This window comes from Algoriphagus sp. (assembly GCF_039969895.1).
Taxonomy (GTDB): Bacteria; Bacteroidota; Bacteroidia; order Cytophagales; family Cyclobacteriaceae; genus Algoriphagus.
Genome location: NZ_JBDVMZ010000008.1, coordinates 115,344 through 173,014 on the forward strand (window position 1 = coordinate 115,344; position 57,671 = coordinate 173,014).

The 57,671-nt window shown below is 40.4% G+C and carries 51 protein-coding genes and 1 tRNA gene (2 of these 52 cut by a window edge); 30 read left to right on the forward strand and 22 right to left on the reverse strand.

From position 1 onward, the window contains the following. On the reverse strand, positions 1-204 hold the 5' portion of the coding sequence (locus tag ABJH64_RS04625; protein WP_348274095.1) for a BlaI/MecI/CopY family transcriptional regulator. 168 nt of this gene lie to the left of the window's left edge; only the first 204 of its 372 coding nucleotides appear in the window; it begins with the start codon at positions 202-204; its stop codon lies off the left edge, out of view. 264 nt (positions 205-468) lie between these two features. Here ABJH64_RS04625 and ABJH64_RS04630 point away from each other — a divergent pair, with 264 nt between their 5' ends. The 4 genes from ABJH64_RS04630 to ABJH64_RS04645 all read left to right on the forward strand — a co-directional run bounded on the left by ABJH64_RS04630 (position 469) and on the right by ABJH64_RS04645 (position 5,258). Next, the gene (locus ABJH64_RS04630; RefSeq protein ID WP_348274094.1) at positions 469-1,581 is read left to right on the forward strand and encodes an alkene reductase; all 1,113 of its coding nucleotides are present in this window, start codon (positions 469-471) and stop codon (positions 1,579-1,581) included. A gap of 90 nt (positions 1,582-1,671) precedes the next feature. Continuing rightward, on the forward strand, positions 1,672-2,391 hold the full coding sequence (locus ABJH64_RS04635) for an NRDE family protein (protein ID WP_348274093.1): 720 nt from the start codon (positions 1,672-1,674) through the stop codon (positions 2,389-2,391). A 6-nt stretch (positions 2,392-2,397) separates the two neighbouring features. Next, the gene (locus ABJH64_RS04640; protein WP_348274092.1) at positions 2,398-3,369 is read left to right on the forward strand and encodes a YpdA family putative bacillithiol disulfide reductase; all 972 of its coding nucleotides are present in this window, start codon (positions 2,398-2,400) and stop codon (positions 3,367-3,369) included. Positions 3,370-4,100: 731 nt separating this feature from the next. Continuing rightward, entirely contained in the window at positions 4,101-5,258 is a 1,158-nt protein-coding gene (locus tag ABJH64_RS04645) for a 6-bladed beta-propeller (protein ID WP_348274091.1), read from the forward strand. A gap of 681 nt (positions 5,259-5,939) precedes the next feature. Here ABJH64_RS04645 and ABJH64_RS04650 read toward each other — a convergent pair. From ABJH64_RS04650 to ABJH64_RS04665, 4 genes are all read right to left on the reverse strand, one after another. Further along, a complete protein-coding gene (locus tag ABJH64_RS04650; protein ID WP_348334626.1) occupies positions 5,940-7,871 on the reverse strand; it encodes an OmpA family protein in 1,932 nt (643 codons plus the stop codon). Positions 7,872-8,020: 149 nt separating this feature from the next. Next, a complete protein-coding gene (locus ABJH64_RS04655) occupies positions 8,021-8,509 on the reverse strand; it encodes a hypothetical protein (RefSeq protein WP_348277266.1) in 489 nt (162 codons plus the stop codon). Between the two features lie 236 nt (positions 8,510-8,745). Then, on the reverse strand, positions 8,746-9,537 hold the full coding sequence (locus tag ABJH64_RS04660; RefSeq protein WP_348277265.1) for a (Fe-S)-binding protein: 792 nt from the start codon (positions 9,535-9,537) through the stop codon (positions 8,746-8,748). A gap of 78 nt (positions 9,538-9,615) precedes the next feature. Next, positions 9,616-10,950, reverse strand: a complete 1,335-nt coding sequence (locus tag ABJH64_RS04665) for a 4Fe-4S dicluster domain-containing protein (protein WP_348277264.1) — start codon at positions 10,948-10,950, stop codon at positions 9,616-9,618. A 102-nt stretch (positions 10,951-11,052) separates the two neighbouring features. On the opposite strand from ABJH64_RS04665, the gene ABJH64_RS04670 reads away from it, so the two are divergent. The 5 genes from ABJH64_RS04670 to ABJH64_RS04690 all read left to right on the forward strand — a co-directional run bounded on the left by ABJH64_RS04670 (position 11,053) and on the right by ABJH64_RS04690 (position 13,676). Further along, positions 11,053-11,125: transfer RNA gene (locus ABJH64_RS04670), tRNA-Phe, on the forward strand. Positions 11,126-11,529: 404 nt separating this feature from the next. After that, positions 11,530-12,021 carry an RNA polymerase sigma factor gene (locus ABJH64_RS04675; RefSeq protein WP_348277263.1) on the forward strand — a complete coding sequence of 164 codons (492 nt, stop codon included), beginning with the start codon at positions 11,530-11,532 and terminating at the stop codon, positions 12,019-12,021. Positions 12,022-12,109: 88 nt separating this feature from the next. Further along, complete coding sequence (locus ABJH64_RS04680) at positions 12,110-12,538, forward strand: hypothetical protein (RefSeq protein WP_348277262.1); 429 nt, start codon at positions 12,110-12,112, stop codon at positions 12,536-12,538. Positions 12,539-12,541: 3 nt separating this feature from the next. Then, complete coding sequence (locus ABJH64_RS04685; RefSeq protein WP_348299685.1) at positions 12,542-13,096, forward strand: DUF4252 domain-containing protein; 555 nt, start codon at positions 12,542-12,544, stop codon at positions 13,094-13,096. A 94-nt stretch (positions 13,097-13,190) separates the two neighbouring features. After that, on the forward strand, positions 13,191-13,676 hold the full coding sequence (locus ABJH64_RS04690) for a DUF4252 domain-containing protein (RefSeq protein ID WP_348273661.1): 486 nt from the start codon (positions 13,191-13,193) through the stop codon (positions 13,674-13,676). 61 nt (positions 13,677-13,737) lie between these two features. Here ABJH64_RS04690 and ABJH64_RS04695 read toward each other — a convergent pair whose 3' ends face one another. Next, positions 13,738-14,019 (reverse strand): DUF427 domain-containing protein, encoded by a 282-nt coding sequence (locus ABJH64_RS04695; RefSeq protein ID WP_348273660.1) that lies wholly within the window; start codon positions 14,017-14,019, stop codon positions 13,738-13,740. Positions 14,020-14,446: 427 nt separating this feature from the next. On the opposite strand from ABJH64_RS04695, the gene ABJH64_RS04700 reads away from it, so the two are divergent. Together ABJH64_RS04700 and ABJH64_RS04705 are read left to right on the forward strand one after the other, a co-directional pair. Continuing rightward, positions 14,447-15,013, forward strand: a complete 567-nt coding sequence (locus tag ABJH64_RS04700) for a hypothetical protein (RefSeq protein WP_348273659.1) — start codon at positions 14,447-14,449, stop codon at positions 15,011-15,013. Positions 15,014-15,515: 502 nt separating this feature from the next. After that, positions 15,516-16,688: a hypothetical protein gene (locus tag ABJH64_RS04705; protein ID WP_348273658.1), complete on the forward strand. Its 1,173-nt coding sequence runs from the start codon at positions 15,516-15,518 to the stop codon at positions 16,686-16,688. A 295-nt stretch (positions 16,689-16,983) separates the two neighbouring features. Here the strand turns inward: ABJH64_RS04705 and ABJH64_RS04710 are convergent, their stop codons facing one another. Both ABJH64_RS04710 and ABJH64_RS04715 read right to left on the reverse strand, forming a co-directional pair. Then, the gene (locus ABJH64_RS04710; protein ID WP_348273657.1) at positions 16,984-18,717 is read right to left on the reverse strand and encodes a M14 family metallopeptidase; all 1,734 of its coding nucleotides are present in this window, start codon (positions 18,715-18,717) and stop codon (positions 16,984-16,986) included. Positions 18,718-18,729: 12 nt separating this feature from the next. Then, positions 18,730-20,337, reverse strand: a complete 1,608-nt coding sequence (locus tag ABJH64_RS04715; RefSeq protein WP_348273656.1) for a M14 family metallopeptidase — start codon at positions 20,335-20,337, stop codon at positions 18,730-18,732. Positions 20,338-20,758: 421 nt separating this feature from the next. Between ABJH64_RS04715 and ABJH64_RS04720 the strand changes: the two genes are divergently transcribed. The 6 genes from ABJH64_RS04720 to ABJH64_RS04745 all read left to right on the forward strand — a co-directional run bounded on the left by ABJH64_RS04720 (position 20,759) and on the right by ABJH64_RS04745 (position 27,406). Continuing rightward, positions 20,759-21,589: a universal stress protein gene (locus tag ABJH64_RS04720; RefSeq protein ID WP_348273655.1), complete on the forward strand. Its 831-nt coding sequence runs from the start codon at positions 20,759-20,761 to the stop codon at positions 21,587-21,589. 6 nt (positions 21,590-21,595) lie between these two features. Beyond that, on the forward strand, positions 21,596-22,831 hold the full coding sequence (locus tag ABJH64_RS04725; protein WP_348273654.1) for a cation:proton antiporter: 1,236 nt from the start codon (positions 21,596-21,598) through the stop codon (positions 22,829-22,831). Positions 22,832-22,932: 101 nt separating this feature from the next. Further along, entirely contained in the window at positions 22,933-23,976 is a 1,044-nt protein-coding gene (gene hemH, locus ABJH64_RS04730; RefSeq protein ID WP_348273653.1) for a ferrochelatase, read from the forward strand. Between the two features lie 444 nt (positions 23,977-24,420). Next, positions 24,421-25,584 (forward strand): AIR synthase related protein, encoded by a 1,164-nt coding sequence (locus ABJH64_RS04735; protein WP_348273652.1) that lies wholly within the window; start codon positions 24,421-24,423, stop codon positions 25,582-25,584. A 26-nt stretch (positions 25,585-25,610) separates the two neighbouring features. Further along, entirely contained in the window at positions 25,611-26,930 is a 1,320-nt protein-coding gene (locus ABJH64_RS04740; protein WP_348273651.1) for a neutral/alkaline non-lysosomal ceramidase N-terminal domain-containing protein, read from the forward strand. An 89-nt stretch (positions 26,931-27,019) separates the two neighbouring features. After that, positions 27,020-27,406 (forward strand): DUF983 domain-containing protein, encoded by a 387-nt coding sequence (locus ABJH64_RS04745; protein WP_348273650.1) that lies wholly within the window; start codon positions 27,020-27,022, stop codon positions 27,404-27,406. An 85-nt stretch (positions 27,407-27,491) separates the two neighbouring features. Here the strand turns inward: ABJH64_RS04745 and ABJH64_RS04750 are convergent, their stop codons facing one another. Beyond that, on the reverse strand, positions 27,492-28,085 hold the full coding sequence (locus tag ABJH64_RS04750) for a class I SAM-dependent methyltransferase (protein WP_348273649.1): 594 nt from the start codon (positions 28,083-28,085) through the stop codon (positions 27,492-27,494). Positions 28,086-28,124: 39 nt separating this feature from the next. Here ABJH64_RS04750 and ABJH64_RS04755 point away from each other — a divergent pair, with 39 nt between their 5' ends. Continuing rightward, complete coding sequence (locus ABJH64_RS04755; protein WP_348273648.1) at positions 28,125-29,483, forward strand: acyl-CoA dehydrogenase family protein; 1,359 nt, start codon at positions 28,125-28,127, stop codon at positions 29,481-29,483. Here the strand turns inward: ABJH64_RS04755 and ABJH64_RS04760 are convergent. Then, entirely contained in the window at positions 29,480-30,319 is an 840-nt protein-coding gene (locus tag ABJH64_RS04760; protein ID WP_348273647.1) for a hypothetical protein, read from the reverse strand. The genes ABJH64_RS04755 and ABJH64_RS04760 overlap by 4 nt on opposite strands. Before the next feature lie 117 nt (positions 30,320-30,436). Between ABJH64_RS04760 and ABJH64_RS04765 the strand changes: the two genes are divergently transcribed. The 9 genes from ABJH64_RS04765 to ABJH64_RS04805 all read left to right on the forward strand — a co-directional run bounded on the left by ABJH64_RS04765 (position 30,437) and on the right by ABJH64_RS04805 (position 39,679). Beyond that, a complete protein-coding gene (locus ABJH64_RS04765) occupies positions 30,437-31,075 on the forward strand; it encodes a GDSL-type esterase/lipase family protein (RefSeq protein WP_348273646.1) in 639 nt (212 codons plus the stop codon). A 251-nt stretch (positions 31,076-31,326) separates the two neighbouring features. Continuing rightward, positions 31,327-31,860: a hypothetical protein gene (locus tag ABJH64_RS04770; RefSeq protein ID WP_348273645.1), complete on the forward strand. Its 534-nt coding sequence runs from the start codon at positions 31,327-31,329 to the stop codon at positions 31,858-31,860. 7 nt (positions 31,861-31,867) lie between these two features. Continuing rightward, the gene (locus ABJH64_RS04775; protein WP_348273644.1) at positions 31,868-32,779 is read left to right on the forward strand and encodes an exonuclease domain-containing protein; all 912 of its coding nucleotides are present in this window, start codon (positions 31,868-31,870) and stop codon (positions 32,777-32,779) included. A gap of 532 nt (positions 32,780-33,311) precedes the next feature. Continuing rightward, positions 33,312-34,307 carry a PD-(D/E)XK nuclease family protein gene (locus ABJH64_RS04780; protein ID WP_348273643.1) on the forward strand — a complete coding sequence of 332 codons (996 nt, stop codon included), beginning with the start codon at positions 33,312-33,314 and terminating at the stop codon, positions 34,305-34,307. 185 nt (positions 34,308-34,492) lie between these two features. Continuing rightward, positions 34,493-35,392 carry a Hachiman antiphage defense system protein HamA gene (locus ABJH64_RS04785; protein ID WP_348273642.1) on the forward strand — a complete coding sequence of 300 codons (900 nt, stop codon included), beginning with the start codon at positions 34,493-34,495 and terminating at the stop codon, positions 35,390-35,392. Beyond that, on the forward strand, positions 35,359-37,668 hold the full coding sequence (locus tag ABJH64_RS04790; protein ID WP_348273641.1) for a helicase-related protein: 2,310 nt from the start codon (positions 35,359-35,361) through the stop codon (positions 37,666-37,668). The genes ABJH64_RS04785 and ABJH64_RS04790 overlap by 34 nt, the downstream gene beginning before the upstream one ends. 225 nt (positions 37,669-37,893) lie before the next feature. Then, positions 37,894-38,235 (forward strand): type II toxin-antitoxin system RelE/ParE family toxin, encoded by a 342-nt coding sequence (locus ABJH64_RS04795; protein WP_348273640.1) that lies wholly within the window; start codon positions 37,894-37,896, stop codon positions 38,233-38,235. A 4-nt stretch (positions 38,236-38,239) separates the two neighbouring features. Continuing rightward, positions 38,240-38,566: a helix-turn-helix transcriptional regulator gene (locus ABJH64_RS04800; RefSeq protein ID WP_348273639.1), complete on the forward strand. Its 327-nt coding sequence runs from the start codon at positions 38,240-38,242 to the stop codon at positions 38,564-38,566. Between the two features lie 177 nt (positions 38,567-38,743). After that, positions 38,744-39,679, forward strand: coding sequence for a proline dehydrogenase family protein (locus tag ABJH64_RS04805; RefSeq protein WP_348273638.1), 936 nt, complete (start codon positions 38,744-38,746; stop codon positions 39,677-39,679). A gap of 693 nt (positions 39,680-40,372) precedes the next feature. On the opposite strand, the gene ABJH64_RS04810 is transcribed toward ABJH64_RS04805, so the two are convergent. The 9 genes from ABJH64_RS04810 to ABJH64_RS04850 form a co-directional block, all read right to left on the reverse strand. Further along, a complete protein-coding gene (locus ABJH64_RS04810) occupies positions 40,373-41,935 on the reverse strand; it encodes an arylsulfatase (RefSeq protein WP_348273637.1) in 1,563 nt (520 codons plus the stop codon). Between the two features lie 280 nt (positions 41,936-42,215). After that, positions 42,216-43,091, reverse strand: coding sequence for an ATP synthase F1 subunit gamma (gene atpG / locus ABJH64_RS04815; RefSeq protein WP_348273636.1), 876 nt, complete (start codon positions 43,089-43,091; stop codon positions 42,216-42,218). A 64-nt stretch (positions 43,092-43,155) separates the two neighbouring features. Then, positions 43,156-44,733 carry a F0F1 ATP synthase subunit alpha gene (atpA, locus tag ABJH64_RS04820; RefSeq protein WP_348273635.1) on the reverse strand — a complete coding sequence of 526 codons (1,578 nt, stop codon included), beginning with the start codon at positions 44,731-44,733 and terminating at the stop codon, positions 43,156-43,158. Positions 44,734-44,756: 23 nt separating this feature from the next. Then, the gene (atpH, locus tag ABJH64_RS04825) at positions 44,757-45,317 is read right to left on the reverse strand and encodes an ATP synthase F1 subunit delta (RefSeq protein ID WP_348273634.1); all 561 of its coding nucleotides are present in this window, start codon (positions 45,315-45,317) and stop codon (positions 44,757-44,759) included. A 9-nt stretch (positions 45,318-45,326) separates the two neighbouring features. Next, positions 45,327-45,821: a F0F1 ATP synthase subunit B gene (gene atpF, locus ABJH64_RS04830; RefSeq protein ID WP_348273633.1), complete on the reverse strand. Its 495-nt coding sequence runs from the start codon at positions 45,819-45,821 to the stop codon at positions 45,327-45,329. A gap of 72 nt (positions 45,822-45,893) precedes the next feature. Beyond that, entirely contained in the window at positions 45,894-46,154 is a 261-nt protein-coding gene (gene atpE / locus ABJH64_RS04835; protein ID WP_092894836.1) for an ATP synthase F0 subunit C, read from the reverse strand. A 38-nt stretch (positions 46,155-46,192) separates the two neighbouring features. Beyond that, complete coding sequence (gene atpB, locus ABJH64_RS04840) at positions 46,193-47,236, reverse strand: F0F1 ATP synthase subunit A (RefSeq protein ID WP_348273632.1); 1,044 nt, start codon at positions 47,234-47,236, stop codon at positions 46,193-46,195. 18 nt (positions 47,237-47,254) lie between these two features. Beyond that, entirely contained in the window at positions 47,255-47,638 is a 384-nt protein-coding gene (locus ABJH64_RS04845) for a hypothetical protein (RefSeq protein ID WP_348273631.1), read from the reverse strand. Positions 47,639-47,682: 44 nt separating this feature from the next. Then, positions 47,683-47,910 (reverse strand): AtpZ/AtpI family protein, encoded by a 228-nt coding sequence (locus tag ABJH64_RS04850; protein ID WP_348273630.1) that lies wholly within the window; start codon positions 47,908-47,910, stop codon positions 47,683-47,685. A 146-nt stretch (positions 47,911-48,056) separates the two neighbouring features. Between ABJH64_RS04850 and ABJH64_RS04855 the strand changes: the two genes are divergently transcribed. Genes ABJH64_RS04855 through uvrC form a run of 3 tightly spaced genes read left to right on the forward strand, consistent with a single transcriptional unit; the run spans position 48,057 to position 54,851 of the window. Next, positions 48,057-50,672, forward strand: coding sequence for a gliding motility protein (locus tag ABJH64_RS04855; protein WP_348334629.1), 2,616 nt, complete (start codon positions 48,057-48,059; stop codon positions 50,670-50,672). 3 nt (positions 50,673-50,675) lie between these two features. Continuing rightward, on the forward strand, positions 50,676-52,982 hold the full coding sequence (locus ABJH64_RS04860; RefSeq protein ID WP_348277214.1) for a transglycosylase domain-containing protein: 2,307 nt from the start codon (positions 50,676-50,678) through the stop codon (positions 52,980-52,982). A 60-nt stretch (positions 52,983-53,042) separates the two neighbouring features. Continuing rightward, entirely contained in the window at positions 53,043-54,851 is a 1,809-nt protein-coding gene (gene uvrC / locus ABJH64_RS04865; RefSeq protein ID WP_348334631.1) for an excinuclease ABC subunit UvrC, read from the forward strand. Between the two features lie 15 nt (positions 54,852-54,866). Here the strand turns inward: uvrC and gldN are convergent, their stop codons facing one another. The 3 genes in view from gldN to gldL are tightly spaced (at most 41 nt apart) and all read right to left on the reverse strand, a layout consistent with a single transcriptional unit that may run on beyond the window. Then, positions 54,867-55,685 carry a gliding motility protein GldN gene (gene gldN / locus ABJH64_RS04870; protein ID WP_348277212.1) on the reverse strand — a complete coding sequence of 273 codons (819 nt, stop codon included), beginning with the start codon at positions 55,683-55,685 and terminating at the stop codon, positions 54,867-54,869. Between the two features lie 33 nt (positions 55,686-55,718). Beyond that, positions 55,719-57,332 carry a gliding motility protein GldM gene (gene gldM / locus ABJH64_RS04875; RefSeq protein ID WP_348277211.1) on the reverse strand — a complete coding sequence of 538 codons (1,614 nt, stop codon included), beginning with the start codon at positions 57,330-57,332 and terminating at the stop codon, positions 55,719-55,721. A 41-nt stretch (positions 57,333-57,373) separates the two neighbouring features. Further along, positions 57,374-57,671, reverse strand: partial view of a gliding motility protein GldL gene (gldL, locus tag ABJH64_RS04880; RefSeq protein ID WP_348334385.1) — the final stretch only. Its footprint extends 461 nt past the window's final position; only the last 298 of its 759 coding nucleotides appear in the window; its start codon lies off the right edge, out of view; the stop codon is at positions 57,374-57,376.

Consider the following 57,671-nt stretch of genomic DNA (forward strand, 5'->3'; position numbering starts at 1 on the left):
AGATGGACTGTAGATATGCGTGCGCTGAGTTTCATCTCTAGTTACTATTTGTTTTGCATGCATATTCTGCATGGTCTTCAGCGTGGTCGTGTAGCCAGTATCCTTGGTTTCGGCCAGGCGCTCATGAACCTGACGGACACTTGCCTGCTTCATTTCCCACAATAGGGAAAGTATTTCTAATTCTGATTCGGTTGGTTTATTCATGGAGTTATATACGATATCTTTCGTACCAAATATATACGAAGAAAATCGTAGCAACAAATAATCTACGATAAAAATCGTATTAAAAAGTGTTAACTAGCTTCATTTCAATGACTTGTCCAATAGAAAAAAGACAGATTACGCAACGAATTAATTGCTATTTATGCTAGCCCATTAATCTTACAAGACAATACCGAAGCAATGGAACAAAAGCGGAACGGTATTAGTTGTATAGACATTGAATTTTGAAAATAAACCAACTACACTATGAATAACGATCAGCCATTGCTTCAACCCATCACCTTATCCAGTGGATTGGAATTGAAAAACAGAGTTTGGATGGCGCCTATGACTAGAAGTCGCGCGAACAATCCTGAAAACAAGCCATTTGAGATCCATGAAAAATATTACAGCCAGCGTGCTTCCTCAGGCTTGATCATCACCGAAGGTTCGCAAATTTCTAAGCAGGCAGTAGGGTATATAAATACACCAGGAATTCACTCCAAAGCTCAGGTAGAAGGATGGAAAGGGGTCACCAAGGCGGTTCATGAAAAAGGCGGAAAGATAGTTATCCAGCTTTGGCATGTGGGAAGGATCTCTCACCCAGACTTCCATAATGGTGATCTACCGGTAGCTCCTTCAGCCATCAATCCACACGCCAAATCATTCACTCCTAAGGGATTCAAAGATACCGTCACACCAAAAGAGATGTCGATTGAAGAGATCAAGCAGACTGTACTTGACTTCAAAAATGCCGCAAAAAATGCTATGGAGGCAGGCTTTGACGGGGTAGAGATCCACTCTTCCAACGGATATCTTCTCCATCAGTTTTTCAGCCGAACCAGCAATGTCCGCATGGATGAGTATGGAGGAAGTATTGAAAACCGTGCTAGAATTTTATTTGAAATCATTGATGCGATCAAGGAAGTAATGCCTGAAAATAAAATTGGATTGAGGCTGAACCCATCCCTGAATGGGATATTTGGAATGGAAGCAGATGAGGAGACCATACCAACCTTTGATTACATTGTGAACAAACTCAATGCGTACGACTTGGCTTACCTTCACCTTTCTGAGCCATTTAATGATGTGAGCGATATCCCCTACTTAGTCAATGAAATAGCGAAGCATTACCGTCCTATGTATAAGGGAACCTTGGTAATAAATGCAGGATTTGATCGGGAAAAAGGAAACAAATTCATTCTGGAAGGTTTGGCAGATGCGGTAGCTTATGGCACCTTATACATTGCCAACCCTGACTTAGTAGAGCGATTCGAGCAAGGTGCCGAACTAGCCCAAGCAGACCAAGAGACGTTTTACACTCCTGGAGAAAATGGATACACAGACTATCCAGCACTTGAACAATCAAAAGTTGATTAATTACCCTAAGGCCGGAAATCCCGGCCTTTTCTTTATTTTTAGCATATGTGTCTTGTAGCCTTTTCTTGGAAAACTCACCCAGATTACCCTTTGATCATCTCAGCAAACCGTGACGAATTCTTTGAGCGACCGAGCCAGGCTATGCATCTTTGGAGGAAAGGTTTTTATGCTGGAAAAGATTTGAGAAGTGGCGGAACTTGGATGGGTTTTCACCCGAACGGACGTTGGGCTTTGCTGACCAATTATCGAGATTTTGACAATCCTCGATCAGCTCAAATTAGCCGTGGAAAACTAGTCCAAAATTGGCTGGAGGGCACTTTTTCACCTAAGGAATATCTACAAGAAATCCAGAAGTCACAACATCTATATGATGGCTTCAATTTGCTAGTCAGCGATGGAAAAGTACTATTTTACCTGAGCAACTTTTCCTCAGAAATTCTAGAACTTAAGCCAGGGATTTACGGTCTGAGTAATGCCTTGCTAGATACTTCTTGGCCGAAAGTTGAGCTCGCAAAACACCAACTTACTGAATTAATCAAGTCTAGATTCACTGCGTCTGATCTTCTTACCATTTTGAAATCGAGAGAAACTTATCCGGAAGATCAGCTTCCCAAAACGGGCGTTCCACTGGATATGGAAATTTCCCTTTCGGCTCAATTGATTCGTATGCAGGGAAAATATGGCACAGTGTCAGCAGCAGCTGTAGTGCAGCATAGCTCTGGACTGATGCAGATTAAGGAGCGAAGTTATCACTGGAAGCCTAAGCACTATTTCGATTTGGATGTTCAATTTCAAATCGACCAAACCTAAGAGCAAATGACTAAGAAAATATATGATTTACTGATCGTTGGAGGCGGACCAATAGGCTTAGCCTGTGGTGTAGAGGCAGGAAAAGCAGGATTGGATTATGTGATCGTGGAAAAGGGAGCCCTCACTAATTCCATCTACAACTATCCGATTAACATGACTTTTTTCTCCACCTCAGAAAAGCTAGAGATGGCAAACATTCCTTTCATGTCTATAGGAAACAAGCCCACAAGGACAGAAGCATTAGAATATTACCGCAGGATTTTCTCTCACTTTGAACTCAATGTCAAGCTTTACGAAGCTGTGCAGACCTTAGAGAAAAAAGAGGAGCTATTTCTCATCAAAACTTCGAAAAGTGAGTACCAAGCAAAGAATATCGTCATGGCAACGGGTTTCTATGACTTGCCAAATTTGATGAATATTCCTGGCGAAGACTTACCAAAAGTGCAGCACTACTACAAAGAGCCTTGGCCATTTATCAACCAAAAGATTGTGGTAGTTGGCGGAGCAAACTCTGCCGTGGACGCTGCCTTGGAATGCTGGAGAAAAGGTGCCGAGGTAAGTATGGTTTTGCTAGAAGATGAAGTGGATGAAGCAGTAAAATACTGGGTTCGTCCAGACATCGTCAACCGGATCAAAGAGGGTTCTATCAAAGCTTTCACCAAGTCAAGGCCTAAAGAAATCCGCGAACATGAAGTTGTAATCACCACTCCTGACGGAGAAGTGACTATAGAAAACGACTTTGTACTAGCTATGACAGGCTACAAGCCAAATTTTGGATTACTGAAACAATTGGGCGTAAAGCTAAGTGAAGACGAGAAATGCCAGCCAGAATACGATGAGGATAGCCACGAAACTAACGTGCCTGGAGTTTACTTAGCAGGAGTAGTTTGTGGGGGCCTAAATACCCGGGAATTCTTTATCGAAAATAGTGTAGTTCATGCGGGGATGATTGTGGGGGATATTGTGGGGAAAAGGTAGTAAAAATTGTAAGTGGTAAGTGGTAAAACCCTGTTACTTAAATGTGTTTCAAAGCATATTTGATTAGCGATTCACATGAATCTTAAAAAGTCTAAAATGCATGACGACCACTTTTATGCTTTTTTTTAAGATCCAATTTGGAATGTTAAATATTTTTTTTAAACTCAAACAGTTCTTTTTAGTTCGTAACATTAGAACACATACTCTATGATATTAAAATTACCTTAAACTTAAATAATATAAAAAAATCATTAGTTTTTATCTGTTTTACTGTAATTAGTTGCTTGTCATTTAGTACCGATGTCTCAGCACTAGCTGAAGGTTATTATGAGCACAGGGAAAGATGCCCGTTAAAAGATGTTGTAATGAGGTGTAGACCTGCAGAAAAAGCTGAATGCGATCCTTCACAACAAGAAGATTGTCGAGAAATTTGGACTTAAAGTTAATTAATGTCTAGATTAGGCCTTCTAAATGTTGAAGATCATCACTCCACGTTAGAGTTGACATTGTTATAAACATTCGCAGACTATGATTCATACTATATTCGCTGATTAGCTCAAAAATTATGAGGACCATAAATGAATAAATAAGTGTCAATTTTAACACTTATTATTTTTTTAATTCCAAAATTTTTTTTAATATCAGTCATTTAATATGACAAGAATTAAAAAGAATATAATCTTACAAATTAAATCTAAGTATATATTTTAACCTATTTTTGATCCCTATTAATGCGTACCGTATTTAACTATCTCCAATTTATAATTGTATTTTTTTTACTCTATTCATGTGAAAACAAAAATCAAACCATTGCTGTTGATGTTAATTTAGATTTGGACATTGTTAAAGAAGGAAAATTTTCAGATATATTCGACTCAATTCAATATGTATTACTCAATGATACAGAATCTCAACCATTAGTTCAGCCGTACAAAATAAAATTTTTAGACTCCCTTATATTTGTTGAAGATCAAGAACTTGATAATTTGTTCATTTTTAATGAACATGGTAATTTGAAAAATGTAATTTTTTCAAAAGGAGTAGGACCAGAAGAATTTTATCAGCTTCAAGATTTTCAACTATCCAATGGTATTATTACAATCATGGATATAGTTAGTGGAAAGTTGATTAATTTTAATTACAATGGTAATTTCATTTCAGAAAGAAGACTTTTAAAAACTTCTTCTAATTTCGTCCAAGATTCAACATTTGACCTGTTTTTTTTTAATAACAGACCTCCTGATTCATCTTATAATTTTTTGTATTCTGATGGATCTGTAAATAGATACAATATGCCTATAAATTCTAATTATGATGGAATTTCATTAACGCATCTAAATGGGTTTATGTATGAAAGTAGAAATAATGATTATTACATAGATATACCTTTTTCTTATCAAGTAGCTAAATTTTCAGGGATTGGAAATTTAGTAAAAGTAATTGAATTTAATTTTGGAAAATATTCCATTACTGACGATGAAAGGTTGGAGATGATCATTAACAGAAATTTATATAATCTTCCTTCAAATAAAATTGGCATGTTAGACTCATTTTATCCTATTGGTAGCATATTTTCGGTCTGTTTTTCCAACTCAAATGATAGCTTTATCTATTTATTAGATGATAAACTTAATAAATTATATTCTGGGAAAAATTTAGAAAATGATATAGATGGTCTCAATATTTTTAAAATGTTGCCATGGACTTATTATAGTGATGGTATTGTTTTTAAATTTCCAGCTTACGTAATATTAAACCTTATTTCTAAAAATTCTTTTAAAAATTCAGACAAGTCCAATTTGGAATCATTTTATGAAGAGAATAAAGAGGCCTTACAGGAAGATTTATCAGTATTAGTTAAAATCAAATTAAAGAACAAGTTTTTATAATGTATTGTGATTTTTTGAATTTACTTTTATTCCTTATTAATAACATTTAGAATCATAAAATAGCTCTTTTTTTCGCTTAACAGCCCTATTTTGTTTGTGAAACATAAATTCCTTGTAATGGCTGTTATTTCCTTGCTCATAACAATGTGGGTTTATTGCTGTGCTAAATCCTACTTGGCACTACCACGAATTTAATGGCATTGATAACTGATTAACTGATGAAGATGGTTTCCAGAGACTAGCATCCGGATGGGTGAGCCGTTCGGGATTTTCGGTTTTGTACTGAATTGAACATCGTAAAGAAAATGACATAGCTCCCGAGAGTACAAGCCGTTAATGAATCTTTTAGTGGAAGATTTTAGACTTGGGACTGCCTGAAGAGCAGACTAGATTCAGTCATTTTTAGGTGTGAAATGCAGTAAAAATTCCGCTGTTTACTCAGCATAAAGTAGCAGTACTCCTCACAGCGAATAGAAAAGACCATTGTTCAGGGCTTTTTGGCCGCCAAAAAGTGACAAAGAAAAACCTATAGAAAATGGGTTATAAATGTTAAGTCTCCGAAAGAAAAAATGAAGCAATGATAATTATATCCTACACTCTCTGATAGAAACATTAGTTTAAAACCCAACATGCTTTTCCATAAAGTTCAGGGTAAAACCATTTTTTCAAAGGTTTAATCTGCTACTGCCTTATCTCAATAACCTTGAACTCAGTTCTTCTATTCGTCTGATGTTCTTCCTCGGTTTGAGCATTTTTCACGATCAATTGACTTTCTCCATAGCCTTTGGCCACTAGTCTATCACTAGCAATGCCCTGAGATACCATGTAATCCACAGCCGATTGCGCTCTTCTCTGAGACAGGTCCTGATTGTATGAATCTGAAGATCTATCATCTGTATGTGAACTCAACTCGATTCTGATCGCTGGATTGTCTTTCAAGATCTGTACGAGTTTATTCAATTCTACAGCTGCGTCAGGTCTGATGTCTGCTTTATCCAGATCGTAATAAATATTTTCCAATACGATAGAACGATCCAACACCAGCTGATCCAACACGATAGTAGTATCTAAGGTAATATTGGTCACATCCTGAACTAGTGAAGCAATATCAGGAGTTTTTCCCGTAGTAGTGTAAGGAATAGATTTAGAGAAATAACCGCTCTTCGAGGCGATGATCGTAAAGTCCGAATCAGGAGTCAAGGTGAATCTCACACGGCCATTCGTATTAGAGAAATCTCCACCAGCTTGCTTATTTAGACTATCATATAAAACTACTCTAGTTTGTTCCAAAACAGCATCTTCCGCACCGGCCACTCGCTGCTTAGTATATACATTCAACAAAACGTTGATGATTTTCGGCTTAGGCGTTTTGTCTTCGAAAAAGTAAATATCATCGTCACCAACTCCGCCATCGCGATTGGATGAGATGAACCCAGCCTTAGGGTATTCGGTGAAGAAAAGGGAAAAATCATCATTCGTACTATTGAAATTTTCTCCCAGGTTTTTGATCACTTGAGCCCCTGAGGCATCATTTTCCGCTACAAATAGGTCTAATTTACCATAGCCTGGATGTCCGTCGGAGCTAAAAAAAAACTTGCCATCCCTCATTGGCCGAGGGAAAAGCTCGTTGCCGGGTGTATTAATAGTAGGACCTAGGTTTTTGGGATTTCCGAAATCACCGTTTGCCAACTTTGTTGCTTTGTACAAATCAATTCCTCCATATCCGCCGGGTCTATTCGAAGCAAAATATAACTCCTCTCCATCTTCCGAAAAAGCTGGAGTAGAATTCCACCAAAACTCGTCTTCATTTACGGGCATCCAAATCGGCTGGGTAAAACCTCCACCTCGGAAATAAGAAGCAAAAAGTGCTGTTTCAGGCAGATCTTTATCCGAAGTAGAATTACCACGCGCATAAATGATAGTGTTCCCATCCGGACTAATCGCAATGGCTGCCTGATTTAGGCCTTCTTCATTCCTGAATTCTGGAAGAGGTTGGGCTCCTGTCACATCCACTTTCAATCCATCTGCTCTTGCTCTAAACAATTTGGTATAAGGTGAACCATCAGCTGGATAAAGCCCACTTGCTTGGCGACCTGTAGTGAAATAAATAAAATCCTCACTTATCACTGGCGCATAATCTGGCCCGGAAGTATTCAACTCTTTATAATTAACTAGCTCATGATACGGCCAGTAATCTTCTATTCCCTCAGATAATTTTATAGCCTCTAGCTGGCGCTGAGTCTCTGCCAGAAAGGTTTCGTCCTGTGTATAACCTTTGGCTTTTTCAAAAGCTTCCTTAGCTTCTTCATCTTTATCCTGAGCCTTCAAGCTCAACCCAAGTCTATAAAAGCTTTCGAAAGTAGGGTCTTCCTCGGTCAATTTTTGGTAATATGGGGCGGCATCTTCTATTCGATTGGACAGCCTATAACTCTCCGCTATAACCTGATTGGCCTCCTTGTTTTCAGGATCGTCTGCCAAGATCTGAGAAAAAGAATTGATGGCATATTGATACTGACCAGAGAGAAACTGGTCATTTCCTTTTTCCTGAAGACTTTTGCAAGAGCTCACCCCAACTAGGAGTAAAAGACAAATCCAAAAAAAATGGTTTTTCATGTGTTTAATTTTGGTTTTATACGGCCACATAGCTCGTCCTAATTTTCATCGGGAGAATCTCACCTGGTTAACCTCTCAGTTTGTGACGCTTCAATCATGCTCGATTTAATCTGAATGGTGATTGATGATCTATTCTGAATATTACTAAATTAATTTGGAAAGTATCGGTTCAGCCAACTATTCCCTGCCAAAATCCATACCCTTTCCAGGTCTTTTTTGTTTAGGATCTGCGGATTAATCACCAGAGTTTGAGCATCTATATCTCCAGAAGTGACTTTTGATTTGATTCCCAGGGCTGAAGCTACATTGATTTCACCCGATTTGGATTTGAAAGTCACCTTCCCCTGATCGGTTAGGTTGTTTTTCAGTTCATCTTCTAGCTGGCGCAAAGTCCTGACAGAGCTATCAATGGAGCATCCACTTGCTCCCAACCCAGACTCATCCACTGCCAAAACTAAAATCTGATCATCCAAAATCTGAAATGAAGTAGGCATTCTATTTCCATGAGTATTCCACCCTTCGCAGAATGTGGTAAGTCTTTCCGCTATTAACTCCTTTTCTCTTGTAGAAAATTGACGCGCTGCCTGGTACACCCAAACCCGTGAATCTTCCGATATATCTTCAAATGGAACGTACATATAGTTGCTTTTACCTTGGCAAAGAAAAACCCTTTCTACCTAACGGCAAAAAGGGTGAAATTGATTCAATGAAAAACTTACATGGTTATCCGCAACAACGTCAAAGACCAAGGTTTCTTTGATTTACTGGGTTGCAGACGGAAGACCGGAGACCGAAGCGGCCTCAATCGGTGCATCAACCAGATTTTTACATGCTTTTGACTACTTACTGGCAGAAAAACAGCTAATCAAGTAAGCTAGATTCCCATGTCTTTGGCGATCATCTCAGCCAAGTCATAGACTTTCACATCAGCTTCCCGCTCTTTGTTTTTCACCCCATCGGTCATCATCGTCAGGCAGAATGGACAACCAACCGCAATTGCACTGGCTCCCGTAGCCAACGCCTCTTCCGTTCGTTCTATGTTAATTTCCTTCTTTCCTGGTTCCGCTTCTTTGAACATTTGAGCACCTCCAGCTCCACAGCAAAGCCCTTTGGTTTTGCAGCGCTTCATTTCCACGAGTTCCACATCAAGGGCTTTTATTACCTCTCTAGGAGCCTCATATACATTATTTGCCCTGCCTAAGTAGCAGGAATCATGGAAGGTGATTTTCTTTCCTTTGAACTCACCTCCACCTTTTAGCGCTACTTTCCCCTCATTGATCAGTTGCTGGAGGAATTGAGAGTGATGGATCACTTCGTAATTACCCCCCAAAGCCGGGTATTCGTTTTTGATGGTATTGAAGCAATGAGGACAGGCGGTGACTACTTTTTTGATGTCATAGCCATTCATCACTTGGATATTTGCTACGGCTTGCATCTGGAAAAGGAACTCATTTCCAGCACGTCTGGCTGGATCTCCGGTACAGGCTTCTTCCGGACCAAGAACGGCAAAGCTCACTCCGACTTTATTTAAGATTTTGACAAAAGCTTCAGTTACGGCCTTGTATCGATCGTCAAAAGATCCTGCGCAGCCTACCCAAAATAGCACTTCTGGACTTTCTCCTTTGCCGGCCATTTCGGCCATTGTTGGTACTTTATATGTGGACATAATTTGGATTTACGATTGTTGATTGAAGATTTACGATTGATCAAACATCAGTCACCCGACACCTGACATCCATCTTCATTATTTCATTTCTTCTTCTTTAACCTTCTCCGCCCAGTTAAATCTATCTTGAGGGCTAAACTTCCATGGTGCAAAGCTGGTTTCCATGTTTTGGAACATTGCATTCCACTGTGGCGGAGTTCCTGATTCTTCCATGGCCACGTAGCGACGCATATCTAGTATGATAGCCAGCGGATCTATATTCACAGGACAAGCTTCCACGCAGGCATTGCAACTGGTACAGGCATTCAATTCCTCTTTCGTGATGTAATCTCCTAGCAGCGACTTTCCATCTTCTAATCCCTTTCCTCCAGCATCTAAGCTTTTCCCAACTTCCTCTGCACGATCCCGCACATCCATCATGATTTTACGAGGAGATAGCTTTTTCCCCGTCAAATTAGCCGGACACTCAGCAGTACATCGACCACATTCTGTGCAGGAATAGGCATTCATTACATTGATCCAGCTCAGGTCATTGATGTCCTTGGCTCCGAATCTGGCTATTTCTGCAGGTGCTTCGGTCGAAGTTTCAGCAGGAATTCCCAGCATCATATTGACCTCATTAGTTACCGCAGGCATATTTTCCATTTCCCCTTTAGGCTTCAGGTTGGAATACCAGGTATTTGGGAAGGCTAGGAAAATATGAAGATGCTTTGAATAGGTCACATAGATGGCAAAAGCTAAAATTCCTACGATGTGAAACCACCAAGCTGCTCTCTCCACGAAAATCAAAAATTCCGTACTCATATTTTCGAAGATCGGATGAAGCAACCCACTGAAAAATAAATTGCCAACCACCAAGTAATGATCAACTCCTCTGGCAGCCAGAATTTGATCCGCTGCGTTCATTTTCAATATCGCCATCATCAAAACGATCTCGATAACAAGAATCAGATTACCATCCATAGCCGGCCATCCCTTCATCTCAGGCTTGGTAAATCGAGGCACTTTGACCACATTTCTCCGAATCAAAAAGATGATACATGAAACCAAAACAGTGAAGGCGAGAAACTCAAATAGATTCATCGCAGCGGTATAGACGCCTCCCAAGAATGGGGCAAATAGTCGGTGCGTACCCAAAATTCCGTCTAGCACAAACTCTAAAACCTCCAAGTTGATCACCAAAAAGCCCACGTAAACGAACAAATGAAGAAAAGCAGGGATAAATCGCTTGAACATTTTCTGCTGACCAAAGGCAACCAGCAACATTGTTTTCCATCGCTTCTCAGGTTGGTCGTTTCTAATTTTGGCTTTGCCCAAAAAGATGTTGCGGCGAAGAAATTTAACTCGCTTGATCAAAAAGAAGCTTGCTGCCCCTAAAATGATCAAAAATATAAGTTGAGGTAAAAGGCTCATAGTTACTTTATTAGCGTGTTTTCTGGGTTTATCTGTTTATTTTTTTCTAAAATGACTTGCTTCAACAACTGAAATATTTACCTTTGCATCACTTTACAACAAGGTGATATAGCTCAGTTGGTAGAGCATCGGACTGAAAATCCGTGAGTCGGTGGTTCGAGTCCACTTATCACCACAAGCCCTGAAGCAATTCAGGGCTTTTTTTATGGGTTCACTTTTTACCGAAGAGGGCAAAAAGTTTTTCACAGCGGGCACAGCTCGATAGGTATGCGAAAGATTCGATGCATGCACTCCCTTACTAATTCCTCTTTCAATTACCCTTTTCATCATTTAATCAACTTTCTGATTCTAATTTACAGAATCATTTTTTCTATAATAGGTAAGCAAATTAAGAAATAGTAGGCATGCATACTATTTACAAGTGTTATTTAGAAGCATTTTAGTCTAACAGGCCTTCATAGCCAACTACAACTAGTGTGGAACAACTTGAGCTCTCCAAAGTTGGAGCCTGTTGAAAAAACTTCTCATTTTTTTCTCACTAACTGTAACATTACATTTCGTCATGCATTACCGTACTGAATGAAGTCATTTTTTGAAGCACATATCTGGCCGCTAAGAGGCAGGCTCTACCGGCTGGGGTATCTCTGGGTGAGGGATCGGTCTCTCGCAGAGGACATGCTTCAGAATGTCTTTGAGAAATCTTTCGAACGGGAAGAAGAACTTCAAAAGCATCCGAATCTTATGGGCTGGCTGGTGGCAAGTTTGAAAAATGAGGCCTTGATGCATTTTCGCCAGACCAAAAAACTGGACTCACTGGAGGGATTGGAGGAATTGAAATTAGAAGAATCAACTTCCGAAGACACCAAGGACTCCGTGCGTCAGGTGATGAACCGTGTGAAAGAGCTGCCTTTGCGACAGCAGGAGATTTTTCACCTGAGAGAAGTGGAAGGCTTGAGCTACGAAGAAATAGCCGAGCACTTAACTATAAGTTTGGAACAAGTAAAAGTGAACCTTCACCGAGCCAGAAAAAGTATTCGCGAGCGGATGCTCAACCAAAAATCAACCAAATGAAATCGTGCATGACTAAAAAGTCAAAAATCAAGTTGACTAAAGCCTATGCGATGATTCCATGCGACTATACAAAGCAATCATTTAACACATGAACCAGCGAATAGATGAATTACTCGATAAGTACTGGGATGCCGAGAGCAACCTTGCAGAGGAGCAGGAACTGAAAAAGCTACTTCAGTCAGTGGCAGGTTACGAGGAAGAGAAAGCTATGTTCTTAGGATTTAATGAGCTCTCTAACGAAGAACCAAGAGTCAAAATGCCTACTAAAGTTGTCCCGCTCAAATCCAGAAATTGGATGAGTTGGGCTGCATCTGTGGCGATTCTGCTAGGGTCGATTTACGGCTGGAGCGTTTATGAGCAAAAGCAAGCAGAGGAACAGGCATACCTTGAAGTGATGCAGGCTTTTGCCTTGATCCAAACTAACCTCGCAAGGGGGCAAGCAGAAATGAACGTAATGAGTGATTTGAAATATTTGAACACCCCCAACCAGTTATTTGGAAACCCATTAACAAAATAAGCCATGAAGAAATTTCTAATGATACCCTTTTTGCTAATTGCCCTTATCGTTCAGGCACAGGCTCAGGATGATGCTATTCAGCGTTTTTTCTCCAAATACATGGACGACGATCGTTTTTCCAGAGTCTATATCAGCCCAAAGATGATGCAGATGGCAGGAGGGTTTTTGAAAAGTAATGCCGGATCAGATCAAGACTCCGAGGATTTGGGAGCTTTAATTCAAAAGGTAAAAGGCATTCGAATTCTTTCCTCCGACGAAGTCAATGGAATGACTTTCTACAAAGAAGCCATGGGTACGCTTACCAAAAACAAGTATGAAGACCTGATGATCGTCGAAGACAAGGGAAGTAGCCTGAAGTTTATGGTGCGTGAAGAAGGGGGGTTGGTCAAAGAACTCATGATGATCTCTGGAGAAGAAGGTGATTTCACACTCCTCTCGATGCTAGGAAGCTTTACGTACGAAGATCTGAATCTCCTAGCCGAAAAGACCGACATCCCAGGAATGGACTTGTACGGTAAAGGGTCGAAAGGGCCAAAAGGACCCAAGGGGGTGAAATAAGTATCAATTTTCAATTCCCGGACGAAAGATGTTTCGCCCCTACTGAAAAATCAATTTCAATAATCTCTATATAAAACCACATTTTACAAGCACTATGAAAAAATTAATTCTAACCCTAGCATTGATCGGTTCCGTGATGGCGGCACAGGCACAGAGTAAAAGCGTCAAAGCGCTCTATGATAAATACAAGAGTGACGATGACTTCTTCCATTTAGAGCTAGGAGGAAATTTCCTAAACTTCGCAGAAGGATTCAAAATCGATATTGATGAAAACGACATGGCTACGGTAGCCAAGTCCATCGAAAAGTTGAATTTCTTTACCCTACCAGACCATGCAGATGATGCTCGCCAAGAATACAAAACCTTGCAAAAGGGCCTGGAAAAAGAACGGTATGAATTACTCATGGAAGCCTCTGAGGGCAAAGGCGGTTTGATCGTCTATTCCAAAGGAGGTAAAACTATTTCAGATGTAGTCGTATTAGTCGCAGGTGACGAAGGTGACCTAATGGTGGTAGAACTCAAAGGATCTTTTGATCAAGAACTAGTAGCAAAAGCCACCAATTATACAGGGAAAAATTAGTAATTACGGCACCTGCATTCTTAAGCGGAACTCACCCAGAGCTTCCGCTTTTCTATTTTACTTAATTCCTAATCTCCACACCTTTCCAAAATGCGACATAGCCTTTGATCTCAGCTGCCGCAGGTTTGGGGTCTGCGTAATACCACGCAGCATCTGAATTCAACTTTCCATCCACTACTACATTAAAATAGGATGCCTTTCCTTTCCATGGACAGCTAGTCTGCGTGTCAGAGGGTTTGAAAAATTCCTTATTTAAAGCCTGTGGAGGAAAATAATGATTTCCTTCTATAACCTTCGTTTCGCTACTTTCAGCTATTAGTTTATTGTTCCAAAATGCTTTCATAACCTGTGATTTTGAAGTGTAAACAAGCCAAAAGAAGAATCGTTCAAAGTTTTTTCCTAACCAAATAAACATTGGTCTTCCCTTGAAATAAGAAAATGATGTCGTGACATGATTTTGTAAAATGGAAATTATACCAATTTTATTCTCCACTAGAACAAAAAGCCCAAACATATCGAGTTTCGCGATCGATTGCGAGCAATTTTTATTCATTTATCAACGATTCATACATATTGTTACCATATCGTTAACAAATATCTTTTTATGTTGAAATATTTGCAATTAACCGATCTAGTCGTACCTTTGACGTGTAATAACAATTCAATCGGCCAACCCGATGAATGATGTAACCCAAAATACCCACCTAGAGACATACCTACTGTCTGGCGGTTACACATAAAATCAGAACCTATACAAACCAATTAGTAAAATGAAAAAACTATTCACATTGCTTTTTGTAGCGGGGATCGCTGCAGGAGCCTTTGCAAAATCTGAGGAGACAACTGTTCTCATCAGAAAAACCGAAACAACTAAAGTGGCGATATCTTTTAATGAAGCTCCACAAGGAACGGTGATCGTCAAAATCACAGATTCAGAAGATCGTTTGGTCATGAGAGATAGAATCTCAAAGGAAGAAGCTTTTGCAAAAAAATACGACCTTAAAGCTCTTCCTCAAGGAAACTATTCTGTGGAAGTTACAGACGAATCAGGTGTTTTGAGAACTGCCTCTTTCAACAACTTTGTAACTGAAACGCCTTCTGTGTTCTCTAGAGTTACAGAAATGGGAGATGATAAGTACAGATTGCTGGTGAGCAATATGCAATCTAAGGAGGTAGAAGTGTTGATCTTCGACGGTGATAAATTAATCCACACAGAGAAAATAGATAATCCACAAGGTCTTCACAAGATCTATACCTTCAATAGGGTGAGTGAAGCAGGCATCAGCTTTAAAGTGAAAACTGCTTCAGGATTTGAAGGATATGTGACAAGCCTTTAAGCTAAACCAACTTTCTATAAAAAACCCCGCTTGAGTGATCAGGTGGGGTTTTGTTTTTGAAAAGTTTTAGCTTGGTTGTTAATATTCAAAATTTGTGAAGAAATTAGTTGCATGTGAAAGTTTTTTTTTTTTGGAAAATGAAAGAAGAATTCCTCACGACTCTTATTTAGGAAATCGAAGTTGAATGGCTCAGCTTTTACATCTACACATTCCAAACTCACAATTTTATGAAAAATCCCATTGTCAAATAACTTGGAAGTTTCTTTCTATTCATCCTTTCATTTTCAGTCATTGCTTTAGAACTGGATGGTTGTAATCAAGAACAACCTTATTTAGCTGACGGAGAAGATGATGTTAATTCTATTCTTGTTGATTTTGTAAATAATTGCTGTGCAAATTCAGTAATTTCTATTTTTGATTTCAATACTATGGAACTTCAAACTTATTTCACTCCACAAGACGGACCTAATTCCAGCTGTGACCGAACCCCACAGGCAGAATAATGAATAGAGGACTTAATCATTTTTTGATTTCAATAGTAAGTATATGTGCTTTGACATCATGTTCAGAAGAAAAAACTGAGCATGATGCCTTATTTAAGGTTGAAATAAGTAAAGTAAGACAATTGGAATTAGGCTTCAAAGGCTTATCCTCAGACCCCCTATTTCCACCATATATGCTAGCAGAAGACAAAAAATCAGTTCTTCTGTTAAACTCACAAGCAAAAACGATTGATACGCTCTTTTTTAACGGTGAAGAAGCGATACTTAAAAGTGGCAATATAATGGAGACAGAAGGCCCTTTTGCTTTCCCTCGTGCGAGGTCATTTTTTCAAACAAAAAGCGGCACTCATTTTATTCAACCTCGAGGGTTAATATCGTGGTTCAGTGCAGATAGTTCCTATGAAAGAACTATAAAATTTGACAAACTTGAAGCGTTCCAACCCTATCCGTTGATTAGTTTTAGCGGTCTTTATGATGTGTACTGGGGACTTGATTTCCACGGTTACGATCCAGCCAGAGATGAAATGTACTTAATGTCCAAAGATTTACAGTCTGGGAAAATCATTTTCTTTAAATATGCCATTTTAACTCAAGAGCTGACAGAATTACCTGCAATTTATGACTCAGACTTATTAAAAAAACATCAGCTACAAGCTTCTGGAGACGGGCTGATTCTAATGAAAAACAATCTCCCTTATATTAATGTACTCGGTGATTCCATACTTATGTCTTATGTGTTCTCTAATGAAATAATTGTGTATAATACCCAGACAAAAGCTAGTTCTACTTTGGATTACACTACCTATAATTTCCCCTCAGAAAAAATAGATCATCCGGACCCAATTGGGTCAAATTCGAGAAAGGAAGCAGAAAAAACTAGTTACCTCTGGGATTACGATGTTTCGTATAGCATTATGGACACTTTACCTACTGGGGATGGTTATTTTCGGATGGTAAAGGGGCCTCAGGAAAAAGGACAGCAGCAGGGGTACGAAATGTTTATAGAAGTATTTGACATAAATCTAATCAAGCTAGGTGAAATCAACCTATCCGAAATCCAGCCTGATGTTGGAAAACTTTTCTTCCTATTTAAAGACGGTATTTTTATTAAAGGAAAATCTCAGGAAACGGAAGATGTTCTCAATTATTATGTGCTCAAAATTGAGTTATAAGAAGTAAGGTTCAAGAATACAATTCGAAGTGTAGGTTCCATTTCCAGATGCTTCAATTGAGTTCGCATCAGGCAGAAATGGTCACTAGAGATATAAATTTCTAGAGCCTGCCTTTGACATCAGGCTTTTAGGAGTTAATTGTATAGACAGAAACTTCTATGCGTTTTACATACCGATCTCTACGACTTTGCGCAAAAAACATTTGCCAAAAAAAATACGGAGCAACTCTGCTCCGCATTTTATTAAACTCCTCAATCGTAAACTCAGTGATCACTAAACACTGATCGCTACTACTCTATTTCTCTTTCTTCCAGCTTGCCTTTCCGCCTTTGGCAGAATCCACAGTAATGGAATAGTTAGATCCTGAGGATACAATCCACTTCACCTTCACTCCTGTCATTCCTGGGATATTGGCCACATGCATTTTCTCCGGGTTATTTTTCTGCTCAGTTACCTTATTGAAGTCTTCATCTTCAACGATGAAACCTGCAACTACTTTAGCTCCAGAGATAGTCACGTAGTCAGGTCTCTCGATTTTGTATTTCAAATCCTGGCTAGCGTGGGTAGGCATCAAACGCTCGTTATAGATCGTTGCTGTGATCGCTTTCAAACCTCCACCTAGGTCTTCTTCTTTCACGTCCATCACGGATAGTTTTGGTGTGTGATAAGCATGATAGATCGTGAAGGCCACATTTCTGTGTGCATCCTGCTCCAACAAGAATCCTGGATGCGCCCGTCCGAATGTTTTCTTAAATCCACCAATCTCTACAGTTCCAAACTGTGGGTGCTCAAACTCATGCCAATTCACAAAAGCATCGCCCATAATCAAGAGTTCATCAAACTCGAATTGCTCATTTTGTCCTCCGGAAGGCTTATTGAAATACAAATAAGAAGTCATCAACTCATTGGTAAATGTAAATATCCCTCTCACTCCATAAAACCAATCCAACTCTCCTCCGAACACGGAATATAAATCTTTGTAAACAGTCAGATATCTATAGCCCGGGATCATTTCTTGACCCTTTTCACCTAACGCATCATAGATTCGGATGTCATTTCTATTATAGGTGCTCAAATCTTCCTCAGCACCAGGTCCGCGAAGGATCATACCTCCAGAGTTGTGGAAACTTTGAGCTCCCGCAATATTCGGATGCTTCATCACAAACTCCATGATCGAGCGGTTCTCAGGTAGCGTAAAAGGATATTTCAAAGCGCCACGCTGTATGTAATCTGGCTGCCAGTTCCATCCCCAATCTCTATTCGGATCGTAGTAGCCTACTCCATCGTCATTCACTCGTCCATCTCCATCTCCGTCAGTACCCTCTTGCCCAAGCATTTCGTACTCGCCCATTTTGTCTGCCCCGACCATGATCAGCTTGCGAGGATCCTGAGGATCTTTGATGAAGCGACCTGTTGGGGATTTTCTGATCATCATCGTGATGTGACCATCGCCATCAAGATCATCCATTCCATCTTCACCGGCTACACCATCTCCATCGTTGTCTAGGGTCATCATTCCTGATCGTGGAGAATTGGCAGTATTTGGTTCTAGGAAAAAGTTGTTACGCGCATCGGGATTGATCGTAGGCGTGATGTAAAACACCTTATCCTTCAATAGCTGCTGAATAAACTCGTTGTCAGCAAACATCTCCGTCAGATACCAAGCGCCATACAGGGAAAACTCCCCACCTTGAATCTCATTGGAGTGTATATTTCCATCGATCCACATGCCGGGCTTGTCCGTGTCTTTTCCGGTGGAAAAGTCCGTGATCGTCATCGTCCACATATCTCTACCTTCGTAGGATTTGCCGATCGATTCAAGTTTGACTAGGTTAGGATGCGCTGCCGCAATCTTTTTCATATTATCCACCAAACCCTCGTAGGTATAATATCTGTTGAAAGCGATAGCTACTTTTGGGTTGTGTGGCGTACCGACTGCACGGAAAAATTTCTCCTGAGCGTCTGCTTTAAAACTTACCAGGCTAAGTGCGCCTACAGCCATGGCAATGATCATTTTTGTAATTTTCATCCTATTTATGGCTTAAAGTTTTACAGTTGAAGTAGTGAATCCAGCGTGAGAAGCTCCTGCTTTTACGGTCACATTGCCAGTGCCACGGATAATCCAGCTGAAGCTAGCTTTCTCATAAGCACCCAGTGAATCCATCAACTCGATCTTATTACCAGCGACGATCTTATCGGCACTCGCGTCCATGTCGATTCTAATTTTGCGAAGCCATCGGGAATTTTCGCCCATTTCAGAATGAGTAGGTAGCGGTGAATTATTGAAAAGATCTAAGGTTACTCGAGTCAGTCCATTTCCTAGAGATTCAGTTTTTACATTGTGAATCTCCAGTTTAGGCTGCATTTCAGCCAGCTTCAGGATAAAGTCTGTATGCTGATCTGCGATTTCTCCTACTTTGTCAAAAGAAGGAGTAGTCATCACAAAAGGTTTGATCCCACCCACTTCGACCTTTTTGCCTGGAAAATCCGGATGCTCAATAGCCGTCCATGGGACAAACACATCGTTCATTCCAAGTGAGTCAGCCCAAGCCAAATAATTAGCCTCAGCGTTAGACTTGCCTTTTCCAGTAGAATCCTTGTATTCAGGGGTCCAATAACCGGGCGTACCGAAGCTCAATCTACCAAAGTGGAAATACGCCCACTGAAAGAAATCGCCGTCAGTTCCTTGATTGTCCTGCTGGAATGCTTTCTGCTTAACGATCTCTTTGTATTTATCCGAAAGTAGGGAATTGATTGCTAGGTCGCCTTCCAGGATAGAAGTCACCACACGCTTTTTAGCATTTCCCGCATTGTACTTCAATGGTGAAGACAGGTTATTTGCCGGGGAAAAAGTCACGAAGGCAAAAATATTCCACTGCTCAAACAAGTAATCCAGCATCGCTCTAGCTTCTGCAGTCTGTACTGGCATATCTCCCGCGAGCGGTTCAAACACAGGGAATTTGTATGTCAATGACTTGTTGAAAGCAATACCTTCTTTCAAATCTTCAGCAAACTCACCGTCTTTGTCATCATCCTTTGATTCCTTGTAAAGTGAGTAATTACCAGATTCTCCTTTTGATTTATCAGCTTTTACGAGTACTCGATCATCTTCTTTAGAGAGCATGTATTCGCCCATTGGGTCTTCTACGCGCATCATCGTGATAACTCCATCGCCGTTCAGATCAGCGTAGCCTGATCCTCCCGGAGTGCCATCTCTATCGTGATCTACGGATAGCGCATTTCCCCTTCTCTCATATTTCAGAGAAGCGTGATACTGCTCGTAGGCATCAGGAGACATGTTTGGGAAAATGTAAAACGTGGTAGCCTCCAATGCTGAAGCATTATCGGTAACAAGCTTTTCTGCAAACTGAACCGCCAGCTCTACGCTCAACACCTCATATCCTTCCACTCCACCGACTACGGCTATGGCTGGCTTTTGATCAAGTTGCCCGGTGCCTACTTTCAGCACCCAGATATCTTTACCGCCGGCTGTTTTGGTGAGAGAGGTGAGCGTAGCGGTGGAATTAGAGGCCACGCGCTGCAAACGCTGATTGAGCTGGCTGAGAGTGGCATAATCTGACTGCGCGAAAGCAGCTCCAGAAAGTCCCATTCCTCCCATCAGCAACCAACTGAGTAGTGTTTTTTTCATATGTGTATAATTTGATCTTTAATGGCCATATAGCCTGTCCCGATTTTCATCGGGAGAATCTCGCATGATTATAAACATCCCAGTATGTGAGGTTCTTCGTCATGCTTGTCTGAGGCAGACAGGCCTGTCTGCCTCAGGCAGGCTCGATTTCAAGTGATTAGAATTTGTTTTTAATTGGGTTATCTAGTTTTTCCCATGTTTTCTTGGGTTCTAACTAGTGGGTTATATTCTTTCGATTTGGTGTTTTTGGGCACCCATCGGTTGCTGAATTTTACCAAAAATTAATGACAAAACCCGATTTCCTTTTTCTTAAAGCCAATTTACCCGGTGAATGGAAAGTCTTCGGGATAAATGGAGTTGACCTGAAGATGTTGGAGGGCTGGGGAAAATTCGCTTATTTGAAGGCTTTAGCTCCTCCAAAATGTACAAAAAAGTAGCCCTTGCCATCGCTTTTTCCCCTAGGATGGAAGCGTTGATTTCTGAAACCAAACGCCTGGTAGCCCTGTTTGGCTCGGAACTCATCTTGATTCATATTGGAAAAAGAACCGATGAACTTGAATTTTTGCTCCAAGAGATGATCCTCAAAACAGGCCTAGATCAGTCCAAAACTAAACTTATTTGGAAAGAAGGCAAGCCTGTTAAAATGATCATCGAAGCCTGCAAGGAAGAGAATGCAGATCTTCTGGTTGCGGGTGCGTTGAAGCATGAACGCTTGCTGACCTACTACATGGGATCAGTGGGGAGAAAAATCATTCGAAAAGCTCCCTGCTCGGTACTTACGCTGATTGAACCTAAGGTTGGATCTACGCTTTTTGATAAAATAGTCCTAAACGGTACAGAGTTGGAAATCACTCCTCACGTGATCGAAGTAGGAATTAATTTTTCCAAACAACTCCATGCGGAGCAGGTTCACATCCTTAACGAAATCAAAATGTATGGTCTGCAGATGGGCACTGCCAGTGAAGATTCGGAGGAAGAAGCATCTCAGACTCGCCGCCAACTTGTCCAAAATGAAATGCACTACGTGGAGGAGATTTTGAAAACTATAGATCAGGGAGATTTGAAAATAAATATAAAAGTGACCGGTGGAAGATGGGCTGTGGAGCTGGCTAGATTCTGCGAAAAAATAGAGGCCGACCTACTTGTAGTCGGAGATGAACAGAAGTTAAATTTTTTCGACAGGATATTCCCGCATGATTTGGAAGATCTTCTGAGCACCTTGCCTTGCAATCTGTTAATCGTAAAAAATTAATCCTCCATGGAAACTTTAGACCATAAGGAGGTAATCAACCTACTCCTCCAACTTGCCTCCATTCTAATTCTGGCGAGAATCTTTGCAGAAGTGGCTCGCAAATTCAAGCAACCAGCCGTGATCGGTGAGATTTTCGCTGGGATAATTTTGGGTCCTACTATTCTTGGCAATTTCTTCCCAGGAGCGCACGAGTATTTATTTGCGTCAAATGAAATGACAAATATAGCCTTCGATGGCTTCGTGCAAATCTCTGTAGTGTTGCTGCTCTTTATTGCGGGTTTGGAAGTAGAGTTGGGTATTGTGTGGAGTCAAGGTAAAAAAGCCCTATACATCGCTGTCATGTCCATGATCCTGCCGATCATTGCTGGATTCGTAGTAGCCTATGCTTTTCCAGAGTTCCTGGGAGTCAATATCAATGATAGAATTGTTGCATCTACCTTCTTCGGATTGGCTATTTCCATCACAGGATTAGCGATCGTAGCTAGGATTCTGATGGATTTGAACCTCTTCAAAACCTCCTCCGGCCTGCTGATTATCGCTGGTGCAATGATCGTAGATGTACTCGGCTGGCTGATCTTCTCGGTGATCCTATCCCTGTCCGAGTCTGGAAGCGATGGCATGGGAGTGTGGCCTACTTTAGGACTTACGCTGGTATTCACCCTAGGCATGTTGACAATTGGAAAAGGACTGATCAATAAAGTATTGCCCTGGATAAACAAAAAATTAGCTTGGCCTGGAGGTTTACTTTCCTTGTCTTTGGCACTTTGCTTTTTGGCGGCATCGTTCACAGAATTCATTGGAATACACGCGATCTATGGCGCTTTTATCATTGGCGTGGCCCTAGGCGATTCAGAGTATTTGACGGAAAAAGCCAAGGAGATTTTACACCAGTTTATCAATAATATTTTTGCCCCTATATTCTTTGTTTCTATAGGCTTGAAAGTCAACTTCATTTTGGGTTTTGATCCTGGGATAGTAGGAGTCGTGATTATTGTGGGACTTTTGACCAAATACTACGGAGCCTATTTTGGCGGGCGACTGGCAGGAGTGCCTCGCAAAGAATCCATCGTAGCCGGCATAGGCATGAGTACGCGAGGGAGTATGGATATCGTGCTGGGATTAATAGCGTTAGAGTACGGCTTGGTGTCTGAGCCACTTTTTATTGGCTTGGTGATTCTGGCGATTATTGCCAGTATGAGCGCAGGTCCATTGATAGGTTGGGCGCGAAATCTAAAGATCTAACAACCCTTCGCTATCGCTCATTTCTAGAATCAATTGGCGAAATCTAACATTAGGACGTATTTTTGGGTTTTCTACCCGAAAAATTAACTCAATAAGCACTCATGAATAAATCCGGAAAAATCGGCGTTCTGCTGGTGAACCTAGGAACTCCAGACAGTACAGCCACCGGCGATGTAAGAAAATATCTTCGCGAATTTCTAATGGACGGTCGTGTAATCGACATTCCTGTCGTATTCCGATGGATGCTGATCAACCTGATTATTGCTCCATTTCGTGCGCCAAAATCTGCCCACGAATACCGTAAACTTTGGACGGATCGTGGTTCCCCTCTACTTTTTCATACCCAAGATCTCAAAGACAAGCTGATCGAGAAGCTTGACTCCAAGCAGTACAAAGTAGCCATTGCTATGCGCTACCAAAGTCCTTCGATAGAAGCTGGATTAGAGGAATTGAGAAAAGCCTATGTGTCAAAAATCATCGTCCTTCCTCTTTTTCCTCAGTATGCTTCAGCTTCCACTGGTTCTGTTCAGGACAAAGTGATGGAGATTGTGAGAAGCTGGCAGATCATTCCGGACATTTCATTTATCAGTAACTTTATCGAGCAACCCTTATTTGTAGAAGCTTGGGCTGAGCGAGGCAGAGCCATGATGGAGGGCAAAGAATACGACAAGATCTTGTTTTCCTACCATGGACTTCCAGAGCGACATATTCGCAAAGGTTCGGTGGATGGCTACTGTCAACTGGGGGCTTGCTGTAACAAATACGGCGCAAAGAACCATTATTGCTACAGAGCGCAATGCTTCCATACAACGAGATTGATTTGCGAAAAACTAGGGATTCCAGAAGATAAGGCAGTGAATTGCTTCCAATCCAGACTTGGAAATGACCCTTGGGTGAAACCTTACACCGATGATGTCATCGATGAATTGACTAAAGATGGCGTGAAAAAAGTCTTAGCTTTTTCGCCAGCCTTCGTAGCAGACTGCCTCGAAACCACCGTGGAAGTGGCAGAGGAATACCGAGAGAAGTTCCTGGAAAAAGGTGGAGTAGAGTGGGACTTGGTACCAAGTCTAAACTCAGAGAATACTTGGGTGGAATGCGTGAAAGAAATGGTGCTGGAGCAATCGGGTGTGAGTAGCTTTTAACCCCAGAGTGCGCGGAGAATTACGCGGAGAGCACAGTTATCCTGCTTCTCCGGAAGCAGGACTTGTACGAATCATAAACTCAGGCTCGAATTTACACCAGCTGTTTGAATCTTCCCTCACTTCTGCAATAGGCTGAAAACCCAAAATACACTAACCCAGCTAGAAATGGCTGGGTTATTTTTTTGATTCTACTCAAGAGCTTTCAAACAGTGAAATATGATTTAAAGCCACTCGATTTAAATTGCGATAGGATTCTTTTAGGCCTTCGACTTCGCTCAGTCTGACAAACCACGAATAAGCCACTTACTAATAAATTGTGCACTTTGCGCCACCTTTGCGGACTTTGTGGTTATACATTTCTACCGACAACTTTACCCATTATATCTCCCCCTTTTACCTAGATCCTATTAACTTTGTCCACATACTAGGTCAACCCAAATCGACATGAACGAGCGCTACATGCAACGAGGAGTTTCGGCTTCCAAAGAAGATGTCCACAAAGCAATCTCCAACCTCGACAAAGGACTTTTTCCACAGGCTTTTTGCAAAATCGTGGAAGACACCCTCGGCAACGATCCTGACTACTGCAATATCATGCATGCGGACGGTGCCGGCACTAAATCCTCTTTGGCTTATTCCTATTGGAAAGAGACGGGCGATCTGAGCGTGTGGAAAGGCATCGCGCAGGATGCGATCATCATGAATACGGACGACCTACTTTGCGTAGGTGCGATCAATAATATCCTCGTTTCCTCTACCATCGGAAGGAATAAAAACCTGATCCCTGGCGAAGTGATCTCTGCGATCATCGAAGGCACCGAAGAAGTCCTACAGATGCTTCGAGACAATGGCGTTAATGCGGTGCTCACTGGCGGAGAAACAGCCGATGTGGGAGATTTGGTGCGCACAATTATCGTGGATAGCACGGTGACTTGCCGAATGAGACGCGACGAGGTGATCTCCAATGATCAGATTCAGGGCGGTGATGTAATCGTAGGTTTGGCTTCATTTGGTCAGGCAAAATACGAGACATTCTACAACGGCGGCATGGGAAGCAATGGGCTGACTTCTGCCCGTCATGATGTTTTCAACAAAGTACTAAAGGCAAAGTACCCTGAAAGCTTTGATCCATCTGTTCCAGAGGATCTTGTTTATTCAGGAAAATATAACCTGACCGACCCTGCGCCTGGAGCACCTGTAAACATGGGTAAGTTGGTACTCTCTCCAACACGGACCTACGCGCCTATCATGGTGGATGTGCTGAATTACATGAGACCTAGAATTCATGGATTGGTGCATTGCAGCGGTGGAGCACAGACCAAAGTGCTGCATTTTGTCAACGACGTGCATGTGATCAAAGACAACTTATTTGAGACTCCAGCTCTGTTCAAAATCATCCAAGAAGAAAGTGGAACGGATTGGAAAGAGATGTACAAGGTCTTCAACATGGGTCACCGAATGGAAGTTTACCTCGACGAACGCTATGCGGAAGAGATCATCGACATCGCTGAATCTTATGGCGTGGAAGCTCAAATCATCGGCCGAGTAGAACCACACCAAGGCAAAAAAGTCACTATTACGAGCCCTCACGGCACTTTTGAGTACTAAACTGAATGAGCGCTAAAAACATCTTAATGAAAACAACAAAAGTCCTTATCTGGACTTTTGTTGTTTTGCTGGTAATCGGGTTGTTGACCTTAACTACCGTAGATCGCTCTCCGATCGAAGATCAGGATTTTTATGAAGAAACCTTTTCACGCTTGGATGAGACTAATTTTTCAACATCACAGGGAAAAGCCTGGATCGCGGGTTGGTCAAGTGTAAATATGACTCCATCCGAACCCGCGGACCTAGTCGGCTATGCACCTAGAGGAAAATATGAATTTGTGCAAGACAGCAGCTATGTCAAAGCGCTTGCTCTTTCCAACGGACAAACCCGAGTTGCATGGCTTAATTATGAGTTGCTAATCGTACATCCAGCTTTGGCAGCTCAGGTTCAAGAAGCGATAACCGAAGCAAAACTTCCGATAGACCAGATGATCTTCACCGCTACGCACACGCACTCTGGAATGGGCGGATACATGCCGGGTCCGATGGGAGAAATCGCTTTTGGAGGATACGACCAGGAGATCGTAGCTCTGATCGTGTCACGTAGTCTTTCAGCTTTGCAAAACGCAATAGCTACGCAAGACACCGTTTCCATCAACTACCGAAAAGCTGATGCTGGAGGGTTGGTAGCCAATAGATTTGTCAAAGATGGTCCTATAGACCCATTCGTACGTCAACTCATTTTTACCAAAAACTCTGGAGAAAAAGGCACTTTCCTCACCTACTCAGCACATGCCACCACGATGACCACCAAATTCATGGGTTTGTCAGGTGACTATCCTTTTTACCTGACGAAAGAATTGGAAAATGATGGCTTTGACTTTGCCCTTTATGCCGCTGGAACCGTGGGAAGCCACAGTCCACTAAGGCCAGGAAATACTCCGGAAATGGTGAAGCACTATGCGCATCAACTGGATTCGACCTTGAATTTGCGGATGACTTATTATTCCACAATCAAAAACAAGCAGATTCGGACAGGCTATTTACCAATCTCGCTTCGCGCGCCGCACCTTCGTGTCACGGATAATTTGCGCCTACGACCTTGGCTTTTCAACTATTTACTAGGCGATACCAACGCGCATCTCGATATTACGCAGATAGGAAATACACTGATGATCGCTTCTAGCGGTGAGCTATCTGGGGTTTTTTATGAAAAATGGGAGCAGCTAGCACAAAGCAAAGGCTTAAATCTAATCGTCACTACCTTCAATGGTGGCTACATTGGATACATTACTCCCGATGAATTGTATGATGAAAACTTCCATGAAGTCCGGGAAATGAATTGGTATGGCCCAGGCAATGGAAAGTACTTCGATAACTTAATTTTGAAAATCATAGAGAAATAAAAGAGTAATTTGTCTTTTATTGCTTATTTTTGACAAAATTATCCGAATAGAAAATACCTCTTCTTCGGTAGTCCTAAATTCTCAATTCCATGAAAGTTTCCACTTTGAAAAGTATATACCAATGCAAGTGTCCACGCTGCCATGAAGGCGATTTATTTCAGCGAGGCCAACTATTCAACCCCACCAAATTCTCGGACATGAATAAGGACTGCTCGCATTGTGGGCAGTATTTTGAGCCGGAGCCAGGATTTTACCTAGGTGCGATGTTCATCAGCTATGGTTTCAACACCGCGGTTTTCATTGCCGTTTGGGTGGCGCTCTCTGTGCTGAAGCCTGATTATTCCCTTACGCTTTTACTAGTGCTGATCGGTGTGGGAATCCTAGTGTTGACGCCATTTATATACAGAATCAGCCGATCCATTTGGCTTGCGTTTTTTGTGCCTTATCGAGGCAAGGACATCCAGAGCTCCAATTAACCTCCACCAGTAATCAACCGAATTTCATCCAGCAGAAAGGCAATTCCCCATTTCCGGCATGCCCTCCTCTCGGCTTTGAAAGCTCCTAAACCCACAATTGCGCTTTGACCCATCCGTTCATAAATTCCTTTTCGCTGGTTTTCGTCCAGTTTTCGCTTCGCAAAATTTCCTCATAATCAGGAATATTAGCCCGTTTGTGCTGGGTGAGTAGTTTAAAAACAGCGATCATCCCCCAAGTCAACAACCGTTGGTACTTTTGTTTGGGCTCAAAAAAATCTGCCAAATAAATCCTGGCCTCAGGCTTTACACTTTGTCTTATTTCTCTCAAAAGGCTAATGATTTCCTCGTCGCGCATGGTATCTAGCACAAAGGGCAGCCAGACTTCATCAAATATTTCTCCTTTTTCTGCCTGAAATAAGCCCAAATGAAACGTCAGCTTACTTTCTGACAGATTCCTTTTTGCCTGACTAAGCATCGCATAGGAGATTTCCCAGTATTCTCCAGTTAGGTTTTTCTGAAAAGGCAAGTAATCCAGTCCAGCTCCTCCACCTATAATTAAGGTTTTTTTCGCACCTAGATTTTCCAGAAAACAGGTTTTCGACCACATTAACTGATCTCCAAAAGCTAGATTGGACAAGCGATTGTAATACGGAGCAAGTAAACTGTAATGATCTTTCACTAGTTTAAAGGAATGAACTAATTCCCAAAATACCTTTATATGAAAAATCTTTTTAAGAACATCACGGGATTACGCAAACTTCTGTCAAGCGTAGATCTGGATCAAATATCCAAACTTTCGCAGAAAGTAGATCTTACCAAAATGGTAGGTTTAGTGTCGCAAATGAGCGAAGAAGATCTCTCAAAGATGATGGGCATGATGAAAGGAGGCAGCCGCCCCAAAGTTATTCCTCCAGTGAATGGCGACTTTTACGACCTGGAAAGCACGCTTCCTGCTCACGAGCGCGATATCCTAGCTCGTGTCCGTGAATTTATGGAAAGAGAAATCAAACCCATCGCCAATGACTACTGGAACCGTGGGGAATTCCCCATGCAGATCATTCCTAAAATGGCTGAACTGGATATTGCAGGTCTGACCTACCAAGGGTATGGCTGTCCCGGACATTCAGCGCTTCTGGAAGGTTTTATAGCGATGGAAATGGCGAGAATCGACACTTCTATTTCCACTTTTTTCGGAGTGCAAAGTGGCCTGGCCATGGGCTCTATCTATCTATGCGGCTCTGAGGAGCAAAAACAAGAATGGCTTCCTGCCATGCAAAAGCTGGAGAAAATCGGCGCATTTGGTCTAACTGAACCCGAAGTGGGCTCTGGAGTAGCAGGCGGATTAACGACTACGTGCAAAAGAGAAGGTGACGCATGGGTTCTGAACGGCCAGAAAAAATGGATAGGCAACGCTACGTTCTCAGACATGACCGTGATCTGGGCGAGAGATCTTGACGATCAGCAGGTGAAAGGGTTTATAGTAAGAAAGGGGAACCCAGGATTTCTTGCTGAAAAACTGGAAGATAAAATGGCGCTGAGGACAGTGCAAAATGCTTTGATTACCCTGACGAATTGTGAAGTGCCTGAGTCTGATAGACTGCAAGAGGCAAATTCTTTCCGGGATACTTCCAAAGTACTTCGAATGACCAGAGCTGGCGTAGCATGGCAAGCGGTAGGTTGTGCCCGTGGAGCCTATGAATTAGCTTTGGCTTACACAAACGAGCGTAAGCAGTTTGGTCGCCCGATTGCCTCCTTTCAACTCGTGCAAGATCTTTTGGTCACCATGCTTGGTGATTTGACTGCGATGCAAACGATGGTTTTCAGACTTTCGCAAATGCAGGACGGTGACATCTTAAAAGACGAGCATGCGTCACTTGCTAAGGTTTTCTGCACACTTCGAATGCGCTCCATTGTAGATCATTCCCGAGAGCTTTTCGGAGGAAACGGCATTCTGCTTCGCCATGACATCGCGAGATTTGTGGCAGATGCGGAGGCTGTGTACAGTTATGAAGGAACGAAGGAAATCAATTCCCTAATAGTAGGGAGAGCGATAACAGGACATAGTGCTTTCGTCTAAAGAATAAGCAAAATCGCAGGAATCAGGAATGCGATCTCCATGCGCATCCTGATTTGCTCAGGTTTTAGGGAAGATTTGAAAAAGCACAGGTAATGAACCAATAGCATGACTAGTAGCAAACTGGGAAGGATTCTATAGAGAGAATTCACCACTACTAAAACCAGAAAAGTAAAGGCGATTAATGCTATTGCCAACTGATGAATTCTGGGATTGAGTTTTTCCTGAGTAAGTAATGTAGCTATGGAAGAAAATCCTGACTCCTGATCAGACTCCGTATCCAAACTGGAAAGCATAATCAAATTCAAATAGGCTAATCCCATGTATAAGATGGTCAGTACTACAGCGGTCCAGCTATATTCAATGGAAGGTGCCTCGTACCAAGGAAGCCAGGAGATGCCGATCACATAGAAAATCGCTGAACTGAGTTCCTTTAGTCGAACTTGCTTTGAGGCCCATTTTCTCACAGTAAGCATTATCCCCAAAATTAGTAGGCCGAGCCCGGCCCCGAAAAACAGTTCGTTAGAAAAACCAAAAAACAGGATTGCCCAAATCAGTCCAGTCACGCCAACTACTGCAAGTAAGATGAACAGGGGTTTCTGATAAATAAGATGGAAATGATGCCTATCCTCGGCATGTTCAACAGTAAGTTTTCGTGCATCCATCAGATGATCAGCAGTATAAATACACCACACAGCCATACCCAACAAGGCATATTCTTGCCAGGCCAATTCTACCCGTAATGCCTCAGCAAAAAAAAGCATTCCGGCCATAGCGCCAAGAACTACATCAATGGAAAGCCAGGTGATTCGCTGGTAGATTTTAAAAAGAAACTGCACAGCCTAAAGATAGGGTGAATAGGCAAAAGTCCATAGTTGGTACTCGGATGCTCGTGGATATTATTTATTTTACGAATGAATTTTCAAACCCATAAACCTAAAATGATTTATTCCCCCATGAAAAAGCTCAACCTACTTTTAATCGCCATTTTTGCCTTCGCTACGGTTTCTTTTGCGCAAGCTCCTATCAAAATCGCCTGCGTGGGCAACAGCATCACCCAAGGTCCAGGAAGAGACCATCCTGACAGCTGGCCACTACAAATGCAGGCAATACTAGGTGATGCCTATGAAGTGGGGAATTTCGGAGTAAGTGGAAGAACGCTTCTGAGAAAAGGTGATTATCCATATTGGAATGAGCCACAGTTCCAGCAAGTAAAGGACTTCGGTGCAGATATTCTGATCATCATGCTGGGCACCAATGACTCCAAGCCTCAAAACTGGCAATATGCAGCAGAGTTCAGGCAGGATTACCTGGACATGATTGCAGAGTTCAGAGCAACCATGCCGGCGGATGGAAAAGTCTATGTGGTGATGCCGGTTCCGGTGACCAAGGACAATTTTGGCATTACCGCTGAGGTGATGAACAACGAGCAGCGGATGATGCTCATTGATATTGCCTTGGACTCAGGCTCCGAGCTAATCGATCTTTATACCCCATTTATGGGCCATGAAGACTTACTTCCTGACGGTGTGCATCCGAATACCGAAGGATTGGGCATAATGGCAAGTACAGTGGCACGGGTTATACGGCTGTAGGGGGGTTGAAAGTAGGAAAGTTCAAGTAGGAAAGTTGCCTATCGCACCGCGCAATCACCGCTCTTCAAGAGTTTTGAATAGGCTATATCGGAAGAATTTCCTGCTTCCCCAGCAGCAGAATAAAAGAGTGCAAAAAGTGTATCCATGCAGCTGATTTTGGGTGTATAGATCCAAAATAGGTGTATTTATAAATAAGTTAGCGGCAGCTTAAAAGACGACATAGAAACAAAACACCTTTAAAATAAATTGATATGAGCTTTTTCAAAAAACTATTCGGGACAGGTGACAATAAAGAAAACACCTCAGAACAAACCCCAACCAATTCGAACAACCCTAAAAGGACAATTTTCGATTTTTTTCAAATTGACCTTAAAAACATTCCAGACGACAGTTTTATTGCCGGTGAAGTAGAAGAAAACACTAGTGGACAAACAGTTCAAAACTTTAGAAAATCACTCAACTATAAAGAGTGTGGACTTTTTGATACGATAGAAGTTAAAGTAATTGACGGAACGAATAAGAATGTTTTTTTCAAATCATTTAATCCCGACAGAATAAATCTTGATGCATTAAAAAAGTTAATTGATGAACTCTATCTCATTCACGGAAATGATGGAGACAACAAAGGCAAGTTCAACAGCAAAGATAAAACTGACTTTTTTGACACAGAATTTTATATGCTATTTGGTAGAAATTGGACAGACTACCCAAAATATAAATATCCTGTAAGCGTAAGTCGTGATGAAGATGAATTTTCAATTTCAATTTGGGGAATAGACAAATAAAATAATTATGGAATTTATCACAATAGACTTTGAAACTGCAACGGCACAACGTGACAGCCCCTGCGAAATTGGGTTGACATTTGTTTCAGGCGGACAAATAGTTGATACAAAATCTTGGTTAATCAAACCAATGTATGACGAGTTTGACTATTTCAATATCCTCATTCACGGAATAAGACCTGAACAAGTAGCTGATAAGCCTGAGTTTAATGAACTTTGGAAAGAAATAAAACCGCTCGTTGAGAATAAATTTCTTATTGCTCATAATGCAGGTTTTGACATCAGTGTATTACGCAGGACACTTGAAGCATACCAACTTCCTTTTCCTACTTTAAATTATTCTTGCAGTTATATATTTTCTAAAAAAGTATGGCAAGGACTTCCAGCTTATGACCTTAAGACACTTTGTAAGGTCAACAATATTGACCTTAAACATCATAGAGCGGGTGCAGACAGTAAAGCAACAGCAGAATTGACTTTGAAGGCTTTTGAAATTGCAGGTGTTTCATCACTTGACGACTTTTCAGAAAAATTAAAAACAACGGTTGGACAACTTTATGAAGGTGGATACAGACCTTCTGAAACCAAAAGAATTTACAAACCCAAAGACCTAAGCAAAATTGTTGGCGACCCAACCAAACATAATCCCGATAGTATTTTTTATGGCAGGACAGTTGTTTTTACAGGTGCATTATCATCTATGGTTAGAGCCGAAGCTCAACAAACGATTGCAGACATTGGCGGTATTATTGGAAACAGCGTAACAAAGGACACGGACTTTTTAGTAATTGGCCAACAAGACTATCGTGTAGTTGGTGATGACGGAATGAGCATTAAACAAGTGAAAGCAATAAAACTAATTGAGAAAGGTTCGACACTAGAAATTTTATCAGAAGACGACTTTTTAAAGAACTTATAGTGGCGACAACAAACATAGAAAAGAAAGCCGACCGCATAACAGCAGTTTGGCGTAATGGCGGGTGCAGTGCTTCGTATGACAGTTTTGTGGTAGGTTCAAGTGCAGTGCTTCTATTGAACTTTTGTGCTAAAAATCCGCCACTACGCCAAGCTGCAAAACGTTAGCGGCTATGTTAGGTCGACCGTTCACCATTACACACTTTGGCGGACAGACAATCTAACTTTGCTAAAAACGGGGACGCTGAAAACCGACCAGAGTAAGCACAAATTTAAAATCAAAAAACAATGGCAAATTTTTATTGCGAGTATTGCGGAACAAAGTCTTCCAGCGTATCAAGTTTAACAGGTAGTTCTTGCTCAAGACACCCAAGCGGACCGAACAAGGGAAAACACAAACTTTATGAAGGAAGTGAAAAATCACAGTATGTATGTAAATATTGTGGGACAAAATCTTCAAGCCTTTCAAGTTTGACAGGTAGTTCGTGTTCACGACATCCAGAAGGTGCAAACAAAGGAAAACACGCACCTGCATTATGAGTAACAAACCAAACATTTTTAGACTTGCCACAAAGGAGCTGTCGCAAGACGGCTTCTTTACTTGGCTTTTACAGTGGGCAGACAACGACCACAGCCAACTCGACCAACAATTAAACGAAACTGCAAAAGATTTTGTAAGGTTGTTACTTGGGCAGACACCTGACTTTCAAATCAACAAAGTTGAAGCTGGCAGACAGTGGTATGGCATTGACATTTGGGCTGAAATTAATGATGAGTATTTTATCGGCATTGAGGACAAAACAAATACTGGTGAACATTCCGAACAACTGGAACGCTACAAAGACATTCCGACCAACTATTACAAAGACAAAAATCACAAACTCGTTTTTGTTTACCTCAAAACTGGAAATGAGAGTTTATATGCACTCAAAAAAATTATAGAAAAAGGTTACTCAACAGTTGACAGAAAAACTGTTTTAAGTGTCTTAAACAAAAGACCAATAACAAACGAAATTTTTGCTGACTTCAAGGACTACTTGACCGTTATTGAAAACGCAACAAACTCTTACATGAAATTTGAAAACGTTACTTCTGAATGGAAAGCAGGAGAAGGTTTTTTTATGGCTCTGCAAGACAAGTTGCAAGACGGTGACTGGCGTTATGTTGCAAATCAAACTGGCGGTTTTTTAGGCTTTTGGTATCACTGGAAAGGGACAGACGAAATTGGAGAAATTTATATCCAAATTGAAAACGCATTTGAATATGGTATCAAACTGGTAATTAAAATTGCCGACTGGGAACCAAGCACAGAAACACTTTACGAACTGCTTAACGACATCAAACCTTTTGCAGAAAAAAATGGACTTTCAATTACAAAGCCTGACAAATATAGAGCAGGTGCGACTTCAACTTTAGCAGTTATTCAAAACGCATTTACGGTGGACAGCAACGGACATCTTGACCTTGACCAATTCGTTGCGACACTTAAAAAGTTAGAACAAACATTGGATGAATACTGCACTGACAAATAGAAACACAGCCGCTAACAAGGGGTTTGCGATAGCGGGGGTTCCGTGCTTCGCAGACACATTTGTGCAAGGTGGAAGTTCAGTTCTCCGAATAAAGTTTAGTGCTAAAACACCCCGCCATCGCAACCCCCCGGAACGTTAGGCGTTATGCAAAAAAACGATACTGGAAACCAACAGCAAATGAACTAATGAGACAATCATTACTAGACCTTATAGAGAAAACAATCGTTTACCAGTATGATTTGCCCAATCCAACTGCTGGAATCAATAAGACTATTGTTTCTGTCGAGAATGACCAATGTTTTAAATCAATAGACAAAAATGACTTTACCGAAATTATATATAATTCCGTATTAGAGTATTCATTTAACGAATTTGAAATAGCAAATAAAGACTATGACAAATTGCATTACATAGCATTACAAAATAGATTAAAATTCAACCCAGATTTAGACCTTGACCAAAAAGTGAAATATGGCTTCTTAGGAGAAGTTGTTTTGTTCAGCGTCTTATATATTTTATTCAAAGCCCAACCTTTAATTGCAAGGGGATATTTTTATAATCCATTAGAGAATTCTGAAACTAAAGGTTACGATTCGTATCATTTAATTGAAAATAATAATCAAACGGAATTGTGGTTTGGTGAAGTTAAATTCCATAAAAACTATAAAACTGGACTAAAAAGTATTTTCAAAAATATTGATAAAGCAATTTCAGACGATTATTTGAAAACAAATGTTTTTGCTATATCAAACCAAATTAACAATCTACACTATAAAGGTTCCAAAATCGAAACAGTCATAAAAGACTGGGAAGAAAACCCTTATTTATCAATCATTGATGAAATGAAACAACATAATATGAAATTGGTTTATCCAGTTATGTTGCTATATGAAGAAGATGATTTGGGTTTTGATGAGAGCATAAAAAATATACCAAAATATATCGAAGATGAATTCACAGCAAATCCTTTTGGCATTACTGTGGACTATTCCATTTTTTTTATTTTGTTACCAATAAAAGATGTTAAAACAATCAAAGAAGAAGTTATCAAATGGATAGAATTGAAGAAACCACTAATGTCCTAAGACAAATCAATAAATTCAATTCAAAAGAAATATCTGATGATATTCTTATTAAATCCGTATGTGATTATTTTAATGAAATAAAGAACGATTCTTTAAACCAATCTGATTTAAAGTTTTTAAAATACATTTCAAATATTGCTGGAATCCCACATTATTTTGACACACTTAGCACTCAGTTTAATCAAGAGACAGAAATAGTAGAATATAATTTAAATACCTTTTCCTCTCTACTTTACGAAAGCACTTTACATACTAATGAAAGTTTAAAAGTCCATAAATATCAAATGAGAATTATGGATTTGTTTGAGACTGGTAAGCTGAATAGATATTTTTTATCCGCTAGTACCTCATTTGGGAAAACACATATTGTTTTTGAAATCATAAAAAAAATGAATTACGGAAACGTGGTTTTGATTTTTCCAACAATAGCTTTACTTTCCGAAAATCTCGAAAAACTAATCTCGGATGACAATTACGAATATTTTAGAAACAAATACAAAATCCATACTTTAAGTGAAGTAACTGAATTTGAAGAAAACAACTTATTTATTTACACGCCAGAAAGATTCTTATCTTTTAAAGAAAAAAATCCAACGACTATAAACTTTGACTTCGCATTTATTGATGAAATTTATAAAATTGATAACGAGTATTTAATTGATGAAGAAGTTAAAGAAAATGAAAGAGATGTTGCATATCGTTTATCCGTCTTTTATGCATTAGAAAACAATGTTGATGTTTTATTAGCTGGCCCATATATCGATTTTTACGATTCTAAAAGGAGTGGATATAATAGTTCATTTGACAGTTTCCTTAGTCAGAACGAAATTGAATTAATAAACTACAATCAGTATGAAATTGTCAGCAAATCATATGACGATATTAAATCAAAAAAACATATTGATGTCGATAAGCATTTAGATTTCAATTTTGAGAACAATAAAAAATCTGATAGATTAATTGAAATAGTAAAAAGAATAAATGAGATTAATGAAAATACAATCGTCTATTGTTCAACAAGAAATTATACTCAGACTTACGCCACAACACTTTTAGAATCAGATGTCTTCAACTCTCATTCCGATAGCGAATATTCAGATTTCATTAACCACATTTCTAAAAATTTCAGCAGAGATTGGACTATTATCAAAGCATTAAAGAAAGGAATTGGTGTTCACCACGGATTAATACCAAAGTATATTCAAAAAGAGATTATTTCGCTATTTAATTCTGGTCAGCTAAAAGTTTTGCTATCAACTACAACTATTACAGAAGGCGTGAATACTTCTGCAAAAAATTTAATCGTTTTACATAGTAAAAAAGGAGATAAAGATTTAAAGAAATTTGACGCCAAAAATATTGCTGGGAGAGCAGGTCGATTTTTATATCATTATGCTGGGAGAGTAATAGTTCTTCAAAATGATTTTATGAAAGCGATTGACTCAGAACCAGAAGGAATTAAACACAAAAACTACGATTTAGAAGCACCAAAAGACGAAATAGATTTGTTTTATTCCAAAGACGAATTTCTTTCACAAGCCGATAAAGATAGAAAGACTAACATAAAAGCCGAGCAAGAAAAAAGGGGAATTCCTGATGAAATATTCAACTTATACAAAGTTGTAAGTAGGCTTGATAAAATTACAATCTATGATGAAATTAAAAAACTATCTGTTTCTGAGATTGAATCAATTAAAGCACTGATTAGAGTTATAAATTACAAAATGGACATTGACTATGATGGCTTTCAAATTATTTTAAAAGTGATTCGTCCAATAGTAAAAAATCAGAAACTTATATTTTTAATCGACTACAAAGGCTTAAATGGAGAATTTTCGACACTAACTCATTTATTGCATTTTTATTTGACTGGTGGTTTCATTGGTTCTATAAAGTATAAGATTTCTCAAAATGTAAAAATTGATAAAGCTATTTCAGACACAGCAGAATTTGTTTACAACACTTTAAAATACCAAGTAGTAAAATATCTTGGTGTTTTCAATATTATGTATCGCTTTATACAAGCCCAAGAAAACGACAAAAAATTTGAAGATGTTGCAGGTATAGACAGGCTGTTAGTAAAACTTGAATATAATGCCTTGACAGAAGACGGTAGAATTGCAAGTGACTATGGAGTACCTTCAAGTATTGTAGAGTATTACGAAAACTCAGATAAATCAAAAGATATTAAAGCCAATTTTGACAATTATGAAATGAAAATATTTGATAGAATAGAAACAATAATCAACGGAACAGATAAAAGCACAAACGCCTAACAATGTATATAAAAAATAGGCGAAACAGTAATAAAAACAAGGCTTATGGCTCGTTTCAAACTTTGTGCTTATACGAAAGTTTAGTGCTTCGAAATCGCCTACTTTTTATATACTAAACGTTGATCGTCAGCTTAAAAAACCGACACCGATAAAAATTATGAATAAATTAGTTTCTATTTTTGGAAACTATTATTATCGTTGAAACGTTAAACAAGACAGCATTGATTGAGGTTTTTTGAGACGAAATTTTTAGAAGAAGCTGACGAGTTTATTTCACAACTTGACTTCAAGACAATTAAGAAAATCTTTTACAATATTGACCTTGCTGAGCAAACCAATGACCCAAAGCTTTTCAAGAAACTTCAAAATGACATTTGGGAGTTTCGGACAAAGTTCGCAGGACTTCAAATCAGACTTCTTGCATTTTGGGACAAGACAGATAACAAAGAAACTTTGGTAATAGCGACCCACGGTTTCGTAAAGAAAGTTGACAAAGTTCCGGCAAATGAAATTGTCCGGGCAGTAAGATTGAGAGACAAATATTTTAATAACAAACAAAAAAAGTAATCATATGGCAACCAAAGAATTAAAGACATACTCACTTGCCGAGATGAAAGACAAGTATATAGGGAAAGTTGGAACGACTGAACGAGACGAATACGAATATGAACTTCGTATGGACGTTTTGGGCAAAATGATTAAAACTGCTAGACAAGAAAGAAACTTGACACAGGAAGAACTTGGACGACTTGTAGGTGTACAAAAAGCTCAAATTTCTAAACTTGAAAGCAGTGCGCACAGTGCGACAATTGACACTATTTTGAAAGTGTTTAAGGCGTTGAAAGCTGAAATCAATTTTAATGTGAAACTTGAAGACAACTTTGTCAAACTCACCTGACAGAAAAGAAAGCCGAACGCACAACATACGCATGTCGCAAGGAGTTGAAGTGCGAACTTGGAGCTTTGCGCTTCTATTCAAGTTTAGGGCTGGCTGACAGTTTAGTTTTTCAAAATCCCCCACCATCCCAAAGCCCCGAAACGTTGTGTGTAATGCAAAAAAAAACATTGAGAATTAATGGAACAAAAATTATTGAAAATCGGAGCTGATAGCTTAAAAAAAGCTGCTCTGAATGAAGATGCCAAAGAATTCATACTAAAAAACGATACCCTATTTAAGGTTTTAAAAAAAGCTGCCGACAGATATATTGGCGGAGAAACCATAAATGAAACTTTATTAGCAGTACGTAAATGGTATCAAAAGGGATTTGAAGTAACAACTGATTTTATGGGCGAAAGCACACGAAATGAAAAAGATGCAAATGACGCAACAACTGAATTTGTGAATTTCGCTAAAGCAATTGGAAATGAAAAACTGAATTCTTCAATATCGCTAGACTTATCCCATATCGGTCTTCTTGTCTCAAATGAATTGGCTTTGGAAAACTTAAAAACCATATGCGAACAGGCTAGTAAAATCAATCAAGAAGTTATCATAAGTATGGAGGGAACTGACCGAACGGACAATATCCTGAACATATACAAGGAAACCCTAAAAACTCATAAAAATTTAGGAATAACAATACAAGCATATTTGCACAGGACAAAAGATGATTTCGAAGAAATATCTAAATTGACAGGTAGTATTAGAATGGTAAAAGGTGCTTATGAAACACCAAATGGACTTTCTATTGAACGTGGAGATAAATTGGACGAAATTTATTTGAATTATGTAGAACGACTTTTATCCAAAAACCATAAATGCTCAATTGCATCACATCACGAAAAAATCCATCAAGAATCGATTAAACTGATTGATAAATATAAACCTTCAAACTACGTACTTGAGCGACTTTTAGGTATAAGAAATGAAGAGTTGGAGCAATACAAAAACAGAGGTTATAATTCACGTATTTATGTGGTTTATGGAAAGGAGTGGTATTTATATCTATGCAATCGCTGGGCGGAATATCCGTTAAATATATTTCAGGGAATAGCCGATATTGTGGAATAGCACTACACACAATCGAGTAGACAGCCTCGCCAGTTGTAACTGACGAGGTGCGCCTCTCACACCACCGTACGTACGGGTCTTCCCGATTCTCGGGACAGGCTGTATTCGGCGGTTCACTGGATTTTAGGTTGCGCCCGCCTGTCGGACCGGCAGGTTTTGAGGTAATAGGAGAGCATCGATTCGTAGCCTTTTGTTCTTAGGCGTGACAGAGTGATTGTAGTAATCAAAATCGGACTCTGAGCTACTGCCCGACTCAGCATGCTCGCCGTTTCAAAGCCCGAAACCGTTACCATCAATCGTAAAAGCATTTGTCCCCACTCGGCGTAAACCAGGACTTGCACTAAGTATAGACCTCGATAGCATCGTGAGAAACTACACCTTCTACTGTTTGGAAATTTGCAATCCAATATCAGGCAGGTTCAATCCACTTAGGGGTTAAAGTCCCCGCTTTTAAATTCCATTTTGCCCTAGGTTTCACCGAGGACTTCTGAAAGGTTTAACTGCTTCACTGTGCTTTTATTAATCGATTTTTACTCGCAATTTACTGATCCCAAAGGGATCAAACCTCTCAATAAGCAGGGTTGAAACCCTTGGAAAAAACACTACAACTTATCCCACTACCTCGAAGGAGGCGGAACATTTACCAAAAAATCTATCCTATTCTGGCGAATGATTATTCGCTCCTACACCTACCTAATCCACAAACCCAATTTGCTTCCACTCTCCTTCGACTTTATCATTTTGCTGCTGAGCGCCGGGGGTGCTTCTGCCCTCTTTGATATACTTGATCAACAAGGCTTTTAGCGAAGCTACCTTCTCCTCATTTTCAGCATAGACATTAGTAGTCTCTCCAGGATCAGAGGCTAGATCGTATAATTGGACCTCGGGAAGATCTGCTTCTTCTGGAGTATTTGGCTTAGGAGCACTCCATCCGCCGGAACCCTTAGCCATGATCAGTTTCCAATCGCCTTGTCGGATTGCAAAACTTCCGTTTATGGAATGGGAGACTAGAGCTTCACGGAATTGATCCACTTTGTTGTCGGCATCAAAAAGCGATACCATACTGTAGCTATCTTCGCCTTCGTCATCCTTCAGTTCATAGCCAGACAGCTCTGCTCCAGTTGCCATCAAATCAGTCAAGCAAATCGTTTCATTTCTGGAAGTTCCAGCCTTGATCATAGCTGGCCACTTTGCGATAAAAGGTACGCGATGTCCTCCTTCGAAAATATCCGCTTTGTGTCCACGGTAGATATAGCTGGAATAGTGACCTGCTGCTTGCATTACATCCAATCCTGCTGCTGGCGATCCACCATTGTCACTCGTGAAGATTATCAGTGTATTTTCTTCAATCCCAGCCTCCTTGATCGCACTATTTAGCTGACCTACGTAATCGTCAATCATCATCATAAAGTCAGCAAATGGTGCCAGTCCACTTTTCCCCTGCCATTCTGCTGGAGGCAAAATCGGAGTATGTGGTGATGGTAGTGCCAAGTAAAGGAAAAACGGTTTTTCTTCTTTTGCCTGATCTTGAATGTATGCGATAGATCGCTCAAAGAAATTCGGGGTAACTCTCTCATGGTCAAAATCCGGAGACGTTGGCCCTTCTCGCCACCAGGAATAGTGACCCTTATTGACAGTTACCGTATCTGGAATGGCAGTTACCTGACCATTTTCTACATAAACGTAAGGTGCCATATCTAATGATCCTGCATGTCCATAGGCGTAATCAAAGCCCAGGTCATTTGGAGTTTGACTAACGGGCGCAGCAAAATCGATGTTATCAAAATCCCTTGGACCCCAGCCATCTGCAGTCAGTGGCACTCCATCGACTGTTGCCCAGTTCCAACCTAAATGCCATTTGCCTATAAAAGCGGTATGATATCCTTGATCCTTCAAAATAGAGGCAATTGTACTTCTGTCCGATGGAATCAACGCGGTAGAATTCCCCGTCAATACTCCACTTTTCAAGGTACTTCGCCAGTTGTACCTGCCCGTGATTAACCCATAGCGAGTAGGAGTGCAGACCGCAGACGGTGTATGCGCATCTGTGAACATCATGCCCTCCGAAGCCAATTGATCCAAGTGTGGCGTTACTATTTTGCCATCAGGATTGAATGCTTTTATATCTCCGTAACCCAAATCATCCGCTAGGATGACAATAATGTTTGGCTGTTTTTTTTGTTGAGGTTCTTTGGGAGAGCAGGAAAATATCTGAAAGAATAGAGATAGACCAACAAGTCGAAAACAGTATTTCATAGAAAAGAGGCTAAGAGTTCGATTGGCAATTTAGGGCAAAAGAACCAAAAAAAAGATCAATTTTCAAGTCTCAAATCTCAAGATTCATGGTTCAATAAAAAATCACAGATTCTCACATAAGGCAAATTCGCGGGTAACGACGTTATCCAGTTTCTAGAGAAGCAGGATAACGGGGAATTTGCGTTCTCTGTGTGAACTCTGCGATCACCGCGGTTAAAATAGTCAAAAAAAAACCACAGCCCTCGCGAGCTGTGGTTTTGGAAATTAGGTCTATCATTTTTTAGTTCGCTTCCAATGCATTGGCACCGGAAACAATTTCTAGAATCTCATTGGTAATAGCCGCCTGACGAGTTCTGTTGTACATCAGTCGTAGCTCTTTTAGCAATTCTCCGGCATTTTCAGTTGCCTTGTCCATCGCAGTCATTCTTGCGCCATGCTCAGAAGCGTTACTTTCCAATACGGCCTTGTAAAATTGAATCTTCAATGAGGTAGGAACCAATTCTTCGATAATATATTTTCTAGATGGTTCCAAAATATAATCTACTTCAGGAGCTTTTGCTTCTTGGGCATTTTCTTCCTTAGCCATTGGCAGGAATTGTTCTACCTTAATTTCTTGAGTGGCTACGTTTTTGAATTCGTTGAATACCAACACCACTTGGTCAAACTCACCAGCGATGAATGAATTCATTGCGAATTCTGCTGCATTTCTAACATTCTCAAAATTCAGATCCTGAAATAACTGAGAATAATCAGCTATCATTTTGAAATCGCGCTTCTTGAATGCCTCAAATGCTTTTTTACCAATAGGAAGAATAGTGATATCCTTATCAGCGAAGTGTGTAGCTACTGCAATGTTTACTGCTTTGATAACATTGGAATTGAATGCTCCACAAAGTCCTTTGTCCGAAGTCACAGGTATGATCAATACCCTCTTCACTTCTCTTTTTTCAGCAAATACAATATCTGTAGCTCCGTCTGACGCAGCCGATACGTTATTCAGGATTTGGGTCAACTTCTGAGAGTAAGGACGCATCTGAATAATTTTGTCCTGTGCTCTTCTAAGCTTAGCGGCGGAAACCATTTTCATGGCCTTAGTAATCTGCTGGGTAGAGACTACTGAGGTTATCCTTTCCTTTACTTCCTTAAGATTTGCCATCTTGGTTGCTTTGTGCTTGGGTATTAATAGCCGGAAGACTGACGCCTTCCGGAATTATAATCGATTATTTTGCGAATTTAGGAGCTAATTCTGCAGCTGCCTTAGAAAGGATTTTTCCAGCTTCGTCCACATTGCCCTTTAGGATAAAGTCAAGTGCTTCAGGATAAGAAGTATCCAAAAGTGTGTAGAATTCCTTCTCAAATGCTCTAGCTTTTTCAACTGGAACTGCATCCATCAAGCCTTTGGTAGATGCATAGATAATAGCTACTTGATGCGCCACAGACACTGGAGAGTACTGTGCTTGCTTCAAGATCTCCTGGTTTCTTCTACCTCTTTCGATGGTACGCTTAGTAGTTGCATCTAGATCCGAACCAAACTTAGAGAATGCCTCTAGTTCACGAAAAGCTGCCTGATCCAATTTCAAGGTACCGGCAATTTTCTTCATGGATTTGATCTGTGCGTTACCCCCTACTCTAGATACAGAGATACCAACGTTAATCGCAGGACGAATACCAGAGTTGAAAAGGTTTGTTTCAAGGAAGATCTGACCGTCAGTAATCGAAATCACGTTAGTCGGGATATAGGCAGAAACGTCACCAGCTTGGGTTTCGATAATAGGAAGTGCAGTCAAAGACCCGCCACCTTTTACCAAATGTTTGATAGAATCTGGCAAGTCGTTCATCTCCTGAGCGATTTTATCAGACTGGTTGATTTTCGCAGCTCTCTCAAGCAATCTTGAGTGAAGGTAGAATACGTCACCTGGGTATGCTTCACGTCCCGGAGGTCTTCTCAACAAAAGAGAAACTTCACGATAAGCTACAGCTTGCTTAGAAAGGTCATCATAAACAACCAAAGCAGGACGACCGGTATCTCTGAAGAATTCACCGATCGATGCACCCGTAAATGGCGCAAAGAACTGCATTGGAGCTGGCTCAGATGCTGGAGCGGCTACAATTACTGTATATGGAAGTGCGCCGCCTTTCTCTAATGCTGCTACTACACCCGCAACAGTAGATGCTTTCTGACCTATTGCAACGTAAATACAGAAAACTGGCTCACCTTTGTCGTAAAATTCTTTTTGGTTCAAGATAGCATCGATAACTACAGCTGTCTTACCAGTCTGACGGTCACCAATTACTAGTTCTCTTTGTCCTCTACCGATAGGAATCATCGCATCGATAGATTTAATACCTGTCTGAAGCGGCTCAGTAACTGGCTGACGGTAGATTACACCTGGAGCTTTTCGCTCCAAAGGCATCTCGTACAATTCACCAGCGATAGTACCTTTACCGTCAATTGGGTTACCTAACGTATCCACAACTCGACCTAGCATTCCTTCACCTACTTGGATAGAAGCAATTCTTTTAGTTCTTTTTACAGTGTCACCTTCTTTTACAGATTTGGAGTCACCGAAAAGTACTGCTCCGACGTTGTCTTCTTCCAGGTTCAGTACCATTGCTTTCAGACCATTGTCAAATTCCAGCAATTCACCAGACTGAGCCTTAGAAAGTCCATAGATACGAGCGACACCGTCGCCCACTTGAAGGACTGTACCTACTTCTTCGAGTTCCGCCTCGGTTCTTACACCAGAGAGTTGTTCTCTTAAAATTGCCGAAACTTCATCAGGTCTTACTTCTGCCATGATATATAGATTAATGCGTTGTGTTAGATTTTACTTTCGTAATGATTTGTTATAAACTGAGTTTTCAATTGTCTCAGTTTGCTACTCAATGACTCGTCTATCTGTCGGTCATTTACTTTCAAAATATATCCACCGATCAGGTCTGGATTTATTTTCTCTACCAATTGTACCGTTTTCTTTCCAGAAACTTCTTTCACTACTTGTGCAAACTCCTTGCGAAGCGTATCGTCGAGAGGGAAAGTAGTAGTCACTTCAGCTACCTGAATTGACATATGAAGATTGTATTGGTTTTCAAATTCCTTTGCTACGTCAAGAAGTATTTCTTCTCTATTTTTTTGAGAAATGATCTCAAAGAAGGTCATAGTAAGGGGATCAGATCCTTTTGCGAAAAGTGCTTTAAGCACGTTCAATTTTTTGTCTGAATTGACTATAGGGTTTCTCAGCACCAATTTCAATTCATGATTACTTTCGGCTAAAGCCGTAAGTCTTAGAAAATCAGTATGCACCTCTTCTAGTCTTCCTTTTTCCAAAGAAAGTTCCATGATTGACTTGGCATAGCGGGATGCTACTCTCTGGTTTGACATGGAGGTGAATTAGTTAAGCTTAAGTTCTTTGATAAAACCATCTACCAAATCCTTTTGAGACTTGTCATCGGCTAGGTTTTTTCTCAATAATTTCTCTGTTACTTCTAAAGAAAGTGCAGCTACCTGAGTTTTCACTTCCGAAAGTGCAGCTTTTTTCTCAGTTTCAATGACAGCTTTGGCATTCTCGATCATCAAAGCTCCAGCTTTAACAGCTTCAGCTTTGGCATCATCGATCATTTTCACAGAAGCGTCCTGAGCTTTTTTCAAGATAGTATCTCTTTCCAATCTAGCATCAGCAAGAAGTTTTTCATTCTCAGCTTTCAGATTAGCCATTTCATTTCTAGCAGTTTCAGCTGCCTTCAATGCGTTATTGATGCTGCTTTCTCTCTCTTCGATAGCAGCAAGCATAGGCTTCCAAGCAAATTTGATTAAAATAAACAAAAGAGCTAAAAAGCCAAACAACTGCCAGAAGATCAGGCCGGAACTAGGTAAAATCAGATCCATTAGATATATATAATTTCGTTATTGTTCAAAAAGAGGGATTGGCCCTAACGACCAATCCCGATTCATTTGTTCTTAGAAAGCGATACCGCCTGCATTCAAAGCAATAAGTAGACAAACTACTACTGCAAACAGGGAAACCACCTCGATCAAAGCTGCAATGATCAACATAGCAGTCTGGATTTTACCAGCAGCCTCAGGCTGACGAGCAATAGATTCCATAGCTTGTCCACCAATTCTACCGATACCAAGACCTGCGCCAATCGCAACAATTCCTGCACCGATACCAGCACCCATAAGTGCCATTCCAGCTGATAATAAGATTGAAGTTAACATACGTTTTTATTTATAAAATTGAACAAAGAAATTCTTAATTAATGAGCATCGTCATGCGCATGCTCTGCTACTGCAGAACCAATATACATAGCGGTAAACAGCGTAAATACATAGGCCTGGATTGTAGCAACCAACAATTCTATCATGTTGATAAAGGTCACCATCAGCGTACTCACCACTCCTATAGTGTAAGATTGAAATATAAATACGAGTGCTATGAAAGCCAATATTACAATGTGACCTGCTGTGATCGCAACAAAGAGACGGACCATCAAGGCAAAGGGCTTAGTAAATAACCCGATAATCTCTACAGGTACTATTACCAAAAGTAGTGGAACTGGCACGCCTGGTGTCATAAAGACGTGCTTCCAGTACTCCTTATTACCGTTCACATTCACGATAATAAAAGTCAAAATTGCCAAAGTTGCTGTGACAGCAATATTGCCAGTCAAATTCGCAGCACCCGGCATCAGGCCTACTAGATTACCTATCCAGATAAAGAAGAAAAGTGTCAGCAGGTACGGCACGAACCTTTTATACTTAGGACCTATAGCAGAATGCGCGATCTCGTCTCTTACAAATATTACAATTGGCTCTACGAGTGCCGCTGCACCTTTAGGCGCTACAGCTCCGTTCTTCTTGTAATGTCCCGCAGCCGAAAGTGCCAAAATCAACACAATAGCAATTACCAGGAACATCATCGCAACGTTTTTAGTAATAGACAAATCCGTGAAGCTCGCACCATCTACTCTTCCCATGTGATCGTGAGAATCTATGAAGTATCCCTCATGAGCATATTCTTCTCCGAAGGCGTGAGTCTCGTGATTTTGAAAATCTGAAGATTTGAAAAACTCCAATCCACGATCACCAGAATACACGATCACAGGCAATGGAAGTGTCACATGCGTATGTCCTACATTGAAAAAATGCCACTCATGGGAGTCCTTGATGTGGTGCATGATGAATCCCGTAGGATCTTCTCCGCCTTCTTCAGAATCAGCTCCAGCTGCAAACGACACAGTGGAGAAACTCAGCAAAAACGCTGACAATAAAATACTTAGGGAAAGGAATTTGCGCGTCATCTACTCTTTTTTTGAGGGCTACTTCGAAATCGGGCGCAAGTTAGCCAGAAAGGTGTATATATCAAAAACCAGATAGAACAAAAAGAGAATAAAGAAATTCACGACGAACAAAAGAATATTCTCTGTTCCTAAAAATACTAGGATTCCAATGAAAGAAAGTGAGGCAATTATGCGGATCACCATGGCCAACAGTTTCACCTGAAGTAGGTTTTCAGTGGAGCCTTTAAGAAGATAAATACTCATTACGCCCACTAAATAAGAGGTCACAGAGAGGAATCCCAAAATTTTCCAAATATCCTGATGGACAATAGCAGGCATCAACCACTGAAGTAAAAGCACCAATAAACCAATTGCCACGGTCAGAAGGAAAAATTTCAGATGATAAGATAATTTCACAGTCATAGCTTTAAATTCCTGCAAATTTACCCAAATTTTCTTTTGTCAGCCTACTTGTCTGATCGAATGGAGGTCCATAATTGATAAAATGCAATTCCAATAGAGACCAAACAAAAGAGAAGTAGCCAGACAGGGAATTTCATGGTGCTTTTTTGCTGAACCCACCAGCCTAGCCAGGTACCGCCCCCTATTACGCCAAAAAGTTGAAATGAAAGGCCTATATATTTAACATATACGGGGGTGTTTTTGGAATTACTATCTTTGGAATCTTGGTCCATGGGGAAATTTTAGAAACGCTTGAATTTATAGAAAATCATCCACTATACCTTTGAGCCATGGCAGGTCCCAAATAATACACCTTCAAATTCGTTCACTAAGTAAAGCAAAAAACCTATTTTGCTAATTGAATTGGGCAAATCAACGCATGAAATCATTCTCTAGACTAGCAATAGTCCTTTTACTTTTTAGCGCAGCATGTTCTTCCGAGCGCAACACCTTTACCAACAGAACATTTCATAATGTGACTGCACATTACAATGCCTATTACCTAGCGGATGTGAAATTGCAGGAGGTAGAAACCGAAGTTTTTCAAAACTACAAAGAAGATTATACCCAAGTCCTACCCGTATTTATCCCCATGGATTCGGCTACTATTCAGGCTAACGCTGAAAAACTTCAATCTTCCCGCGAGCTAGCCTCTAAGGCGATCGAATGGCATAAAATCAGCAAATGGGTAGATGATAGCTATTACATTCTAGGCAAGCTGGATTATTACGAGTCACACTTCGATGATGCCCAGAATACGTTCAAATACATCAACGTAAACTCAAGCAGCCCCGACCTAAGACATCAGACGCTGATAACTTTGCTGAGATTATATGTAGATCAGGGGGAAGTTGAGAATGCTAATTTTACGATCGACTACTTGTCCAAGGAAAAGGAAATTTCAGAGAAAAACCGCTATGAACTTTACAGGACATTAGCCTACTACTATGAAAAAAGAGGAGACCGAAGTGGGGTTATTGGTGCTTTGGATAAGGCAATTGAATATTCACAAGACAAAAAAGAAGAATCTAGAATCAATTTTATACTAGCTCAGCGCTACCAAAGAGAAGGCTTTGATCCGCTAGCCTATGAATATTATGAGAAATCTCTCAGTGGCAACCCACCCTATGAGCGTAGTTTTTATGCCCAACTCTATGCCCAGCAAGTGGCAGAACTCAATGCATCGAAAGATCTTCGGAAAGTCCGCAAATACTATGATGATCTCTATAATGATCCAAAAAACAAAGATCTAAAAGATGTAGTCATCTATGAGCGAGCACTTTTTGAAAGGAAACAAGGCGACACAGAGCTCACGTTGGACCTTCTGCACCAAGCAGCAAAAGAACCCGGAAGTAACCCGAGGATAAAAGGCTACATCTACCAGCAACTAGCTGAGATAAACCTAGCCGAATTCAAAGATTATCGCGCCACGAAGTATTATTTAGATTCTGCACTCACCTATATAAATGAAGCTGATCCCATAGCGATAGAAATCGCTAGCCAAAAAGAGTCTTTGGACAAATACGTGTTTCACCTGGAGAGAATTCAAAGCAATGATAGCTTGTTGACCTTAGCCAAACTATCTCCCGAGGAACAGAAGCTAGTAGCGGAGCGCTTTATTCAATCAGAAGAAGAACGCCTTCTCACAGAGGCCGCAGCTCTCCAAAAACCACAAAGCACCAGTATTTTTGACAATCTTCTAGCCTTCTCTGATAGAGGCAGTGGATCTACTTTCTATTTCGACAACAGTGTAGCCATACAGCAGGGAGCTATTGACTTCAGGAGAACCTATGGCACTAGACCGTTACAGGACAATTGGCGAAGAAGTGCCGTTAGCTTTCAAAGTACGGAAGCAACAATCCCAGAACCTACAGAAAATGATTCTTCCGCGTCAGAAAGTCAAGTGAGTCAACTACCAAGCATAGAAGCCCTTCTAGCTCAGATCCCCAGTTCACCAGCAGAAATCGAAACGCTAAATCTCGAATTGGAGGAGTCTTATTTTGAACTTGGCAAACTTCTCTATTTCGAGTTGAAGGAAACGGCACAGAGTGTAGATTACCTCGAGACTTTGGTCAGAGAATATCCTAATTCATCAAGGAAGCCTGAAGGCTATTACTTATTGTTTTTAGGGCAAAAAGATTTGGGAGGAAATTCCCAGCAATATGTCAGCCGTCTCAATAGAGAATTCCCAGATTCACAATACACTTTTTCTGTCAATAACCCAGATGCTGCTTCAGGGAATTTGGCCTATGTAGAATCTTCAAAAATGTATGAACAAGCCTACAATGCGTATTACGAGGGACAATACCAACACAGTAAAACCATTATTAAATCTGCTTTAGAAGCCTATCCTCTTACCAGAAATACCGAGCGCCTGATACTATTGGATATCATGGTCACCGGCAAAACTGATACTCGGGTGAGGTATAGAGAGCGATTGGAGAATTACATCCAGAATACTCAAGACGAGAACCTCGTAGAATTGGCAAGGATTATGCTAAAACCAATGCTGTCTCAAGCTGAACTAGCAGCACTGAATCCTAAAGACATAGATGCAAGTGATTCCACCGCAGTGGAAGCAGGAGAATTGGTAGGAGAAAATGGAGAAAATGAACTCGCAGAGTCTCCCTATACCTATGCCGAAAATGCTACGCACATCTTTGTATTAGTGATGGAACCTGCAGAAGTAGAGGGAGCTAAAAATCTATTAGCTGATTTGGACAGCTTTCATTCTGCCAATTTCAGTAAGGAGAGACTGAGAACAGGCAATATGAACATGAACCGGGAGAATGCGATTTACATTATTAGTCCTTTCTCCAATGCCTCAAAAGCAAAAGAGTATTACAGTAAGTTTCAAAAAGAATTCCAATCCGAGGGACTATCTGAAGAGGTCAAGTCAGAATCTTTTGTGGTTTCTATAGAAAATTTCCAGGTATTGAATAAAAGTAAAAATTTAGAAGAATACAGGACTTTTTTCAAGTCCGCTTATAAATAAACTATGAGTAACAAAGCAAAACCCCAAACTTCCACTTGGGTAGCCAAAACCATTAAATTCCTATGGATAGCCTTTATAGCAGGTTTTTTAGGTTTCATTCTTTTTGTTTGGATGGTAAGCATCAATTTCCTGGGGCTATTTGGATCACTCCCTGATTTCAAAGCTTTGGAAAACCCGGATACCCAAATTGCATCAGAACTATATTCTACTGATGGGCTTTTGCTAGGAAGATATCAGCGAGAAAATAGAAGTCCAGTTAAGTATGAGGAGCTATCGCCAAACCTAGTGAATGCGCTTATTTCCACCGAAGATATCCGATTCCACGATCATTCAGGTATAGATATGCGTGCGATGATGCGAGTATTCGTCAAGTCCATCTTATTAGGACAGGATGCAGGAGGGGGATCTACGTTGAGTCAGCAAACTGCCAAAAATTTATTTAAAACGAGGACAGACGAAAGTACTGGCTTACTGGGCTCCATTCCAGGATTGAGAATGCTAATCGTAAAGACTAAGGAATGGATAGTGGCTACTCAATTAGAAAAAGCTTACACTAAGAATGAAATCTTAACGCTTTATCTGAACACATCTGATTATGGCTCAAATGCCTTTGGAATCAAAACTGCATCAGAAACATTTTTCAATAAGCAACCTTCAGAATTATTCACTCAAGAAGCAGCCGTATTGGTGGGCCTTTTCAAAGCCCCTACCTATTATAGTCCTGTGTATAATCCTGAGAATTCCCTTCGCAGGAGAAATACAGTATTGGCCCAAATGAGAAATAATGACATGATCTCCAACGAGGAGTTTGACTCATTGGCCAAATTACCAATCGAATTGAATTACAGTGTTGCCAACCAAAATAAAGGCTTGGCTACGTATTTCCGGGAAATTGTAAAAGCAGATCTGGTAAAATGGACTAAAGAGAATCTAAAATCTGATGGAACTGCATACGACCTTTATGGGGATGGATTGAAGATTTATGCGACTATTGATAGCCGCATGCAGCGCTATGCTGAAGAAGCAGTGGCCGACCACATGAAGAGCCTTCAGGCAAAATTCTACAAGGAAATGGGAAATCGAGATCCTTGGATAGATGAAAGTTTTAAAGTGATTCCCAATTTCATCGAAGATGCTGTGAGAAGAACGGAAGCTTATAGGCTACTGAAAATACGCTATGGTAACGATACCGACTCTATCAATCTTAAGCTAAATGAGAAGAAAAAAATGAGAGTGTTCTCATGGGAAAAGGGCGAAATAGACACCTTGATGAGTTCTATGGATTCCATGAGATATTACAAAAAATTCCTTCAGACGGGCTTTATGAGCATGGATGCGCACACTGGGGAGATTAAAGCCTGGGTGGGGGGAATAGACCACAAGTATTTTAAATACGATCACGTACTTAGAGCTAAGCGACAGCCAGGTTCTACTTTCAAACCATTTGTTTATGCAGCTGCGATTGAAAATGGATACAGTCCATGCTATAGCGTGATCGATCAGCCGGTGGAAGTGTACATCCCTGGACAGCCAGCTTGGAGTCCTTCAAATGCAGACGGAAAATTCTCCTATGAGAAGATGACTATCAGGCACGCGATGGCAGAATCCGTTAACTCCATCACGGCTTACATGATGAAAAAATTGAGTCCTAAAATAGTGGTCGAGACCGCAAGAAGATTGGGAATCACCAGCGACTTGGAGGAAGTTCCTGCATTGGCATTAGGTGTGAATGATGTCTCAATCTTCGAGATGGTAGGTGCATTTGGCACTTTTGTGAACAAAGGTGAGCATACTACACCATTCTATATCGATAGGATTGAAGACAAGAATGGAAATATTATCCAGCAGTTCACTCCAAAAAAGAGACCTGCCATGAGTGAGGAACACGCGTACTTGATGACCTACATGTTGAGAGGTGGTTTTGAAGAAAGCGGCGGAACCAGCCAGGGTGTCAACTGGGACTTAAGACAAGGCATGGAACTGGGAGGTAAAACAGGAACTACTCAGAATGCATCTGATGGATGGTACATGGGAATTAGCAAGGATTTGGTGAGTGGTGTTTGGGTAGGAGGAGATGATCGAGCGATTCACTTCAGAAGCTGGATTGATGGTCAAGGAGGTAGAACTGCCAGGCCGATTTGGCAGAATTATATGATCAAAGTATATGCAGATGAAAGCTTAGGATATACCAAAGGTCCTTTCCCTAGACCTGATCGCCCATTGAGCATAGAGATTGATTGCGATGTTTATGAAAAAGAAAGTCAGCGCTTTGCTGATTTTGATTATGACGCTAAGAAAAACGATTTCTAGAAAAAATATAAATCAACTTCTAAAACAGCCTTTATCAAAGGCTGTTTTTTAATTTAAGCCATGGAGTCATCTTCTTTTTTACCCACTGATCATCTCAGCCTTCCTGACCAGCCAGGCGTTTACAGGTATTTCAATGAGGAAAATGAATTAATCTATGTTGGCAAAGCCAAAAGCCTCAAAAAAAGGGTAGGAAGTTATTTCAACAAAAATTCTGGAGTAAATCTCAAGACCAGAAAAATGGTCAAAGAGATTCGTCGCATAGAAATCACTTTAGTAAACACTGAATTTGATGCGCTTTTGCTTGAGAATAATCTCATCAAGAAGTCCCATCCCAAATACAATATTCTACTTCGCGACGATAAGACTTATCCTTACTTACTCTTGACTAAAGAAAATTTCCCGAGGATATACCCAACCCGGAAAATGATTCCTAAGAAAGGCACCTACTTTGGCCCATTTGCAAGCGTAAGAGCAATGAACACTGTTCTTGATCTTATTCGTGAACTGTTTACCATCAGAACATGCAAACTTGATCTATCACCCTATAAAGTGGCAGAAGGTAAGTATAAAGTATGTCTAGAATATCATATTGGGAATTGTCAAGGTCCCTGTGTGGGACTACAAAAAGAAGAAGCCTATCTTAAGGACGTTGAGCAAGCGAAGCATATTCTGAAGGGAAATCTGGGGATTGCTAAATCCTATTTCAAACAAGAGATGCAGCTACATGCGGAGAACCTTGAATATGAAAAGGCGCATAAAATGAAGGAAAAGCTTGACTCACTGGAAAAGTACCAGGCAAAATCTCTAGTAGCAAGTCCTTCTATCAACAACCTGGATGTGTGTACAATTGTGTCTGACGAAAAAAATGCCTTCGTCAACTACATGCGTGTAAAGAATGGAGCTCTTATCACCTCGAAGAATGTGGAACTCAAAAAGAGACTGGATGAATCAGATGAAGAGCTACTTCTTACGGCCTTAATCCGACTTCAAGATCAATTTCAAAGTGATGCGGAAGAGGTATTGCTGAATGTAGAATTGACAGAACCTATAGAGGGCCTAAATATATTTGTACCGAAAATTGGAGATAAGAAAAAACTCATAGAGCTATCTGTTAAAAACGCCTTCTTCTACAAAAAGGAAAAAGCATTGTTATCAGGTCTGAACCAAAACAAAAAAGATAGAGTAATCAGGCAGCTTCAACAAGATCTAAGCCTTCCAGATATTCCTGATCACATCGAATGCTTTGATAATTCCAATATTCAAGGCACTAATCCCGTGGCAAGTATGGTGTGTTTTCTAAATGGAAAACCTGCAGTGAAGGAATACCGCCACTATCATATCAAAACGGTAGTAGGACCTGATGACTTTGCAAGCATGAAGGAAGTTGTAGGCAGACGATACAAGCGATTAATGGAAGAAAACAAGTCCTTACCTAAACTGATCGTGATAGACGGAGGTAAAGGGCAATTGTCATCCGCAGTAGAAGCATTAAAGGAATTGGGTGTTTATGGTCAGATGCCTATCATAGGTATCGCTAAACGATTGGAGGAAATCTATTTTCCTGGGGATTCCTACCCTATTCACATCGATAAAAAATCTGAAAGCCTTAGATTACTCCAACGTATTAGGGATGAAGCTCACCGGTTTGCGATTACGTTTCATAGAAATGTGAGAAGCAAAAATGCATTTGGAACCCAACTGACAGCTATTCCGGGCATAGGAAAAAGTACTGCCGATAATCTGTTGAGTCACTTCAGATCCGTAAAGAAAATTTATGAAGCCAGTGAAGAGGAAATTGCTGCGGTGGTTGGCACTAGCCGAGCAAGAAAACTGATGGATTGGAAGGAAAAAAATAAAGGGGCTGATTAGGCCCCTTTTTGATATTTACCACTCCCAAAGAGCGTTTTCGTATTCTAACAACTTGTATTCAAATTCAAGTGCATCTACATAAGCTTGCATTTCAGGATTAGGATGATCATAAGCTATGAGATCTGCAATCAACGCATTCTCCGAATTAGTAAACTTCCTAACTACAGATCGAAACAATCTCGTTTCAAAAGCCTCATCATAGGTCAAGCTTTTGGCAATGTTTTGAAAATTAATCCATCTTGCCTCCGGATGATCTTTAAAATGATTATAGAAATCCTTGTATCGAATAAATGCGATTGTTTTTTGACCAGCATTAGAGTTAGTCTCAGATGGCATGACCAATTCAAGATACTTAATGTCAAATACCATGTCAGAATGATGCTTGTCAAAAACGAAATCTTCCCTGAAATCAAGGTAGTACAACTGCTTAGAAAATATACTGTCGCCAGTAGCGTTCAACCAAAAATTATCCTGAAACTCAGCGATAGAAAGAGGTTGAGTGAACTCTTCATCGGCAAATACTTCTAAAGCATTCTCCTCTACGATAGCGTCATAAATTTGATTGATAATTCCGTTTGCCTTTGTATCGCCTGCCCCGTAGAGTGGTTTATTGTACTTTTCGCGAAGATCAATTCTTCTCCACACCCCAATTTGATACATTTTATCGTCCTCTCTAATTCTCTTAGCAGAATAAATGGTATCCATATCAAACTGACGATCGCCAAATCCAGATGGGTTCACGCTAGTTGCAGCAATCTGAGCTTCACTAGTAAGTGGAGCTAATCCTGCTGCTATCAGCAGGGATAAGATTAATTTTGGAAGAAACTTTTTCATAATTAGTAGTTTATCTTAATCCCCAAATCAATTTTATTTGACTCTAATAGGGACAACTTGTCTTAATTCAGTTGGAATTTTATTTCCTCTGAAGTTCGTTCTAGTTACTTGCCTTACTTCAAATACGACAACATCACCAGCTTTTGCACTTTCCAGAAGGGAACGCATCGCAAGATTATTACCACTTGAGATTTGAACTGTCTGTCTTGGAACTTCATTTCTCAATAACCTCATTTCACCACCAGTCACTTCAAAAGTAGCATCCTTAGCCATTGTCCTAGCAAATGTAGGCTCAGCTTTGGCTAGCAACTTCATACTCATAAGTGAACTGATTGCTTGGGCCTGGCTCAAGTCGAGTTCAGTGCCATTTGAGATCACAGGAACTAGAGAAGGAGCAGGAACTGGTTTGATATCATAATCTACGGTACCAATCTTATTTCCTCCACTGCTCACTCCGATATTCACCTTACCTGAAGCTCCTGGAATGACGGTTAATTGTCCTGGCTTACTTCCTTTAATGGAGTTACCATTGCTTACTGTAAATTCAGGAGAATAGGTGTTACCTAATGCCGGAACTTCAATAAGCAATTCATTTGCACAATCGGCATAAAGCTGTTGAACTACCTCAGAAGAAACTTTAATCACTGGCTGAGCGACAAAATATTCATATTCCACAGGAAGTACTTTATCTTCTCCACCCACACTTGTGATGATCTCACCTTTGATTGTTCTTTTAGCTAGCCCTCTCTCGTCATAAGATCCGGCTGGAGCTACGGTAAATTCAATTTTACCAAATCCTTTGGCATCAACTGGAACCGAACGACCATCATAAGTCATCGTAGGTGCTGCTGAAGTGGAACTAGATGCAATAAACATGTCGGCCTCGAATTTTGTACCTGCTGCTACCACATTAGATAACGCTGCAATTCTTGCCTCAGTCACATCAGCTTTGAAAAAGAAAGAACCTATTGAATTCTGAATAGCTTTCAAAGACTCACTTTCTATATTCAAAACCTCATTTTGAAACTGCGAAATAAGCGCAATAACTGCTCCTACTGGAGATTTGACAAAGGTTAGAGCGACGAAATCCTTATTCTTCACCTCGCGATCATTAGCAAAAAGCTCAATATCTTTTGCATCTTTTGCTATCGGTTGGAATTGCATGTCAGGAAACCCGATTTTTGTCAAAATTGCTGAAACCTGCTCTGGATAAGCATTCAACTTTTCCTTCATCTCTTCCCCTTTGCCATTATTAGCAAACAGGTTACCTGTGATTTCTGTATTTTTTAGGTTTGCATTGACAAAATTACCCTCATCATTCTTTGCCTTTGACTGGATAATCAAGTCTTGCTTTAAACCTTCTAAATAGTCATATATTTCTTTAGTGGCGTCTCTCACTTCCTGAGCTGCTGCCACTTTAGGAACATCAACTTCCTTATTACCCTGTTGCTCCACTGTATAGGCGATTGATTCAACCGTGGATACGTTCTTACCAATGAAGTTTTTGGAAGTTCTTTCCATCCCGTCATTGATCAATATAAATTTCTGGAGGATTTGGTTGCTTACTTGGAGGGCCAATAAGGCCGTCAATACCAAGTACATCATACCAATCATCCGCTGTCTAGGTGTCTCTTTAGCTCCTGCCATTTTTAAGTTTTAATGGAATTTTAAAATGAATTGAAGAGAAATTAACCTTTCATAGCGGATAGCATTCCACCATAGATCTTATTCAATGAACTGACGTTCTGGTTCAATTTGGACAATTCTGTTTTAAATGCTTGGGTTTCTTTACCTGCTTCAGTTAGGCCTTCCATAGCAGCAGTCATGTTTGCATAGAATTTATTCAATGTCTTCACATGACTATTTGCATCTTGTAATTCCATCTCATAGACTGAATTCAACGCTGAAAGATTCTTAGTCACTGTCACAACCTGGGTATGGTAAGCCTTAGCATCTTGAGAAGCTGAAGACATTTCTGTCAAAGCA

Excerpts from the sequence above, each read along its gene's own strand:
- ABJH64_RS04810 (WP_348273637.1), bottom strand. The coding sequence starts at position 41,935 with ATGAAATACTGTTTTCGACTTGTTGGTCTATCTCTATTCTTTCAGATA.
- ABJH64_RS04855 (WP_348334629.1), top strand. The coding sequence starts at position 48,057 with ATGAAATCATTCTCTAGACTAGCAATAGTCCTTTTACTTTTTAGCGCA.
- ABJH64_RS04850 (WP_348273630.1), bottom strand. The coding sequence starts at position 47,910 with ATGGACCAAGATTCCAAAGATAGTAATTCCAAAAACACCCCCGTATAT.
- ABJH64_RS04685 (WP_348299685.1), top strand. The coding sequence starts at position 12,542 with ATGAAGAAATTTCTAATGATACCCTTTTTGCTAATTGCCCTTATCGTT.
- uvrC (WP_348334631.1), top strand. The coding sequence starts at position 53,043 with ATGGAGTCATCTTCTTTTTTACCCACTGATCATCTCAGCCTTCCTGAC.
- atpH (WP_348273634.1), bottom strand. The coding sequence starts at position 45,317 with ATGTCAAACCAGAGAGTAGCATCCCGCTATGCCAAGTCAATCATGGAA.
- ABJH64_RS04860 (WP_348277214.1), top strand. The coding sequence starts at position 50,676 with ATGAGTAACAAAGCAAAACCCCAAACTTCCACTTGGGTAGCCAAAACC.
- gldM (WP_348277211.1), bottom strand. The coding sequence starts at position 57,332 with ATGGCAGGAGCTAAAGAGACACCTAGACAGCGGATGATTGGTATGATG.
- ABJH64_RS04740 (WP_348273651.1), top strand. The coding sequence starts at position 25,611 with ATGAAAACAACAAAAGTCCTTATCTGGACTTTTGTTGTTTTGCTGGTA.
- ABJH64_RS04780 (WP_348273643.1), top strand. The coding sequence starts at position 33,312 with ATGAGTAACAAACCAAACATTTTTAGACTTGCCACAAAGGAGCTGTCG.
- atpE (WP_092894836.1), bottom strand. The coding sequence starts at position 46,154 with ATGTTAACTTCAATCTTATTATCAGCTGGAATGGCACTTATGGGTGCT.
- ABJH64_RS04735 (WP_348273652.1), top strand. The coding sequence starts at position 24,421 with ATGAACGAGCGCTACATGCAACGAGGAGTTTCGGCTTCCAAAGAAGAT.
- gldN (WP_348277212.1), bottom strand. The coding sequence starts at position 55,685 with ATGAAAAAGTTTCTTCCAAAATTAATCTTATCCCTGCTGATAGCAGCA.
- ABJH64_RS04785 (WP_348273642.1), top strand. The coding sequence starts at position 34,493 with ATGAGACAATCATTACTAGACCTTATAGAGAAAACAATCGTTTACCAG.
- ABJH64_RS04790 (WP_348273641.1), top strand. The coding sequence starts at position 35,359 with ATGGATAGAATTGAAGAAACCACTAATGTCCTAAGACAAATCAATAAA.
- ABJH64_RS04705 (WP_348273658.1), top strand. The coding sequence starts at position 15,516 with ATGAATAGAGGACTTAATCATTTTTTGATTTCAATAGTAAGTATATGT.
- ABJH64_RS04765 (WP_348273646.1), top strand. The coding sequence starts at position 30,437 with ATGAAAAAGCTCAACCTACTTTTAATCGCCATTTTTGCCTTCGCTACG.
- ABJH64_RS04720 (WP_348273655.1), top strand. The coding sequence starts at position 20,759 with ATGTACAAAAAAGTAGCCCTTGCCATCGCTTTTTCCCCTAGGATGGAA.
- ABJH64_RS04630 (WP_348274094.1), top strand. The coding sequence starts at position 469 with ATGAATAACGATCAGCCATTGCTTCAACCCATCACCTTATCCAGTGGA.
- ABJH64_RS04695 (WP_348273660.1), bottom strand. The coding sequence starts at position 14,019 with ATGAAAGCATTTTGGAACAATAAACTAATAGCTGAAAGTAGCGAAACG.
- ABJH64_RS04680 (WP_348277262.1), top strand. The coding sequence starts at position 12,110 with ATGAACCAGCGAATAGATGAATTACTCGATAAGTACTGGGATGCCGAG.
- ABJH64_RS04655 (WP_348277266.1), bottom strand. The coding sequence starts at position 8,509 with ATGTACGTTCCATTTGAAGATATATCGGAAGATTCACGGGTTTGGGTG.
- ABJH64_RS04665 (WP_348277264.1), bottom strand. The coding sequence starts at position 10,950 with ATGAGCCTTTTACCTCAACTTATATTTTTGATCATTTTAGGGGCAGCA.
- atpA (WP_348273635.1), bottom strand. The coding sequence starts at position 44,733 with ATGGCAGAAGTAAGACCTGATGAAGTTTCGGCAATTTTAAGAGAACAA.
- ABJH64_RS04755 (WP_348273648.1), top strand. The coding sequence starts at position 28,125 with ATGAAAAATCTTTTTAAGAACATCACGGGATTACGCAAACTTCTGTCA.
- ABJH64_RS04650 (WP_348334626.1), bottom strand. The coding sequence starts at position 7,871 with ATGAAAAACCATTTTTTTTGGATTTGTCTTTTACTCCTAGTTGGGGTG.
- ABJH64_RS04770 (WP_348273645.1), top strand. The coding sequence starts at position 31,327 with ATGAGCTTTTTCAAAAAACTATTCGGGACAGGTGACAATAAAGAAAAC.
- ABJH64_RS04845 (WP_348273631.1), bottom strand. The coding sequence starts at position 47,638 with ATGACTGTGAAATTATCTTATCATCTGAAATTTTTCCTTCTGACCGTG.
- ABJH64_RS04640 (WP_348274092.1), top strand. The coding sequence starts at position 2,398 with ATGACTAAGAAAATATATGATTTACTGATCGTTGGAGGCGGACCAATA.
- ABJH64_RS04700 (WP_348273659.1), top strand. The coding sequence starts at position 14,447 with ATGAAAAAACTATTCACATTGCTTTTTGTAGCGGGGATCGCTGCAGGA.
- ABJH64_RS04710 (WP_348273657.1), bottom strand. The coding sequence starts at position 18,717 with ATGAAAATTACAAAAATGATCATTGCCATGGCTGTAGGCGCACTTAGC.
- ABJH64_RS04660 (WP_348277265.1), bottom strand. The coding sequence starts at position 9,537 with ATGTCCACATATAAAGTACCAACAATGGCCGAAATGGCCGGCAAAGGA.
- ABJH64_RS04775 (WP_348273644.1), top strand. The coding sequence starts at position 31,868 with ATGGAATTTATCACAATAGACTTTGAAACTGCAACGGCACAACGTGAC.
- ABJH64_RS04675 (WP_348277263.1), top strand. The coding sequence starts at position 11,530 with ATGAAGTCATTTTTTGAAGCACATATCTGGCCGCTAAGAGGCAGGCTC.
- atpB (WP_348273632.1), bottom strand. The coding sequence starts at position 47,236 with ATGACGCGCAAATTCCTTTCCCTAAGTATTTTATTGTCAGCGTTTTTG.
- ABJH64_RS04745 (WP_348273650.1), top strand. The coding sequence starts at position 27,020 with ATGAAAGTTTCCACTTTGAAAAGTATATACCAATGCAAGTGTCCACGC.
- ABJH64_RS04690 (WP_348273661.1), top strand. The coding sequence starts at position 13,191 with ATGAAAAAATTAATTCTAACCCTAGCATTGATCGGTTCCGTGATGGCG.
- ABJH64_RS04645 (WP_348274091.1), top strand. The coding sequence starts at position 4,101 with ATGCGTACCGTATTTAACTATCTCCAATTTATAATTGTATTTTTTTTA.
- hemH (WP_348273653.1), top strand. The coding sequence starts at position 22,933 with ATGAATAAATCCGGAAAAATCGGCGTTCTGCTGGTGAACCTAGGAACT.
- ABJH64_RS04725 (WP_348273654.1), top strand. The coding sequence starts at position 21,596 with ATGGAAACTTTAGACCATAAGGAGGTAATCAACCTACTCCTCCAACTT.
- ABJH64_RS04715 (WP_348273656.1), bottom strand. The coding sequence starts at position 20,337 with ATGAAAAAAACACTACTCAGTTGGTTGCTGATGGGAGGAATGGGACTT.
- ABJH64_RS04800 (WP_348273639.1), top strand. The coding sequence starts at position 38,240 with ATGGCAACCAAAGAATTAAAGACATACTCACTTGCCGAGATGAAAGAC.
- ABJH64_RS04805 (WP_348273638.1), top strand. The coding sequence starts at position 38,744 with ATGGAACAAAAATTATTGAAAATCGGAGCTGATAGCTTAAAAAAAGCT.
- atpG (WP_348273636.1), bottom strand. The coding sequence starts at position 43,091 with ATGGCAAATCTTAAGGAAGTAAAGGAAAGGATAACCTCAGTAGTCTCT.
- atpF (WP_348273633.1), bottom strand. The coding sequence starts at position 45,821 with ATGGATCTGATTTTACCTAGTTCCGGCCTGATCTTCTGGCAGTTGTTT.